The organism is Streptomyces longispororuber, assembly GCF_024448165.1.
GTDB lineage: Bacteria > Actinomycetota > Actinomycetes > Streptomycetales > Streptomycetaceae > Streptomyces > Streptomyces longispororuber_A.
In genome coordinates, this window is sequence record NZ_JAMOLN010000040.1 from 1 (window position 1) to 56,541 (window position 56,541).

Sequence of the window (56,541 nt, forward strand, 5' to 3'; positions counted from 1 at the left end):
CGGGCGGCGGCGCTCGGGGGCCGGTCGGCCGGGGCCGCGAGGAAGAGGGGCCAGCGCAGGTCGGCGCCGGACACCGGGATCACGGCGAGCCCGTGGGCGGTGTCGGCGAGGAAGCGGGGCAGCAGGGCGACGCCGAGCCCGGCCCGTACGTAGTCCGCGCTGGTGCCGATGTCGGTGATCTCGATGGTGACGTGGCGCTGCACTCCCGCCGCGGCGAAGGCCCGGTCGGCGACGGAGCGGTTGCCGTAGCCGACCGGGCAGTCGATGAAGCGCAGGCCCGTGAGGTCGCCGACGCTCACGTGGGCGCGCCTGGCGAGCGGATGGCCGGGCGGCACCACGAGGTCCATCGTCGCCTCGGCGAGGGGGGTCAGCTCGATCCCGGCCGGACGTGGTCCCGGCAGCGAGACGAAGGCCAGGTCGAGGCGGCGTTCGGCGAGCGCCGCGATGTGCCCCTGGGAGCCGGTGATCGCGGCACTGACCTGCAGTTGGACCCCAGGGTTGCGCCGGTGGAACTCGCCGAGCAGTCCCGGCAGGTCGATCAGCCGGATCGAGGTGAGGGTGCCCAGGCGCAGCGTGCCGCGCAGCCCGCCGCGCACCTCGGCCACCGCGTCGGCGGCGTCCCGTGCCGCGTCCAGGGTGATCCGGGCGCGGGGCAGCAGCGCCCGGCCCGCGTCGGTGAGCAGCACGCGCTTGGAGTTCCGGTCGAGCAGACGCGCGTCGAGCTCGCGCTCCAGCGCCTTGACGGCGGCCGAGACCGCTGACTGCACGATGTGCAGCCGGGCCGCCGCGCGTGTGAAGTTCTGCTCTTCGGCCACGGCGACGAAGTACTCGAGGTGACGGAGCTCCATTCCGCGACTATCGCATATCGCGATGGCTGCCAGCTTCAAGATTCGTTGGACGCGATGACTGGTGAGGCGGACAGTGGGGCGTGTTCCCGCCCGCAGACTCCTGGATCGGAGCAGCGCCATGACCAGCCCGGCGTCCGTCCTCCCCCGGCCCGTCCCGCACGACGGCCGCTCCCCTGCCGTTCCGGCCGCCCCCGCCGGTTCACGCCGCCACGGGATCGGCTTCTGGGCCGTCGCACTGACCTTCCTGACGGCGATGGCGTTCTCGACCGTGCCGACGCCGCTCTATCCGCTGTACGAGGCGCGGGACGGCTTCTCCACGTTCATGGTCACGGTCGTCTTCGCCGTGTACGCGGTGGGCGTCGTGGTCAGCCTGATGCTGGCCGGGCACGTGTCGGACTGGGTGGGCCGCAAGCGGATCCTGCTGGCCGCGCTCGCCCTCGAACTGGTCGCCGCCGCGCTGTTCCTGACGAGTGCGGCGCTGCCGGTCCTGCTGGTTGCCCGGTTCGTCACCGGTCTCGGCGTCGGCATGCTCACCGCGACGGCCACCGCCCACCTCCACGAACTGCACGCGGCGCACCGCCCCGGCGCCTCGGCCCAGCGGTTCGAGCTGGTCTCCACGGCGGCGAACATCGGCGGTCTCGGCGTGGGCCCGCTGGTCGCGGGGTTCCTCGCGCAGTACCTGGGCGCGCCGCTGCGGCTGCCCTACATCGTCTTCGCGGTGCTGCTCGCCGCGGCGGTCGTCGCGCTCGCCGGCACGCCGGAGACGGTGCGCGCCCCGGCGCGGCGGCCGGGCTACCGCCCGCAGCGGGTCAGCGCCGACCACGGCGACCGGGCCGGTTACCTGGCGGCCGCGGCGGCGGGCTTCGCGTCCTTCGCGGTGTTCGGCCTGTTCACGTCGATCGCCGCGGGGTTCGTCGCGCACACCCTCGGCCACCCGTCCCGCGCGCTGGCCGGAGCCGTCGTCTTCGCGGTGTTCGGCGGCGCGGCGGTCGCCCAGACCGCGACGCAGCGACTGCCCGCGCGGGCCAAGATGACGACGGGTCTGGTGACCGAGGGGGCCGGATTCCTGACGCTCGTCATCGGCATGCACACCGCGAACCTGGCGACGTTCCTGGTGGGCGGTGTCGTCGCGGGGGTGGGCGCGGGCCTGTTGTTCAAGGCCGCGGTCGGCTCGGTGGTCGCCATGGCTGCGCCGGCCCGCCGCAGCGAGGCGCTCGCCGGCCTGTTCCTCGTCGCCTATCTCGGCCTGAGCGTCCCGTCGGTGTCGATCGGCGTCGCCACCCTGTCCGTGACGGCCACCACCGCACTGACCTGGTTCACCGGGGTGCTGCTTGTCCTCCTGGTGACGGTGGCGGTCCTCAACCGGCGCTCCCCGGGCGGTCGTTGAGCCGCTGCCCGACGCCGGCGGCCCGGTTCGTGCGGGTCCACTCCAGGAGCTCGTCGGCCGTCCAGGTCGTGACGACGCGGTCGGCGGGGACGCCGCACTCCTCGGCCCGGGCGCAGCCGATCACCTGCCAGTCCAGCTGACCGGGCGCGTGGGCGTCGGTGTCCACGCTGAACAGCGTTCCGGCGGCCACGGCCCGGCGCAGCAGCCGGCGGGGCGGATCGAGCCGTTCGGGCCGGCTGTTGATCTCCACGGCCGTGCCCGCCGCGGCGCAGGCCGCGAACACCTCGTCGGCGTCGAAGTCGGACTCCGGTCGGCCGCGCCCGGTGACGAGTCGGCCGGTGCAGTGGCCGAGGACGTCGGCGCGCGGATCGCTGACGGCGGCGACCATGCGCCGGGTCATGGCGGGTCCTGCCATGCGCAGCTTGGAATGGACGGAGACGACCACCACGTCGAGCCGGTCGAGCAGTTCCGGCTCCTGGTCGAGGGAGCCGTCGTCGAGGATGTCGCACTCGATGCCGGTGAGCAGCCGGAAGGGCGCCCAGCGGCGGTTGAGCTCGGCGACCACGTCCAGCTGTTCGCGCAGCCGCTCCGGGGACAGGCCGCGGGCCACGGTCAGCCGGGGCGAGTGGTCGGTGAGCACGGCCCACTCGTGGCCGAGCGCCCGCGCGGTCAGGCCCATGGTCTCGATCGGGCTGCCGCCGTCGGACCAGTCGGAGTGCAGGTGGCAGTCGCCCCGCAACCGAGCGAGCAGTTCGGTGCCGCCGTCGGCGAGCGGGGCGCGTGCCTCGCGTTCGAGGCCCGTCAGATAGCTGGGCGGTTCGCCGGCCAGCGCCTCCCGGACGACGCCCGCGGTCTTGGGCCCGATCCCCTTGAGCGACTCCAGGGACCGGTCCGCGACCCGTCGGCGCAGTTCGTCGGCGGACAGCTCCGCGACGATCGCGGCGGCGGTGCGAAAGGCCCGTACGCGATAGGTCGGAGCCTGTCCGCGCTCCAGCAGGAAGGCGATCCGTTCGAGCGCCTCGACGGGTTCCATCGGCACCTCCGGGGGCCGGGGTCGGGCCGGGGTCGCCCTCCAGCCTCCCCCAGGAAGCGCCGGGCGGCACCGCGAGGCGCGCTCCGGCTACGTCCGCTCGCCGCCCGCCACGGTCCGCAGCACCTCGAATCCCTCGCGCACCAGGTCGACGAGGCCGCGCGTCCGCCCCCGGTCCTCGACCCAGCGCTCGAAGGCGACGTGGAACACGGCCGTGCCCGCCTCGGCGCTCAGCCGTGCGGCCAGGGGGTCGACGCCGCGGGCGCCCAGGGCCTCGGTCATCGTCGCGGCGAGCCGGGCGCGCTTGATCAGTTCGCGCTCGCGCAGCTCGGCGTGGGCCGCGACGACGGACTGCCGGACGAGCACGCTGTCCTGCCGCTCCTGCATCCCGGCGCCGACGGCCTCGATCGCGGCGGCGACGGCGGTGAGCGGGGAGGCGGACGCGGGCGCCCCGGTGACGACCTTCGTCAGCTGCTCCTCCATCACGGCGGAGCCGAGGAACAGCACCTCGCGCTTGTCGGGGAAGTGCCGGAAGAAGGTGCGCTCGGTGAGACCGGCGCGGCGCGCGATCTCGGCGACGGTCGTCTGCTCGTAGCCGCGCTCGGCGTACAGCTCGAGAGCGGCGGCGAACAGCCTCTCCCGTGAATTCGGCTCCCAGCGACCCATGCGCGTCATCCTACGCGACGACAGTGACTGACATCGGCGTGCTACTGTCGATGACAGTCACTGACATCGATGGTTCCCGTCCGCCGCGGACCGCGAGCGGCGGGGCCCTGGAGGTTCCCCATGCGTTACTTCGTCACCGGCGCTTCCGGCTTCATCGGCTCCGCCGTCGTCCCCGAACTGCTCGGCGCGGGCCACGAGGTCGTCGGGCTGGCCAGGTCCGACGCGTCCGCCGAGGCCCTCGCGGCGGCCGGCGCGCAGGTCAGGCGCGGCGACCTCGACGACCTGGACGCCCTGCGGGCCGGCGCCGCAGACTCCGACGGCGTCATCCACCTGGCGTTCATCCACGACTTCGACCGGCACGAGCAGGCCGCCCGGGTCGACCTGCGCGCGATCGAGGCGATGGGCGCCGAACTCAAGGGCTCCGACCGGCCGTTCGTCATCGCCTCCGGCACGCTCGGGCTGAAGCCCGGACGGCTGGCCACCGAGCAGGACATGCCCGACGCGGCCCTGTCCCCGCGCGCCGCCGCCGCGGCCACGACGCTGGCCCTCGCCGACGACGGCGTACGGTCCTCCGTCCTGCGGCTCGCGCCCTCCGTGCACAGCGACGCCAAGACCGGCTTCGTCGGGTACCTGGTCGACGTCGCCCGCCGGCAGGGCGTCGCCGCGTACGTCGGCGACGGCGCCTCCCGCTGGAACGCGGTGCACCAGCGGGACGCCGCCCTGCTGTTCCGGCTGGCGGCGGAGCGCGCTCCGGCCGGGTCGGTGCTGCACGGGGTCGACGAGGAGGGCGTGGCGATGCGCGACATCGCCGAGGTGATCGGCCGCCGGCTCGGGGTGCCGACCGCCTCGATCGCCCCCGAGGAGGCGGCCGGACACTTCGCCTGGATGGGTCCGCTCGTCTCGCTGGACGCCCCGGCGTCCAGCCTGCTCACGCGGGACCTGCTGGACTGGCGGCCGACCGGTCCGACGCTGCTGGCGGACCTCGACGGCGGCCGGTACTTCGATCAGGCCTGACGGCGGGTATCCGCTGTGGGATGGTGGTCGGGTGGACCTGGAGGATCTCGCCCGGCTGCGCCGGGCCCGCGACCAGATGGACCGCGAGTACGCGGAGCCCCTCGACGTGCCCGCGCTGGCGCGTACCGCACTCATGTCGGCCGGCCACTTCTCCCGCAGCTTCCGGGCCGCGTACGGCGAGACGCCGTACAGCTATCTGATGACGCGCCGGATCGAGCGCGCGAAGGCACTGCTGCGCCGCGGCGACCTGTCGGTGACGGAGGTCTGCTTCGCCGTCGGCTGTACGTCGCTGGGGTCGTTCAGCACCCGCTTCACGGAGCTCGTCGGGGAGAGCCCGAGCGCGTACCGGGCCCGCGGCCACGAGGACGGGGCCGCCATCCCGGCCTGCATCGCCAAGATCCACACGCGGCCGGTGCGGAACGGTCAGTAGCTGCCCGTGCGGAACAGTCAGTAACGGAGAAGCAGAAGCCGTCCCCGGCCCGTAGGTTGGCGGGCATGGACATCAAGCTTTCAGACACCTTCATCGCCGTCGACGACCACGACAAGGCGCTCGCGTTCTACCGGGACGTGCTCGGCCTCGAAGTGCGCAACGACGTCGGGTTCGAGGGCATGCGCTGGGTGACGGTCGGCTCGCCGTCGCAGCCCGACGTGAACATCGTCCTCGAACCGCCGCTCGCCGACCCGAACGCTTCGGCAGCCGACCGGCAGGCCATGGCGGAGCTGCTCGCCAAGGGGCTGCTGCGCGGCGTCATCTTCCGCGCGGACGACGTCGACGCCCTCTTCGAGCGGGTCCGCGCGGCGGGCGCCGACGTGCTGCAGGAGCCCATGGACCAGCCCTACGGCGTCCGTGACTGCGCGTTCCGCGACCCGTCGGGCAACATGCTCCGGTTCAACCAGGCCCGCAAGTAGCCGGGTCGGTCAGGCGGCGAGGACCGCGGCCGGTTCGCCGAGGCGGGCGGCCGCGGTCCGCCAGGCGTCGGTCACCGCGCCGTGGGCCTGCCGGGTGACCTCGGCGCGGCTGCCCGTGGGGGCGAGCGGCGCGCCGACGTGGACGTGCACCCCGGGACGGCGCACGGGCGCCGTCAGCAAGCCCGCCCACTGCTTGGCCGTCGTTCCCGAGGTGATCCGGCGGGCCCCGGCCTGGCCGACCGGGACGAGCGGCGCACCGGTGCGCTCGACGAGGCGGGCGACGCCGCTGCGGAACCGGAGCGGCGCCGCCTCCGCCGCGTCCGTGCGCAGCGGGATGCCGCCCTCCGCGTAGATCAGCAGCAGCCGGCCGTCCGCCAGCGCGTCCGCCGCCAGGTCGAGGGCGTGGGCCGCGCGCCGGTCGCCCCGGTGCACCGGTACGAATCCGTCCCGCGCCAGGGCCCGGCCGAGCAACGGCGCCCGCCACAGCCCGGCCGCCGCCATCACCACGGGCTCCACGCCGAGCTCCCGCAGGGCGGCGAGCACGATCGCGGGGTCCGCGAGCGAGGTGTGGTTGGCCACGACGAGACTGCCGGGCGCGAGGACGGCGTCGGCGTCGGTGGTGACGGTGAGCCGCCCGAAGGCAGGGACCAGCAGGGCGGCGAGGCGGCTGAGCAACGGGACTCCAGAGGCGATGGGGGCTCGACGGCGGTGCCCCTCATCGTCGGCGGCATCCGGCCCGGCGGTCCTGAGTGCGCGTACTCATCTTCGTACGTGCCGACGACCTTGCGCACGCGCCGGTGACCAGGGGAAAAGCCTCAGGCGGGGCGTCCGGTCCCGGTGACCCGGGCGACGAGGTCGATCCAGCCGGACTCCAGCCGGTCCAGGGACATGCCGCACCGCTTGTGCAGGTGGTGGACGACGGCGGGGTCGAGGAAGCCCATCAGGGCCTGCGCCTGCAGCTCGCAGTCGGCGTCCGGGACCAGGTCCCGCAGCAGGTACGTGACGTGCGAGGTCAGCACCCGCACCGTCGGGTGGTCGAGCTTGCGCGCCGGTTCGGGCTGCGCCGCGAGCTGCAGGTCCAGCTGCTCCGCCGACCGGCGCAGCACGGCCGCGCCGAACGCCCGCAGCCGCTCCACCGAAGGGGCCCCGGGACCGAGCGGGGGCGGCCCGCCGATCAGATCGGCCTGCAGCTGCCGCGCCGAGTGGTCGAGCAGCGCCGTCAGCAGACCGGTGCGGTCGCCGAACCGCCGGAAGACGGTGCCCTTGCCGACCGAGGCCGCCGCGGCCACCGCCTCCATGGTCACCCCGGCCGCACCGTGCTCCGCGACCAGCCGCCCGGCGGCCTCCAGCAGCCGGGCCCGGTTGCGCGCGGCGTCGGCGCGCAGGCACGGCTCCTCCTCGGCGAGTCCGATCTCCAGCAACTCCGGCTCGCCCATGGGTTCTTCGGGCGGCGGCAGGGGCGGCAGGCTCGTGGACATGAACTCAGCGTAAAGCATTTCCAAGAAAACTGGACCGCGGTCCGCTTAGGCTGCTACAACATTTAAACGGACCTCGGTCCGGATGGATCTGCGGAGCGCTTCCCAGCGATCGGCAGTCGAAATGTACTCAGCCTTTGGAGCCCCCGTGTCTGTTCGCATCCTTGCCCTGGTCGGCAGCCTCCGTGCCGGTTCGACCAACCGCCAGCTCGCCGAGGCGGCCGTCAAGCTCGCCCCGGAGGGCGCCGAGGTCGACCTCTTCGAGGGGCTCGCCGACATCCCCTTCTACAACGAGGACATCGACGTCGAGGGCAGCGTCCCGGCCACCGCCGCCAAGCTGCGCGCGGCCGCGCAGGGCGCCGACGCCTTCCTCCTGGTCACCCCCGAGTACAACGGCACCATCCCGGCCGTCCTGAAGAACGCCATCGACTGGCTGTCCCGTCCGTACGGTGCCGGCGCCTTCACCGGCAAGCCGGTCGCCGTGGTCGGCACCGCCTTCGGCCAGTACGGCGGTGTGTGGGCGCAGGACGAGGTCCGCAAGGCCGTGGGCATCGCCGGCGGCACGGTGCTCGAGGACGTCAAGCTCTCCATCCCCGGCTCCCTGACCCGGTTCGCCGACACGCACCCGGTGGACGACACCGAGGTCGCCGCGCAGCTGACCGAGGTCGTCGCCCGTCTGCACGGCCACGGCGAGACGGCCGCCGCCTGATCGCGGTGCGGTGAAGCCGGTCAGGGCGTCGGCGCGGGCGTGACACCGCTCGCGCCGACGGCCTTCCCGAACCTCTCCGCCGCCACGCCGCCGGACGCCGCGCTCAGGATCACGATCTTGAACTCGGAGTCCCCGTCGGTCAGCACGTCGCAGTCCACCTCGACGGGTCCGGCCACGGGATGCGCGACGGTCTTGTGGTCCTCGCGGTGCGCGGCCACGGTGCCGCTCGCCCACAGCCGGGCGAAGTCGGCGTTGCCCGCGGTGAGCGTGCGGATCAGTTCCGTCAGGCGTACGTCGCGCGGGAAGCGGCCGGTCGCGCGGCGCAGGTCGGACACGATCGCGAGGTCCGACAGGTGCTGGTTCGCCACCGCCACCGGCCACTGGGCGAGGTGCACGGCGTCGCCGTCGACCGGGAACCGCTCGCGGGCGAAGTTGCGCAGCTCGGGCGGCGCGGCCGACGGGTCGCCGAGGAGACCCGCCCAGCCGGCGTTCCACCAGACCATCCGCCAGTCCGCGGCGAACACGGCGACCGCGACGCCGCCGAGCCGGCCGAGCACGCGGCGCACGCCGGGCGGTACCCGGTCGGGGACCGGGGCGTCGCTCGGCGGCACCAGGCCGGCCAGCCGGTGCAGATGGTCGCGCTCGGCCGCGCTGAGCCGGAGGGCGTCCGCGAGGGACGCCACGACCTGGGCGGACGGTGTCGTGGAGCGGCCCTGCTCCAGGCGCACCACGTAGTCGATCGAGACTCCGGCACGTTCGGCGAGTTCCTCCCGGCGCAGTCCGCGCGCCCGGCGCGCCCGGCCGGACGGCAGTCCCACCGACGAGGGGGCGAGCCGCCCGCGCCAGGCCCGGATCGTGGCACCGAGGCCGGTCTCCTCCTGCGTAGGCATGACTCCCATCGTGCCCCATGTCCCGGGCCCCCGGCCCGTGCCCGCGTACGCCCGTGGGCCGCCGCGATCCTGGTAATGCCGTTCCTACGGTCGAGGCGTCCCTGGTACGGCGCTCCTGCCGGGCGGACGATCGGCGCATGACCATCACGTTCATCACCGGAGCCAACAAGGGTCTCGGCCACGAGACCGCCCGCCGCCTCGTCGCCCTCGGACACACCGTGATCGTGGGCGCCCGCGATCCGGAGCGGGGCGCGGCGGCCGCCGCCGCGCTCGGCGCCCGGTTCGTCCGGATCGACGTCACCGACGACGCCTCCGTCCGGGCCGCGGCGGCGGACGTCGCGGCGCACGAGGGCAGGGTCGACGTCCTCGTCAACAACGCCGGTGTGCACGGCCCGTACGGCGATCCCGGCGATCTGACCGGCGCGGACGCGCTCGGCGTCCTCGACGTCAACGTCATCGGCGTGGTCCGGGTGACCACGGCCTTCCTGCCGCTGCTGCGCCGGTCGGCGGACCCGGTCGTCGTCAACGTCAGCAGCGGCATGGGCTCGCTCGCCCGCACCGAGGACCCGTCCCGCCCCGAGTCGTCCGTCGTCGCACCCCTGTACACCGCGTCCAAGGCGGCGTTGACGATGCTGACCAGCCAGTACGCCAAGGCGCTCAAGGACATCCGCGTCAACGCGGCCGATCCCGGCTACACCGCGACCGACCTCAACGGGCACAGCGGCCCGCAGACCGTCGCGGAGGGCACCGACGCGATCGTCCGCCTCGCCACCGAGGGACCCGGCGCCGGCTCGGGCCGCTTCGTCGACCGCGCGGGTCCGGTCGGCCACTCCTGAACCCGCCGTCTTCTCAAGGCAGTTGACACCACCGGGTCGTCGACCGCGGAACCGGTGTGGAAGGCTGTCGTCGGCGATGATCGACACGGCCGCCACGGCGGTGACCTGGAGGAGCGCACGGTGACGACGCAGGACGGCTTCCCCAGCGGCGGCATAGACACCAGCAGGCCACACCCTGCCCGGATCTACGACTACCTGCTGGGCGGCAAGGACAACTACCAGGTGGACCAGGAGGCAGGTGACGCGCTCGCCGCGGCCGCGCCCGAGGTGCGCATCGGCCTGCGCGCCAACCGGGCCTTCATGCGGCGGGCCGTCCGGCACGTCGTCGGCAGCGGCATCCGGCAGATCCTCGACATCGGCACCGGCCTGCCCACGTCGCCCAACGTGCACGAGGTAGCCCACGAGGTGGCGCCCGACGTGCGGGTCGCCTACGTCGACAACGACCCGATCGTCAGCGCGCACGCGAGCGCGCTCCTGCGCGGGACCGGGTCCAACAGCGTGGTGCTCGCCGACCTCCGCGATCCGGCCTCGGTCGTGGACCACCCCGACGTCCGCAAGGTCATCGACCTCGACCGGCCCGTCGCGCTGCTGCTCGTCGCCGTCGTCCACTTCCTCACCGACGAGGACGAGCCCGAGCGGATCGTCACCACGCTCGTCGACGCTCTCCCGCCCGGCAGCTTCCTGGTGCTGTCGCACGCCACCGCGGACTTCGCCGACCGCACCGAGGCCCAGGCCGTCTACAGCAAGGCCACCGCCACCCTGAACCTGCGCACCCGCCCCCAGGTCGAGCGCCTCTTCACAGGCCTCGACCTGGTCGAACCGGGCCTGGCCCAGGTCCCGTTCTGGCACCCGGACGGCCCGGTGCCGCAGGGCTCCGAGGAGATCGGCTTCTACGGAGGCGTGGCCCGCAAGTCCGGCTGACCCCGGTGGGCCGACGACGAGGGATCGCTGCCGTGAGAGGGAGGGGGCGCAGGGACAAGTGCTGCGGCAACTGGAGTACTTGGTCGCACTCGCCCGGGAGCGGCACTTCGGGCGGGCGGCCGATGCGTGCTTCGTGTCCCAGCCCTCCCTGTCGGCCGGGATACGCAAGCTGGAGGGTGAACTCGGGGTCGCGCTCACGCTGCGCGGGCCCCGCTATCGGGGGCTGACCCCCGAGGGGGAGCACGTGCTGGTGTGGGCGCAGCGGATGCTCGCGGAGCGCGCGGCCCTGCAGCAGGAACTTGCCTCGATGGAGGGCGAGTTGACCGGGACGCTGCGGCTCGGTGCCATTCCCACCGCGCTCAGTGTCGTGTCGCTGGTGACCAACCCGTTCTGCGCACGGCATCCGGCGGCGAAGGTCAGTCTGGAGTCGTTGTCGTCACGGGACATCACGCGCAGGCTCACCGGGCTGGAGATCGACGCCGCGCTGACCTATCTCGACGACCACACGCTGCGGGACGTGCGGCGCATCCCCCTCTACGAGGAGCAGTACGTGCTCCTCACGCCGGCGGACGGCCCCCTGGCCGGGCACACCGAGGCCAGCTGGGCGCAGGCCGCCGCCCTGCCGCTGTGTCTGCTCGGTCCACGCATGCGCAACCGCCGCATCCTCGACGAGTACTTCGCCGCCGAAGGCGCCCCCGCGCAGCCCGCGATCGAGTCCGACACCGTGGCCGGGCTCTACGCCCACCTGACCGGCGGACCGTGGTCCAGCGTCGTCTCGCACGCCTGGCTGCACATGTTCGGGGTCCCCGAGGGCAAGCACGTCGTACGGCTGACGGGTCCGGCGCACGGGTCCCGCGTCGGGCTGGTCGTCGCCGAGCAGCACCCCCAGCTCCCCATGGTCCGGGCCTTGCTGGCCGTGGCGCGCGAAGCCGGGGTGCGCGAGTCGCTGGACGCCCTCCTCCGCCGCCACCTGCCGTCATAGCCAACTCCTCGCGCCCATAGAGGACTTCGCTTTGACCACGCCGACGCGCGGCCGCCACCGTGGAGGCATCCCGCACGCCCCGCCCCACACGGCTGAGGAGTCCTGTCATGGCCAAGGTCCTGTGCGTCCTGTACGACGACCCCAGCAGCGGCTACCCGACCGGCTACGCCCGCGACGACCTGCCGCGCATCACGTCCTACCCCGATGGCCAGTCGGCGCCCACGCCCCTGGGCGCCGACTTCACACCCGGTCAGCTGCTCGGCAGCGTCTCCGGGGAGCTCGGCCTGCGCGCCTTCCTGGAAGGCCGCGGGCACACCCTCGTCGTGACCTCCGACAAGGACGGCGACGGCAGCGTCTTCGACCGCGAGCTGCCCGACGCGGACGTGGTGATCTCGCAGCCCTTCTGGCCCGCCTACCTCACCGCCGAGCGCCTCGCCGCAGCCAAGAACCTGAAACTCGCCATCACCGCGGGGATCGGGTCCGACCACGTCGACCTCGACGCCGCCATCGCCCACGACGTGGCCGTCGCCGAAGTCACCTTCTCCAACAGCATCAGCGTCGCCGAGCACGTCGTCATGTCGATCCTGGCGCTGGTCCGCGACTACCTGCCCGCACACCAGGTGGCCCGCGAGGGCGGCTGGAACATCGCCGACTGCGTCGAGCGCTCGTACGACCTTGAGGGCATGCACGTCGGCACGGTCGCCGCGGGCCGCATCGGGCTCGCCGTGCTGCGCAGGCTGGCCCCCTTCGACGTCACGCTCCACTACACCGACCGGCACCGGCTGCCCACGGACGTCGAGGAGGAACTCGGCCTCGTCTTCCACGAGTCGACCGCGGCCATGGTGCCCCACTGCGACGTCGTCACCGTCAACGCTCCCCTGCACCCGGAGACCGAGGGCCTGTTCGACGCCGAACTGCTCGCCACCATGAAGCGCGGCGCCTACCTCGTCAACACGGCCCGCGCCCGCATCGCCGACCGCGACGCCGTCCGGCTGGCCCTGGAGAGCGGGCAACTGGCCGGCTACGCGGGCGACGTCTGGCACCCGCAGCCCGCCCCCGCCGACCACCCATGGCGCACCATGCCGCACCACGGCATGACGCCCCACATCTCCGGCTCCTCCCTCTCCGCCCAGGCCCGCTACGCCGCCGGCACCCGGGAGATCCTCGAAGCGTGGCTCGACGGCAGGCCGATCCGGGACGAGTACCTCATCGTCTCCGGCGGCGCCCTCGCCGGAACCGGCGCCCACTCCTACGCCGTGAACTCCTCCGCTCCCACCGCGCCGGAACCGGTCGACCCCACTGTCTGATCCACCACTGCAGGTGCGCCACTGTTTGAGTAATCAGCCAAGCATGAGCAAGCCCTCTATGGATTCCTGCCTGGCAGATGCAAGATGGAGACGTTGTCCATGGCGGGCGTCGGTGCGCCCGCCACGGCCTGTCCAGGCCCACGAGGCGAGGTCTCCATGTCCATGCGAACCCACGACGGCAGCGCGGGTGCCGTCGACCACGGCTCCCCCGGCCCCGGCCACTCGGGCCGCTCCCCCTTCCGCCGCCCCGACGCACGCATCGCCCGCGTCATCGCCCGCGCCCTGGGGGACGCCGGCACCGTCCTGAACGTCGGTGCGGGCACCGGCTCCTACGAGGACCCCGCCCACACCGTCACCGCGGTCGAGCCGTCCCTGGCCATGCGGGCCCGGCGCCCGGCCCAGCTGTCCACCGCGATCGACGCCGTCGCCGAGTCGCTGCCCTTCGACGACGGCCGGTTCGACGCGTCCATGGCCCTCTTCAGCGTCCACCAGTGGTCCGACCCCGCCGCGGGCCTGCGCGAGATGCGACGCGTGACCCGCGGCCCGGTCGTCGTCCTCACCTGCGACCCCACCCTCGTACGGGACTTCTGGCTCTACGACTACGCGCCCGACGTCCTCGACGCCGAGGCCCGTCGCCACCCGCACCTGGCCACGCTGACCGGGGCCCTCGGCGGCACCGTGACCGTCGAGCCCGTCCCCGTCCCGCTGGACTGCACCGACGGCTTCAACGAGGCGTACTACGGGCGCCCCGAGATGCTCCTCGACCCGGCGGCCAGGCAGGCCTGTTCGGCGTGGAGCTTCATCGACGACCGGGCCCGCCAGGAGTTCGACGTCTCACTGCGCCGGGCCCTGGGCTCCGGCGCGTGGGACGAGGCCTTCGGGCATCTGCGCTGCCGCCCCACCTACCTGGGCTCCCTCGTCCTCCTCCGGGCCACCGCCTGACCCGCACCGAACCTCGCCTACCTTCTCGGCGTCAGGAACACGTACGGCGACGACGCGCTGATGGCGCTGGCCCTGTCCGTGGCCAACTGGGCGGTCACCGCCGTCGACGACCTCGCGCACCACACAGGCCGCACCCCGCAGCAGATCATCGACCAGTACGAGACCGACGTCATCGCCGACCGCGAGGACCTCGGCTGAACCGGGCCCGGTCCATCGCCAGCCAGACCCGGTCCCGCGTCACCGGCAGCTCCGTGAAGCGGACACCGGTGGCGTCGCGCAGCGCGTTGGTGAAGGCGGGCGCCACCGGGTTGAAGGGGCTCTCGCTCATCGACTTGGCGCCGAGCGGGCCGATCGCGTCCGTCGTCTCCATGAAGTGGACCTCCGTACGGGGGACGTCCGCGTACTGCGGCAGCCGGTAGCGGCGGAAGGCCGCGGTGGTCACCTCGCCGCGCTCGTCGACCCGTACGTTCTCGAAGAGCGTGGCGCCCAGCGCCTGCGCGACGCCGCCCTCGACCTGGCCGCGGCACTGCAAGGGGTTCATGACCCGGCCGGCGTCGGCGGCGTGGACGCTGCGCAGGATCTTCGTCTCGCCGGTGTCCGGGTCGACGGCGACGCGGAACCACTGGGCGTTGAAGGCCACCGAGCGCGGGGTGCCGCCCCAGTGGCCGTCGGCCGTGAGTTCGTCCTGCGCCCCGGCGGCGCGGGCCGCTTCGTGGAGTTCCTTCAGCGTCACGGTCCGGCCCGCGCAGTCGACCGACTCCGCGCCCAGCGTGCACAGGTGGCGGGCGACTCCCGTGTGCCGGGCCGCGAACGTCGTCAGGCGTCCGGCCAGGGACTCCGCGGCGAGCAGCACCGCTTTGCCCGCCACGACCGTTCCGGCCGAGCCGAAGGCTCCGGTGTCGTGGCGGACGACGTCGGTGTCGGACTGGCGGACGGCCAGCCGGTCGACCGTGGTGTGCAGGGCGCCGGCGGTGATCTGTTTGTGCACGGTCGTGGTGCCGTTGCCGAACTCCGCGGTGCCGACGGCGATGTCGTACGTACCGTCGGCGAGCAGGCTGACCGTCGCGTCGGCGTAGTGGCCGCCGGGCGGGCCGGTGGCGATCATCGCCAGGGCGGCTCCCTGACCGGTGAGCCAGCCCTCGGGCACCTCGTCCGCGCTCCGGTCCTCGGCCATGGCCCTGCGCACGATCCCCAGGCACTGGGCGAGTCCGTACGAGGCGATGTGCAGGTCCTCCTCCTCGCCGATCGGGCTGAGCATGGCGTCACCGGGGCCGATGACGTTCCGCTCCCGGAAGGCGAGGGGGTCCATGCCGAGGCGGCGGGCCAGCTCGTCCATGGCGGATTCGACGGCGAAGGTGACCTGGCCCAGGCCGTACCCCCGGAAGGCGCCCGCGGGCACGACGTTCGTGTAGACGGAGTAGGCGTCGACCTTCTTGTGCGGCGCACGGTAGACGGCGAAGGACTCGCCGACGCTGTGGAACATGACGGCCGGGCCGTGGTTGCCGTAGGCGCCGGTGTTGGACACCACCCGCATCTGGAGGGCGGTCAGCGTGCCGTCGGCCCGGGCTCCGAGCTTGATGCCGATGGTGAACGGGTGCCGGGTGGTGGCGCCGTGGAACTGCTCGGCGCGGGTGTACTCCAGCTTGACCGGGCGGCGCAGCTTGAGCGCGGCGAGCACGACGACGTCCTCGGTCAGCATCTCCTGCTTGCCGCCGAAGCCGCCGCCCACGCGGCCCGCGACGACGCGGACCTCGTCCTCGGGAAGGCCGTAGAGGGCGCACAGGGCGCGGCGGGTCAGGAACGGGGTCTGCGTGCTGGAGCGGACGGTGAGCCGCTCGCCGGTGCCGTCCTCCTTCGGCTCGAAGAACGCGACGCAGCCGTGGGTCTCCAGGCTGGCGTGCTGGACGCGCTGGGTGCGGAAGGTGTTGTCGTACACGACGTCGGCCGCGGCGAATCCGTCGTCCACGGAGCCGATCTCGCCGTGGACCTCGCCGGCCACGTTGTTCTCCACGCGGGCGATCCGCGCCTCGGGGCCCTTTCCGGCGTGGACGACGGGTGCGCCGTCGCGCATGGCCTCCTCCGGGTCGATGACGAACGGGAGGTGTTCGTACGTCACCTCGACCCGCCGGCACCCCTCCTCCGCCGCCTGCTCGCTGTCGGCCACGACGGCGGCGACCCGCTGGCCGACGTACCGGACGGTGTCGTCCAGGACCTGGGTGTCGTCCGGGTCCTCGGTGGGGTGCTCGTGCCGGGCGCTGGAGTACAGCGTGCCGGGGGCGTCCTCGTGGGTGAGGACGGCGTGCACGCCGGGGACGCGCAGGGCCGCCGACGTGTCGACGGCGAGGATGCGGGCGTGCGGGTGCGGGGACCTCAGCAGCTTCATGTGGAGGAGTCCGGGCACATCGACGTCGAAGGTGTAGCGGGCCGTGCCGGTCACCACCTGGGGTCCGGCCGGGGCGCCGAGGCTCTTGCCCACCGCCTTCCCGGCGCAGGGGCGTTCGGTGTGCCGGACGCCGCGAACGGCGTCCTCGACGGCGCGGTAGCCGGTGCAGCGGCAGATGTTCCCTTTGAAGGCCCTGGGCAGGTCGTCCAGTTTGCCGTCGTCGTGGGCGGTGCCCCTCTCCTGCTCCAGGGCGGCCGTGGTCATCAGGAAGCCTGCGGTGCAGAAGCCGCACTGGAAGCCCTGGGCGTCGAGGAACCTCTGCTGCACCGGGTGGAGTCCGCCGTCCTCGCCCGTGAGCCCCTCGACCGTGGTGACCGAACGGCCCTGCGCCCGCACCGCAGGGTACAGACAGCTGTGCACCGGCTCGCCGTCCACGTGGACGGTGCAGGCGCCGCAGTCTCCGGCGTCACAGCCCTTCTTGACCCCGAACCAGCCGCGCTCGCGCAGATAGGTCCGCAGGCACTGTCCGGCCCGGGGTTCGGCGTCGAACGGCTCGCCGTTGACCTGGAGGTGGAACGTCATCGCACACCGTCCCCGGTGAGTTCCCGGCGGACCTGTTCCGCGAGGTGGAAGGCCATGTGGCGGCGCCACTGCGGCAGTCCGTGGATGTCGTCGAACCAGTCGCGGTCGCCGACGGCCGACGCGATCGCCGCACGCAGTCCGTCCCGGTCGGGCGGCAGCGGGAACCAGAGGCGGAACGGCCGGGTGGTCGCGGCCGTGACGGTCACGGCCAGCGAACCGTCCGCCGGGTCCAGCGTCCCGATCACCAGGGCGCCGGAGCGCCCCAGACCGTAGAGCGACGCCTGCCGGAAGGCCGTCCGAGAGGCCAGGGAGCGGCCCGGGACGGTGACCGAGCGCAGCAGTTCGCCCGGCGCGAGATCCTTGCGGCCCGCGCCGGTGACGAAGTCCGTGACCTTCACGCGCCGCCGCGAGCCGTCCTGGGCCTGCAGGAGGCACGTGCCGTCGAGGGCCGCCGTGAGGGAGATCATCGGGCCCGCGGGCAGGGCGTTGCAGAGGTTCCCGCCGACGGTGGCCATGTTCCAGATCTTGAACGAGGCGAGGAAGGCCCGGCAGCACTGCTCGACGAGGGGCGCCGCGCTCGCCTCCCACGTCCGGGCGGTACGGGACAGCTGGGCGATGGTGCAGGTGGCCGCGATCTCCAGCGAACCGTCGTCATGACGGCGGACCGGCTCCCACTCCATCCGGCTCAGATCCACCAACCGCCTGATGTGCGGCTGCGGTTCGGAGAAGAGGTACGTCCCGCCGCCGAGCCAGGCGTCGCCGGGGCGCCAGGGCTCGTGCCGTCGTGCGTCCGTCACGTCGACCACCGTGTTCAGATCCATGTCCCCACCGCCGTAGGCCGTTGCTTGCCTCGCCAGTGAAGCCGCGTCCGAGGCCGAAAACGACTGGTGCGCAGCACGGAAATCCACCTCCTCAGCGACGGTTGTTCGGTGAATCCACCAAGAGGCATTTCGCTCACGACACCTTGCATTTACCATGACCCGACCCGCATTCACCTTGTGGATGCGGTTGGCCGATGGCGAATCGGCAGTCGCACAAGGAGTCAGCACATGCACGTCGGAGACCTCCTCCGGATCGAAGACCTCGACCTCAGCCTCGTCTCGGGTGGCGAGAATCTGCTCGACCGGGCCATCAGCGGAGTGACCGCCACCGACCTGGAGGACCCCACCCGGTTCGTCCAGTCCGGCGACATCGTGCTGAGCGGCCTGGTGTGGTGGCACGAGGCCGGTCACCGTGCTCGGACGGATCGCTTCGTCTCGGCTCTGACGGCAGCGGGAGCGGTGGCGCTGCTGGCCGGTGAGGAGACCCACGGGAGGGTCCCCGGCGAGGTCGCCGACGCGTGCCGCGAGCACGGCCTCGCGCTCCTGTCCGTACCCGCCCACACCGACTTCCGGGCCATCACCGAAGCCGTCTACCGGCACCGGTGGGGCGATCTCAGCCGCCGGCCCGCCGACCACTTCGCGCTGCCCGAGACCGTGCGCCACGACCTCGGCCGCCTCCTCGACCGCGGCGCAGGCCCGGCGGAGCTGATCGAGTGCGCGCTCGCCCCGTTCGGTGCGCCGCCCGGCTACGTCCTCACCGGCAGCGGCCGCACGGTGGCCCGCACCTCGCCCGCCGCCGAGCTGCCTGCGGCCCGGGCCGCCGCCGCCCTCCGCACCCCGACGGCCGGCACCCTGCGCGTTCAGGTCGAGGCCACCCCGTACGACACCTGGTACCTCCACGTGCCCCGGCCCGACGGGGTGCCGCCGCGGGCGCTGCACGAGACGGCCGAGGTCATCGCCCAGTTCCGGCAGCACCACGCGCGCGCGGACGCGGGCCGAAGGCGCTGCGCGCAGGAGCTCATCACGCTCGTCGACCGTGGCGGCGCCGACCCGGGATCACTGGCCGACGCCCTGGAGTCCTGCGGCCTCACCGCCGACGGGCCCTGGCAGGTGATGGTCACCACCGGAGCCGGGCAGCCCACGGCCGATGCCGCCCGAGCGGCCCTGACCGAAGCGCTGAGCCACCTCCCGTCCCGCGCCTTCGCGGTGGGCGCGGGACGCCCCGGAGAGGCGATCGCCGTCGTGCGGCTCACCGCGGACGAGGCCACCGTGCCGCTCGACCAGCCCTGGTCACTGATATCGGCCGTCGTGCCCGGGGCTCCGCTGTCCGCGGGGGCCGGCGCTCCGGCCCTGGAGCCGGGGCAGCTGCACGCCGCGCTCGCCCAGGCCCGCTACGCCCGCGCGGCGGCCGACCGGCAGGCCCCGGCCGCCGGCCGCGTGGCCTCGGTCGAGGAACTCACCTCCCTGGACTCGCTCCTGTCCGGCGTCCCCGACGAGGTCCGGAGGATCTTCAGCGCAACGGTCCTCGGGCCGCTCGCCCACCAGGACACCGCCTCGCACCGGATGCTGCTGGAGACGCTGGAAGCGTTCCTCGCCCACAACTGCTCCTGGGCACGGACCGCCGAGGCACTGCACCTGCACGTCAACACCGTCCACTACCGCATCGACCGCGTGCAGGCCGTCACCGGCCGCGACCTCACCCGCCTCGACCACAAGCTCGACCTGCGCGCGGCCCTCCTGTGCCGCTGACCCCGGTGGGAAAGAACTCCGCGGGCTCCGCGGGCGTCCCGTCGCGCACTTCTCCGGCGCAACGGGTGCTCAACGCAACTCCTCCGTCAATACTGGCGATGAACCGACAGACAGCCAGACAGACACAGACGAGCGCCACCTGACGGGCCCTGCCCGTCGACGTCACCGGAGGTACCCGTGAAAATGCTCATCAACGTGGCCGAGACCGTCGTCACCGACGCCCTGCGCGGCATGGCCGCCGCCCATCCCGAGTTGACCGTCGACGTGGAGAACCGCGTGATCCTGCGCCGGGACGCGCCGGTTGCCGGGAAGGTGGCGCTGGTCTCCGGCGGCGGGTCGGGGCACGAGCCGCTGCACGGTGGGTTCGTGGGGCCCGGGATGCTGGCGGCCGCCTGCCCCGGTGAGGTGTTCACGTCGCCGGTGCCGGACCAGATGGTGCGGGCCGCCGCCGCGGTCGACAGCGGGGCCGGCGTGCTGTTCATCGTGAAGAACTACACCGGCGACGTGCTCAACTTCGACATGGCGGCCGAACTCGCCGAGGACGAGGGCATCCAGGTCGCCAAGGTGCTGGTGAACGACGACGTCGCCGTGACCGACAGCCTCTACACCGCCGGGCGGCGCGGCACCGGAGCCACCCTCTTCGTCGAGAAGATCGCCGGCGCGGCCGCCGAGGAGGGCCAGTCGCTGGAGCGGGTCGAGGCGATCGCGCGGCAGGTCAATGAGAGTGCGCGGAGCTTCGGGGTCGCGCTCAGCGCATGCAGCACCCCCGCCAAGGGGTCGCCGACCTTCGATCTGCCGCCCGGCGAGCTGGAGTTGGGCATCGGCATCCACGGCGAGCCGGGCCGTGAGCGGCGCGCGATGATGACGTCGGGCGAGATCGCCGAGTTCGCCGTGAACGCCGTCCTGGAGGACCTGAACCCCACCGCCCCCGTGCTCGCGCTCGTCAACGGGATGGGTGCGACGCCGCTGCTGGAGCTGTACGGGTTCAACGCGGAGGTGCAGCGGGTGCTCGCCGAGCGGGGCGTGCCGGTGGCCCGCACACTGGTCGGCAACTACGTCACGTCGCTCGACATGGCGGGCGCGTCCGTCACGCTCTGCCAGGTCGACGAGGAGCTGCTGCGGCTGTGGGACGCGCCGGTGAGCACGGCGGGCCTGCGCTGGGGCATGTGAGCGGGGCCGACGGATCGTCAACGTACCTATCACGCAAGGAGATCACGTGCTCGACGCCGACTTCTTCCGGCGCTGGATGACTGCGACCGCCGTCGCGGTGGACGGTGCGGCCGCCCGGCTCACCGAACTCGACTCACCGATCGGCGACGCCGACCACGGCAGCAATCTGCAGCGCGGTTTCACCGCCGTGCGGACCGTCCTCGACAAGGAGGCGCCGGGCACTCCGGGGGCCGTACTGACCCTCGCAGGACGGCAGTTGATCTCCACGGTGGGTGGTGCATCGGGGCCGTTGTACGGGACGTTGCTGCGGCGCACCGGGAAGGCGCTCGGGGACGCCGCCGAGGTGAGCGGGGCCGAGCTGGCGACCGCGCTGCGGGTCGGGGTGGACGCGGTGGCGGCCCTCGGCGGCGCCGCGCCCGGTGACAAGACGATGCTGGACGCGCTGGTGCCGGCCGTGGACGCGCTCGACGGCGGGGACTTCGCGGCGGCGAGCAGCGCGGCCGAGCACGGCGCGGAGGCGACGACGCCGCTGCAGGCCCGCAAGGGCCGGGCCAGTTATCTGGGCGAGCGCAGCATCGGGCACCAGGATCCCGGTGCCACGTCGTCGGCGCTGCTGTTCGCGGCGCTCGCCGAGACCGCGGAGGCGACGTCGTGACCGCCCCCGACCAGCCCGTGGGCGTGGTCCTCGTATCGCACAGCCGGGAGGTCGCCGAGTCGGTGGCGCGCCTCGCGGCCGGTCTGGCCGGCGGCGGCGCCACCGCGCCGGTAGCTCCGGCGGGCGGCACCGAGGACGGCGGGCTCGGCACCAGCTCCGAGCTGATCTCGGCGGCCGCCGCGTCGGTGGACCGGGGCTCGGGCGTCGCCGTCCTCGTCGACCTCGGCAGCGCGGTCCTCACCGTGAAGGCGCTGCTGGCCGAGGGGGACGAACTGCCGGACGGCACCCGTCTCGTGGACGCCCCGTTCGTGGAGGGCGCGGTCGCCGCGGTCGTCTCCGCGTCGGCCGGTGCGGACCTGGACGCGGTCGTGGCGGCGGCGTCCGAGGCGTACGCGTACCGCAAGGAGTGAGCGTGAGGGTCGGCAGCACGTCGAGGGACGCGAGGTGGGTGATCGTGTCCGGGTGGTCGAGGCCCGCCCTGATCGCGACGAGCGCGCCCCGGTCGTGGCCGGTGAGGGCAACCCGGTCGTGGCCGAGGGCGCGGGGCCGATGCGCTGCCTCCGTCACCCGGCGATCTGCTGATGGAGGCGCGGCTGTGCCTGGCGGCGCTCGCCGCCGTCGACGCGGGCGACCGTGCGTCCGCCGAGCGGATTCATGCCGAACCGCTGGCCGCGGAGGGCGAGTTGGCCGGTGCGGGCAGCGGGCTGTGCGCGTTCGGGCCGGTCGCGCTGTACCTGGGCGACCTGGACCGGCTCCTTGGGCGGGAGGAGGCGGCCGCACCCCCTGGCGCCGGGCCCTCGGCCTGGCCCGACGGGCCGGCGCCCACGCGTGGGCGGCGCAGGCACGGGCCCGTCCGGGCTGAATCGGTACTGCGCGTACGTCAGTTGGCGCGGATGAGTTTGCGCGCGGCCGCTTCGCCGACGGAGACGGCGGAGCGGTGGCTCTCGATGGGGCGGGCGGAGGCGCCGGGGAAGAGGACGTACGTGACGCCGCCCCCCGCTCCGCCGCGCACCGGGTGCGGATCGATGCCGAGGGCGCGGGCCGCCGCGTGGGACGCCTCGCCGATGAGGTCGGTGGGCCCCGTGTCACCGACCACGGCGTACAGGACCCTCCCCCGGTACACGAGCGCGGCGACGGTGCCGCCGCGGATGCCGGAGCGCGCCGGGTTCCAGATGCGGCTCGCGCCGGGGACGACCACGTAGGGGAGCTTCTCGGAGCTCAACTGCCGCCCGTCGGACTGCTGGTAGGCGGTCGCGCCGAGGAACAGCGGGTCGGTGCGGCGGTTGCAGTACCGGCCGGGCCGCCCGTCGCAGTCGATGTCGAGGTCGGCCTTCCAGTGCACCACGCCCTTCTTGCCGCACACGGGGACGTTCGCGCGGGCGCCGTCGTCGCTGCGGTAGCGGCCGTGCGAGATCCGGCGGCAGCCGCGGACGGCCGCGAGCAGGTCGGCGGCCCGGACGCCGCCCTCGCGGGCACTCTGCACGGCGGGCCGGGCGATGGGTTCCTGAGGGTCCCTCAGGGGAGCGGCCGCGGCGGGCAGGGACGCCGGGACGAGGAGGGCGGCGCCGCACGCGGCGGCGAGCGTCATGAAGCGAGGGTGCACGGGCAGTGGCCTTCGGTCGGGGGACGTCGACGGTCGAGGACAGCGAATGGACATACCCACCTAATCTCGGACAGTCGACCGGAGGCGTCCACCGGTCGGGGGCCGGACGTGGGGCCGGTTCGCCCCGCACCCCCTCTTGATGAGGACCCGTCAGTCATGCCATACAGGTCTGTACCAATTCGGTTCGAGCGGAAGGCACCGCCGTGCGACGCGTCCCCCCACGCACTCTGCTCCCCCACGCGGCCTGCGCCGCCGCGCTGCTGACGGTCGTGACCGGCTGCGGACTGCTGTCCGACGGCGACGACGCGAGCGGCCCCGCCCTCTCCGCCCCGCTCGGCGTCACCGCGCAGGCCGGCAGCGCCACGTCCGTGCACGTGATGTGGAACCGCCCGACCAACCCGACCGACATCACCGGCTACGAGGTGTACCAGGGCTCCGAGCGCGTCAGGGAACTCTCCGCGGACCAGCACATGGTGGACGTCACCGGTCTGCGCCCGAAGTCCCGCTACGTGTTCACCGTGCGGGCCCGCGGCAAGGACGACGCGCTCGGACCGGCCGGCCGCAAGGTCACCGTCACCACACCGGCCGCCGTCGCCGCCGACCGCTCCGCGCCGACCCGGCCGACCGCGCTGCGCGGCACCGTGGACGGCGGCCGGGCGGTGTCGCTGTCGTGGCGGCGGGCGACGGACGACAAGGGCGTCGTCTCGTACGACGTCTACCAGGGCACCACGAAGATCCACAGCGTCGGCGGGACGGAGACGCGGGCGCTGCTGACCGGGCTGCGTCCTGGCACCGCCTACGCGTTCCGGGTGCGGGCGCGGGACGCCGCCGACAACACCTCGCCGCCGAGCGACGCCGTCCGGCTGACCACCGGAGGGGGCAAGGACGAGGGGTCCGGCACCGCACCGGACGACTTCCGGGCCACCGCGCGCCGCGCCGACGGCGCCTACTACCTCGACCTGACGTGGACACCGCCGCGCACCGGCGGCGAGGTCCCCGCGTACCAGATGTACCTGGACGGGAAGCAGGCGACGACGGTGGCCTGGGGCGAGGGCGCCCCGCAGGACGCGGCGAAGTACAGCTTCTACGTCGGCGAGGAGGCGGGCGCCCGGTACCGGGTCAAGATCAGGGCCCAGCTCCCGGACGGGACGTGGGGCGCGTTCTCGCCGGAGCGGACGGTGGTCACGGGCGGGTAGGGCCGGACGGCGGAACGCGTCACCTGCCCGGCCCCGGCCCGCATGCGGGGCCGTCGGCACGCACGTTGAGTGAGCGTCAGGCAGCACGGGCTTTGCCTACTCGGGCGGGGCACGGGATGTACCGCCTCCCGTGCCGCCGGAGGGCAGACACCATGCGTACCACGTTCATACTCGCTCGCTCGGGCCTCACCGTCGCCGCCGCGGCCGCGCTGCCGCTGACCGTCGGCGCGTCGTCGGCGCACGCCGACGGGATCACCGTCACCACCACCGGGTCCACGGTCGTCGCCTCGACGAGTTCGTGCTCCGGCGAGGCGAACGGCTCGCTCCTCTCCCCGGGGCAGGCCGACTTCGCGCAGGGCAAACAGCAGACGCTCGAATCGGGCCGGGCCACCTGGCTCGGCGTCAGTTCGGGCACGTACACCGTCGTCGTCGTGTGCGCGGGCGGCACCCCGTCCTTCACCCAGTCGGTGACCGTCTCCGCGGCCCCGACCATCTCGGCGACGTCCAGCCCGATCGGCGGCGTCCGGGGCGGTCTCGGCGGTGCCACCGAGGACTTCGGCCCGCTGACGCTCGCCGCGGGCGGCACGCTGGTGGCCGCCGCGGTGGTCGGCGGCGCCTGGTACCTGCGGCGCAGGGGGGCCGGTCAGCGCGTCTGACTCCCCCGCCACGAACGCCGCCGTCCGGACCCCGGGCGGCGGCGTTCGTGCGTGGAGGCCCTCTTGTCGGCGCGGCGCGCCTCGGCTTTGATCGTGGACCGGGAACTGACTGATCGTCCGCGAACGACCTTGGGGGCAGCGTGGGTTCGGGTCCGGTGGGAGTGGCCGTCGTCGGGGCGGGTGTGATCAGCGAGCAGTACCTGCGGACGCTGTCCGGGTTCGCGGACGTGCGGGTGCTCGCGGTGGCGGACCTCGACACGGGGCGCGCCGAGGCGGCGGCGCGCGCCCACGGCGTGCCGGTCGCCGGTGATCTGGCCACGGCGCTCGCGGTGCCGGAGGTCGAGCTGGTGGTGAACCTGACGGTGCCCGCCGCCCACGTCGACGTGGCGCTGGCGGCGCTGCGCGCGGGCCGGCACGTGTACGGCGAGAAGCCGCTCGCGCTGCTGCCGGGCGAGGCGGAGAAGCTGCTCGCGGAGGCGGCGGAGCGCGGCCTGCTGGTGGGCAGTGCTCCGGACACGTTCCTCGGGGCGGGTCTGCAGTCGGCGCTGCGGGCCGTGACGGCGGGGACGATCGGCACGCCGGTCGCGGCGTCGACGGCGCTGCGCGGTCTCGGTCCTGAGCGCTGGCACCCCTCCCCCGCGTTCTTCTACCAACCGGGGGCGGGGCCGCTGTTCGACCTCGGCCCGTACTACCTGACGGCGCTCGTGGCGCTCTTCGGCGGAGTCGAGCGGGTCGCGGGGTCGGTGCGGCGGGCCAGGGACGAGCGGGTGGCGGGGGCCGGTCCCGAGGCGGGCCGGGCGTTCCCGGTGGCGGTGCCGACGCACGTGTCGGCACTCCTGGACTTCGCGTCGGGTCCGACCGCGACGTCGGTGTTCAGCTGGGACTCGGCGCGGCCGCAGGTGGGCTTCGAGGTCGTCGGCACGGAGGGCACCCTCGCGGTGCCCGACCCGAACACGTTCGGCGGCCCGCTGCGGGTGCGCGCCAACGGCGCGGACGACTGGGCCGAGCTGCCCGTCGACGGCCGCACGGACGGGCGGGGCCTGGGCGTCGTCGACCTGGCCAGGGCGATCCGGTCGGGGGCGGCGCCGCGCGCGTCGGGCGCGCTCGCGCTGCACGTCCTGCAGACGATGGCGGCGGTGACGGACTCGGCGGCCCGCGGCGAGTTCGCCCGGCTGCCCGCCCGCGTGCCGCCGCCGGAGCCGCTGCCGGTGGACTGGGACCCGGTGGCGGCGACGCTGGGCTGACCGGCGCTACCGCTCCAGGTCGGCCAGCGTCCGCTCGATCCACTGCACCCAGAACGTCTCCAGGTCGATGCCCGCGCGCAGCACGGCGTGCTGGAGCCGGTCGGGCACCGTGTCCTTCTCCGGCGGGAAGTCGCGCTCGTCGATCTCCAGGTACGTCGCCAACTTCCGCCGGTGCAGCTCCAGATGGCGGCGCAGATCGTCGTCGATGCCGCCCGTGCCGACGACCGCGGCGGAGCGCAGCCGGAGCAGGAGGGGGTCCCGCAGCGGTTTGGGGTCCTGGGGTTCGGCGGTCCAGCGGGCGAGTTCCGCACGGCCTTCCGGCAGGACCTCGTACACCTTCTTCTGCCCGCGGGCCGGCGCCCGGGCCGGCAGTTCGCGGATGAGGCCGTCGCGCTCCAGCCTGCCCAGCTCGCGGTAGATCTGCTGGTGCGTCGCCGACCAGAAGTAGCCGATGGACTTGTCGAACCTGCGGGTCAGTTCGAGACCCGACGACGGCTTCTCCAGGAGGGCCGTGAGGATCGCGTGCGGGAGTGACATGTCGACAGAGTAGGTGAGGGCGGCCACGCGGCCGGCGGGCCCGGCCACGTGACCGCCCGGTCTCAGATGGCCGCCGCCACCTCGGTGCCCTGCTTGATGGCACGCTTGGCGTCGAGCTCGGCGGCGACGTCGGCGCCGCCGATCAGGTGCGGGGTGCGGCCCGCGGCGAGCAGCTCGTCGTAGAGGGTGCGCTGCGGCTCCTGTCCTGCGCACAGGACGACCGTGTCGACGGGGAGCAGGGACTTCTCGCCGTCGACGGTGATGTGCAGGCCCGCGTCGTCGATCAGGTCGTACGTCGCACCGGCCACCATGGTGACGCCGCGGTGGCGCAGTTCGGTGCGGTGGATCCAGCCCGTGGTCTTGCCGAGTCCCGCACCGACCTTGGTCGTCTTGCGCTGGACGAGGTGGACCTGGCGCGGGGGCGCGGGGCGCTCGGGCTTCGCGAGGCCGCCGCGGTCGGCGTAGTCCATGTCGACGCCCCACTGCCGGAAGTACGTGGCGGGGTCCAGGCTCGCCTTCTCGCCGTCGTCCGTGAGGTACTCGGCGACGTCGAAGCCGATGCCGCCCGCGCCGATGATGGCGACGCGCTCGCCGACGGGCGCCTTGTCGCGCAGCACGTCGAGGTAGCCGACGACCTTGGGGTGGTCGACACCGTCGATCGCCGGGGTGCGCGGGGCGACGCCGGTGGCGACGACGACCTCGTCGTACGCGTCGAGGTCGGCGGCGGCGACGCGGGTGTTCAACTCGACGGTGACGCCGTGCAGTTCGAGCTGCGTGCGGAAGTAGCGCAGCGTCTCGTCGAACTCCTCCTTGCCGGGGACCTGGCGGGCGACGTTCAGTTGACCGCCGACCTCGGCGGCGGCGTCGAACAGGGTCACGTCGTGGCCGCGCTCGGCGGCGCTGACGGCGCAGGCGAGACCGGCGGGGCCCGCACCGACGACGGCGACGCTCTTCTTCAGCCGGGTGGGCGCCAGCACGAGTTCGGTCTCGTGGCAGGCGCGCGGGTTCACCAGGCAGGAGGTGATCTGGAGGCTGAAGATGTGGTCGAGGCAGGCCTGGTTGCAGCCGATGCAGGTGTTGATGGTGTCGGAGCGGTCGGCCGCGGCCTTGTTCACGAACTCGGGGTCGGCGAGCATCGGGCGGGCCATGGAGACCATGTCGGCGGCGCCGTCGGCGAGCAACTGCTCGGCGAGTTCGGGGGTGTTGATGCGGTTGGTGGTGACGAGCGGGATGCTCACCTCGCCCATGACCTTCTTGGTGACGAAGGTGTACGCGCCGCGCGGCACGGAGGTGGCGATGGTGGGGATGCGGGCCTCGTGCCAGCCGATGCCGGTGTTGATGATGGTGGCGCCGGCCGCCTCGATCTCCTTGGCGAGCTGGACGACCTCCTCCAGCGTGGAGCCGCCGGGCACCAGGTCGAGCATCGAGAGCCGGTAGATGACGATGAAGTCGGGGCCGACCCGCTCGCGCACGCGCCGCACGATCTCGACGGCGAACCGGATGCGGTTCTCGTAGGAGCCGCCCCAGCGGTCGGTGCGGTGGTTGGTGGCGGCGACGATGAACTCGTTGATGAGGTAGCCCTCGGAGCCCATCACCTCGACGCCGTCGTATCCGGCGGCCTTGGCGAGTTCGGCGGCGCGGGCGTAGTCCTCGATGGTCCGCTCGACCTCGTCGTCGGTCAGGGCGCGCGGCACGTGGGCGCTGATCGGCGCCTGGACGGCGCTCGGCGCGACGAGGCCGTGGTGGTGCGCGTACCGGCCGAAGTGCAGGATCTGCATGGCGATCTTGCCACCGGCGGCGTGCACGGCGTCGGTGACCTCGCGGTGCTGCTCGGCCTCCGCCTCGGTGGTCATCTTGGCGCCGCCCTCGAAGGAGCAGCCCTCCGCGTTGGGGGCGATGCCGCCGGTGACCATGAGGCCGACGCCGCCGCGGGCGCGGGTGGCGTAGAACTCGGCCATGCGTGCGAAGCCGTTGGGCGCCTCCTCCAGACCCACGTGCATCGAGCCCATCAGGACGCGGTTGGGCAGCGTGGTGAAGCCCAGGTCGAGCGGGGCGAGAAGGTGCGGGTAACGGCTCATGGGGCCCTCCGTGCGCGGCGAACGTCACGTCAGTTGTAGACGACCCCGACTCGCTTTTGCAACAAGTTGCATAAGAGAGCTGCGCCACGCTCCGGCAGACCGGTGCCGCGGCCGGGGCCGCCCACGACCGGCCACGCGGGTTGTAGAGTGCAACCAGCGCCGGAAAGGACCTTGCCGTGGCAGAGCACGACCGTGCGGACGACCGGGAGTCGGCCGTGGAGACCATTCAGCGTGAGCTGACGTCCTTCGCCCGGCGCGCCCGGGCGACGGCCGCACGCATGCACCCCGAGCTGTCGCTCGTCTCGTTCACCCTGCTCAGCCATCTCGACGAGCAGGGCGGCTGCCGCGCCACCGACCTGGCCACCCACTACGCGCTCGACAAGTCGACGGTCAGCCGCCAGGTCTCCGCCCTGGAGCGGGCCGGCCTGGTCGCGCGGCGCGTCGACCCGGACGACCACCGGGTCCAGGTGCTGCACCCCACTGCGGCGGGCGCCGAGATCCTCGCGCAGGTGACCGTCAGCCGCCGGCAGATGTTCGGGGAGCGCCTCGCGGACTGGGCCGAGGACGACCTGACGCGCTTCGCCCGGTACCTGGAGCGCTACAACGAGGCGTCCCGCGCGGCCGACGAGGCCTGAGCCACGCGCGCCGTGCGGAACCGTGTGGTGCGGCGCAGCCGGAAGCCGAGCGACTCGTACAGCCGGATGGCGTTCACGTTGCCCTCGCCGGTGTGCAGGAACGGGGTCTCGCCGCGCTCCTGGATCCCGGCGGCGACGGCCCGCACCAGCCGCCCCGCGAGGCCCTGGCCGCGATGGGCGTCGTCGGTGCAGACGGCGCTGATCTCGGTCCAGCCCGGCGGGTGCAGCCGCTCCCCCGCCATCGCGACGAGCGCGCCGCCGCGCCGGATCCCGAGGTACGTGCCGAGCTCGACGGTGCGCGGCAGGAACGGTCCAGGACGGGTCCGCGCCACCAGGTCCAGCATCTCGGGCACGTCGGCCGCGGTGAGCCGGACCGCCTCGGGGTCGTGGGCCGCGTCCACCGCCACCCCGACGAGCTGCACCCCCGGTATGTCCGCGGTCAGTTCCCAGCCGTCGGGCACGTCGAGCGCGACGCCCGGCAGCGGCACCTCCTCCCCGGGCCCGGCGAGCGCGGCGAGGTCCGCCCAGTCGGCGGGGCCCGGGTCGTCGGGCAGCGCGAGCCACGGCGAGACGTCGACGGGGTAGCGCAGCACCCGGCCGCGCCGCTCCGCGAGATGGGCGTGCGGCCCGCTCAGGGCGGCGTACGCGGGGTTGTCCAGCGGATGCCGGCCCGGCTCCCGGGCGGTCGCGCCCCCGCGCTCCTCGTACGTCTGCGTCATCCGGACTCCCTCACCGCGGATCGGTCTGCTGCCCCGCCCACCAGGGCGGCCACATGATCGAACCATCGGTCCCGGAGTCCGTATTCCGGCGCGCGCACCGTGTTCACGAGGTCGCAACGCGTTCACACGCCCGCAATGCCGCCGCACGGTTCGTGATGGACGCGCGGTGATCGTTCTTGGCATGCTGGCGCGATGCCGTCCACGCCACTGAGTGATCACGTCGAGGCCCTGCTGACGAGCGGGCTTCCGCTGCCCATCGTCGCCGCGGGCGACCCCGTCCTGCGCCGGCCCGCCGAGCCCGTCGACGGGCAGCTCCCCGACGGGCTGTTCGCCCGGCTCGTCGAGGCGATGCGCGTGACGATGCACGCGGCGCCCGGCGTGGGCCTCGCCGCGCCGCAGATCGGGGTGCCGCTGCGGCTCGCGGTCGTCGAGGACGCGGCGACCGTGTCCGACGAGGTGCGGGCGGCTCGCGGCCGGCTGCCGCAGCCGTTCCGGGTCCTGGTCAATCCGTCGTACGAGGCCGTGGGCGAGCGCCTCGCGACGTTCTACGAAGGGTGCCTGAGCGTGCCGGGCTACCAGGCCGTGGTCGCCCGCCCCGAGCGGGTGCGGCTACGCGCCCTCGACGAGCTCGGCCGGCCCGTGGACGAGGAGTTCGCCGGGTGGCCCGCCCGGATCGTGCAGCACGAGACGGACCACCTGAACGGCACCCTGTACCTGGACCGCGCCGAACCGCGCTCCCTGGCGTCCACGGAGTCGGTGCGGGAGCGCTGGGCGCAGCCCACCCCGCGACTGGCCGCGAAGGAGCTGGGGTTCTCGCTGCCCGAGTCCGGCTGACCGTCAGTCCAGCGACGGCATCTCGCCCTTGGCGGCGGTGACGTCGATGACGGAGAAGGCGGCGCCCTGCGGGTCGCCGACCGCCGCGAACCGCCCGAAGGGGCTGTCCATCGGCCCGAAGTGCAGCTTCCCGCCGAGGCGTTGGACGGTGGCGACCGCCGCGTCGCAGTCCTCGACGACGAAGTACACGTTCACGTAGGACGGGACGTGCTCGGGGAACTCGTCCGTCATCTGCATCCGGCCCAGGTACGGCTGGCCGCCGAGCTGCCATACGTTGAAGTCGACGTGCTCGTCCGCCATCTTCTTGACGTCGTACGGGAAGACGGACGTGAAGAACGCGTCGGTCTTCGCGGCGTCCCGCGTATTGACCTCGGCCCAGCAGAACGCGCCGGGCTCGTTGACCTTCTCGAAGCCGGCGTGGGAGCCGGGCTGCCAGACGCTGAACCAGGTGCCGCCGGGCTCCTGCGCGGTGACCATCGTGCCGAAGTCGCCGACCTGCATCGGCTCCATGGCGAGGGTGCCGCCCGCGCTCTTGATCTTCTCCGCGGTGGCCGCGGCGTCCGCCGTGGCGAGGTACAGGTTCCAGGCGGCCGGCACGGCTTCCATGCCGGGCATCTGCGGCGACAGCGCGGCGACGTGCTTGCCGTCGGAGGTCTTCGCCTGCGTGTAGTTGCCGAACTCCTCGGAGCCCGGGTCGTAGTCCCAGCCGAACAGCTCGGCGTAGAAGGACTTCGCCGCCTCCAGGTCGGGGAACATGGCGTCGGCCCAGACGGGCGCGCCTTCGGGTTGAGCGGGCATGACGCGACACCCTTCCTTCGGGATCGCCGGGCACGACGGGGCCCGGCGGGTACGCGTCCACGCTAGGCGCGCCGGGCGGAGTGCGCGATCCGTGCGGAAAGGTACGTCTCCCGCACATGGTCCGCGAGGCGGGCGAGCGGCTCGCCGGGGCGATCGCGGCCGCCCGCGGTCGCCACATCGAGGGCCGCCTCGACGAGGACGTCGACGTGGCCGAGCCGGCCCGGATCGCGGCGACCTCCGAGTACCACCTGCGCCGGATGTTCTCCGCGCTCGCGGGCATGCCGTTCTCGGAGTACCTGCGCCGGCGCCGGCTGACCGTCGCGGGCGCCGAGGTGCTCGGCGGGCAGGACTCGCTGCTGGAGATCGCGGTGCGGTACGGCTACGGGTCGGGCGAGGCGTTCGCCCGGGCCTTCCGCGGCGTGCACGGGGTCGGGCCCGGCGAGGCCCGGCGCACCGGCACGGCGCTCGTCTCCCAGCCCCGGCTCTCCTTCCGCCTCACTGTCGAGGGGAGCAGCAGCATGCGCTATCGCGTGGTGGACCGGCCGGATCTCGCCGTCGTCGGATTCAAGGCCCGGGTCCCGCTGGTCCACGCGGGACCGAACCGGGCGATCATCGACTTCGTGCGCGGTCTCGACCGGCAGTCCGTGGAGCGCCTGGCGAAGGCGTCGGACCAGGAGCCGCACGGCATCGTGGCGGTCTGCGACGATCTGGACCCGAGCCGCGCCGAGGGCACCGAGCTCGACTACTGGCACGGCGTGCTCACGTCCGCGCCGCACCCGAGGGCGCCGGGGTCCTGCGCACCCGGCTGTCCGCGGACGCCGAGCTGTGGCTCCCGGTGGAGCGGGAAGTGAAACGGGATGGGGAGCGAGGAGCGGAGCGGGAAAGAGCCTGACGGCTACGCCCGGCGTGTCGCCACCACGAGCCGGCAGCGCGGGCTGCCGTCGGGGCGCTCGCCCAGCTCGGGCAGCGCCCGCAGCGCCACGTCGAAGCCCGCGCGCGTCAGCTCCCGCCGCACGTCACCGAACCGGAACACCCGGTAGTACATGACGAACGGCGGTCGCCACAGCGCGTTGCGCACCCGCATCACCGTGTCGAAGCCGAGCATCGCCCAGTAGCCCCGCGATCCCGGTCGCGCGGGCGCCGGCATCGGGAAGGCGAACCGCCCACCGGGGCGCAGCACTCGGTGCAGCTGCGCGAAGAGCGCCGGATGCTGCTCGGGCAGGAAGTGGCCGAACGCGCCGAAGCTGACCACCAGATCGAAGACGGGCCCGAAGGGCAGGGCGAGCGCGTCACCGCGCACGTACGCGGCGGTCGGCTCGCCCCGCCCGGCGACCTCCAGCATCCCCGCGCTGAAGTCGACCCCGACGGCCCGCTCCGTCCCGGCCTCGCGCAGCACCCCGAGCCCGGCCCCGGTCCCGCAGCACAGGTCGAGCCCGGTGCCGTACGGGCCGAGCTCGCGCAGCGCGCGGGTGACCGGGGCGAGGACGGCGTCGGGGGTGCGGAACGGAGTGTGGTCGAACTTCGGGGCGAGCAGGTCGTAGCCGCGCTCGACGGACGACAGCGCCTGGACGGCCAGCTCGCGAAGGGTGGGGCCCTGGGGTGTGAACATGGCGGGTCAGCATAGAACGGCGGTCGGCCGAAATCGGGCCTTGCCGCGCACCGGGGGTGTAGTGGTACTGTCGCTGTGGCACGTGTGTACGCCCCTTCTGAGGCGCCGGTGCCGTTCCACCTCTCTCAGCGCATGATCTCCCGCCGTTCTCCGGCCGGTGTCACCGCGCACATCATCCCTGGTCAGCAGGTTTCGACGGGCTCTTGTCCGGCTTGCCTCCAGGCTCTCTCCCGGCCACCGAGCGTGACGTGTCCGCTCCCTCCTGTCGCCGGATTCCCCACCCCTTCCCTGCCCGCGTACGACACGACGTCCGCGAAAGGACCGTGACCGACCATGACCACCACCTTCGAACCCCCCACCACCACAGCACCCCCCAAGGCGCCCGTCCGGGCCGCCGGCGTCCTCGACACCGGCGCGAACGGGAACGGATTCCTGCGTACGGGAGACCTGCTCCCCACTCCGGACGACGTCCAGGTCCCCGCCCGGCTCATCCGCCAACTCGGCCTGCGCAAGGGTGACTTCGTCACCGGAGTGTGCGGGAGGCCGCACACGCTCACCGAGGCCGAACCCATCGGCGGCGCCCGCACCCGGCCGCACTTCGCCGACCTCACGCCTCTCCACCCCGCCGAACGGCTGCGCCTGGAGAGCCCGGTGAGCGGGCTCACGGGCCGCGTCGTCGACCTGTTCGCCCCCGTCGGCAAGGGACAGCGCGGCCTGATCGTCGCACCCCCGAAGACCGGCAAGACGGTGCTGCTGCAGCAGCTCGCGGCGGCGGTCGCCGTCAACCACCCCGAGGCCCACCTCATGGTGGTGCTCCTCGACGAGCGGCCCGAGGAGGTCACCGACATGCGGCGCTCCGTGCGCGGCGAGGTGCTCGCCTCGACGTTCGACCGCCCGGCCAAGACCCATGTCGCGCTCGCCGAACTCGCCGTGGAGCGCGCCAAGCGCCTCGTCGAGCAGGGCCGCGACGTGGTGATCCTGCTCGACTCGATCACCCGGCTGTGCCGCGCCCACAACAACGCCTCCGCCAAGGGCGGCCGCACGCTGTCCGGCGGCGTCGACGCGGCGGCGCTGCACGGTCCGAAGCGGCTGTTCGGCGCGGCGCGCAACACCGAGGAGGCGGGGTCGCTGACCATCCTGGCGACGGCCCTCGTCGACACCGGGTCGCGCGCCGACGACTACTTCTTCGAGGAGCTCAAGAGCACCGGCAACATGGAGCTCCGCCTCGACCGCACCCTCGCCAACCACCGTGTCTTCCCGGCCGTCGACATCACGCCGTCGGGCACGCGCCGCGAGGAACTCCTGCTGCCCGCCGCCGAGTCGGCCGCGGTCCGCGGCCTGCGCCGCGCCCTGCAGAGCCGCGACGGCCAGTCCTCGTACGAGGCGCTGCTCGACAAGCTGCGGCACACCCCGGACAACGCCGCGTTCCTGCGACAGGTCCACTCGACGGTCCCCACGGGGTGACCGCACTCCCCGGATGCGTAATACTCGTCCCATGACCTTGAGCATTACGCGCCCGGGGCGGGGCCCGGCCGTGACGATCCGCCGGGCCACCGCGCGCGACGCCAAGCGCCTCACCCGGCTCGTCCGCGGCTCCCGCGCCTACGAAGGCGCGTACGCGGCGATGGTCGAGGGGTACCGGGTGGGGCCGGACTACATCGAGACGCACCGCGTGTTCGTGGCGGTGGACGGAGCCGACGACCGGGTCCTCGGCTTCTACGCGCTGGTCCTCGCGCCGGCCGAGCTGGACCTGATGTTCGTCGCGGACGCGGCGCAGGGCCTCGGCATCGGCCGGCTGCTCGTCGCGCACCTGCGGGCCGAGGCGCAGGCGGCCGGTCTCGACCGGGTCCTGGTCGTCTCGCATCCGCCCGCCGAGGGCTTCTACCGCAGCATGGGCGCGCGGCGCACGGGCACCGCGCCCGCGCGCCCGCCGGCCGTCGCCTGGGACCGGCCCGAACTCGAATTCGTCATTCCCCCCGCCGCCTGAGGGGTTCCGCCCTCGCCGCGCACGGCGCACACTCGGGTCCAACGAGCGGGCAGCAATGGGGCAAGGAGGCCACATTGGGCGGCAGTGACGCGCGCGACGAGGCGTTCGACGTGATCGTGGAGATCCCGCAGGGCTCCCGCAACAAGTACGAGATGGACCACGAGTTGGGCCGGATCCGGCTCGACCGGATGCTGTTCACGTCGACCCAGTACCCCGCGGACTACGGCTACGTCGACGGCACCCTCGGCGGCGACGGCGACCCGCTGGACGCGCTCGTGCTGACCGGCGACGCGACGTTCCCCGGCTGCACCATCGAGTGCCGGGCGATCGGCATGTTCGTGATGAGCGACGAGAAGGGCCCGGACGAGAAGATCCTCTGCGTCCCCGCGCACGACCCGCGGCACGCGTCGGTCCAGGACATCGAGGACATCCCCGAGTTCGACCGGCTGGAGATCACCCACTTCTTCGAGGTCTACAAGGACCTGGAGCCCGGCAAGTCGGTGGACGGCTCCCACTGGGAGGGCCGGGACCAGGCGTACCAGGAGATCAGGCGGGCCCGGAACAGGTCCGGCGGCCGGTGACGCCCGGCTCGCCCCCGATGTGATCTTGCCTACCCGTACCGGTTCCGGCTGCGCGGGCGGCGCCCGGGCCGCCTAGGGTGGGCGGGCCGTGGTGTTCGGGAAGACCGGTGACAGCCCCTCAGGGGCCGAGTCCGGAGCGGCCCTCGCCACTGTGATCGGGTTCCGGACCCCCGGGTCCGGAGCGCACCGCTCCACCTCGTGCCACTGGCTGCCGCCCGGCAGTTGGGAAGGCAGGAGCGGCGGCGCACGCCCGTAAGCCAGGAGACCGGCCACGGCATCTCACGAAGTGATCCACGAGGTGCTGGAGCGTGACCGCCGCATGACCCTGTCCGCGAACTCCCCCGCGCGGCCCACCGGGCCGACCCCCGACTTCCGCTGGCGCCGTGAGGACACCGTGCGCACCGCGGGCCTCATGGCCGTGATCCTGGCCCTGCACGTCGTCGCCTTCGGCGTGCTCTTCCTGCTCGTCGTCCCCGGCCACTACGAGGTCGACGACAAGGCGTTCGGCATCGGCCTGGGCGTCACCGCGTACACCCTCGGCATGCGGCACGCCTTCGACGCCGACCACATCGCCGCGATCGACAACACCACCCGCAAACTGATGGCGGACGGCAAGCGTCCCGTCTCGGTCGGCTTCTGGTTCGCGCTCGGCCACTCCAGCGTGGTCGTCGCGATGGCGGCGCTCGTCGCGGGCGGCGCGGCCCTGGCCGGCACGCTCATGAACGACGACTCGCGCACCCACCAGGCGCTGGGCGTCGTCGGCACGACCGTCTCCGGGACGTTCCTCTACCTCATCGCCGCGCTCAACCTCGTCGCCCTGGCAGGCATCCTGAAGGTGTTCAGGTCGATGCGCGCGGGATCCTACGACGAGACGGAGCTCGAACAGCACCTGGATTCACGGGGGTTCATGAACCGCGTGCTCGGCCGCTTCACCCGGTCCATCACCCGGCCCGGGCAGATGTACCCGCTCGGCTTCCTCTTCGGCCTCGGCTTCGACACCGCGACCGAGGTGACGCTGATGGTGATGGCGGGCAGCGGCGCGGCGGCGGGTCTGCCCTGGTACGCGATCCTGTGCCTGCCCTTGCTGTTCGCCGCGGGCATGAGCCTGTTCGACACGCTCGACGGCACCTTCATGAACTTCGCCTACCAGTGGGCGTTCTCCAACCCGGTGCGCAAGGTGTTCTACAACCTCACCATCACGGGCCTGTCGATCGCGGTCGCGTTCTTCATCGGCACCATCGAACTCGTCGGCGTGCTGCACGAGAAGCTCGACCTGACGGACGCGGTGACCGGCTGGATCGCCGGACTCGATCTCGACAACGTCGGCTACGTCATCGTCGGTCTGTTCGTCGTCGTGTGGGCGGCGGCCATCGCCTACTGGCGCCTGGCCAAGGTCGAGCAGCGCTGGTCGGCGCGCCTGGCCGACAGCGCCTAGGTGTATTGAGCACGAGGGCGCCGGTGGCCGAGGGCCGCCGCGCCACGCCGGTCACCGTCGCATACGGTGCACGACGACACGCCGTACGAGCACGGAGGATGCCCCATGGCCGCCGCCCACCTGCCCCTCGCGGGCATCACCGTCGTCAGTCTCGAACAGGCGGTGGCGGCGCCGTTCGCCACCCGGCAACTGGCCGATCTGGGCGCGCGGGTGATCAAGGTGGAGCGGCCGGGCGAGGGCGACTTCGCACGCCGCTACGACGAGACGGTGCACGGCCAGTCCAGTCACTTCGTGTGGCTGAACCGCTCCAAGGACTCGGTGACGCTGGACGTGAAGACGCCCGGTGGCCGTGAGGTCCTGGAGCGGCTGCTGGCCGGCGCCGACGTCTTCGTGCAGAACCTGGCGCCGGGCGCGGCGTCCCGACTCGGCCTGTCCGCGCGGGAGTTGGCCGAGCGCCACCCGTCGCTCGTGGTCTGTGACATCTCCGGCTACGGCGCGGACGGGCCCTGGGCCGACCGCAAGGCCTACGACCTGCTCGTGCAGTGCGAGACGGGCGTCGTGTCGGTGACGGGCACGCCCGAAGCGCCCGCGAAGGTGGGCATCGCGATCGCCGACATCGCGGCCGGCATGTACGCGTTCTCCGGCATCCTGACGGCGCTGTACGAGCGCCTGGCCACGGGTGTCGCGCGCGCGGTCTCGGTGTCCCTCTTCGAGGCGCTGGCGGAGTGGATGGGGTATCCGGCCTACTACACGGCGTACTCGGGTGCGCAGCCCCCGCGGGTCGGCGCCGCGCACGCGACGATCGCACCGTACGGGCCCTACGCCGCGGCGGACGGCGCGACGGTGCTCCTGGCGATCCAGAACGAGCGCGAATGGGCCTCCTTCTGCGCGGAGTTCCTCGACGACGCGTCGCTGGCGACGGACCCGCGGTTCCACCGCAACTCGGCGCGCGTGGCCCGCCGCGCCGAACTCGACGCGATCGTCACGGCCCGCTTCGCCGAGCTCACCGCCGACGAGGCGGTCGCGGTCCTGGACCGCGCCAAGGTCGCGAACGCCCGGCTCAACACGGTCGCGGACCTGCTGGACCATCCGGTGCTGGCCGGCCGCGACCGCTGGCGCGACGTCCCCACGCCCGGCGGCCCGGTCCGCGCCCTGCTGCCCCCGGCGACGCTGACCGGCGTGGAGCCGCGGATGGACCCGGTCCCGGGCGTGGGCGAGCACACGGAGGCGGTCCTGACGGAACTGGGCTACGCCGCCGAGGCGATCAGCGCGCTGCGGGACGCGGGAGCCGTCTAGCGGGGGAAGCGGGGCCGTTCGGCCCCACAGGAGGGACATTCGGCCCCACCTCACCGGTGCGCCCCGCTGAGATGCTGCTGCGCAGAGCCTCCCGTGCCCTCGCTCTCCCGCCGCGGCGCACGGTCGAGGCCCGGGTCCGCCGGTCGTCGGAGGGGGAGCCTCGAACGGCGGACCCGGCACGGGGGCGGCGCGCCCACACGCCCGACGAGGCAACTCGCGCGCAAAACACCCCAATCGGAGCGATAAAGTATCGCGTCAACCTTCACGCGCCCGATCACCCAGGAGTACCTACGTGACCGTAGCCATCGACTCGTCCGAAGCAGCCGTCCCGTCCGGCGACGACGACGCCCTGGACGCGCCCGCCGTGGAGCCGACGCCCGCGACGGACGTACCGGAGGCGCGCCCGTCCGTCCCTGACGCCCCTGCCGCCACGGACGGGGAGACGGCCGAGCCGGGGGACACCGCGCACACGTGGACCCCGTCGACCGGCACCACCGACTCCCCCGCCGAGAACTTCTGGCAGCCCGGCCAGGCGGAGGACGAGAACCAGGCCCCCCAGAACGACACGGAGGTATACGCGGACGCCGAGGACGCCGAGGACGCCGAGGACGAGGCCGACCTCGCCACGGCCGACGTACCGGAGTCGATCACCCGGGACGCGCACGAGTTCGGCGTCTACGCCCGTACCGGCGGCTGGGCCTTCGCCCTGAAGGTCGCGCGCAGCGTGCGGCCCGGCGGCCAGCCGGCCGGCGAGTCGCCGAAGGTCTCGGCGCGACGGTTCGCCGCGCTCGCGGGCTGCTCGGCCGAGCGCGTGATGCGCTTCTACAAGGCGTGGGACAGGGCGGCGGACGACGGACTGGTGCCGCAGTTCGAGGCCCTGGCGCCGGGCGCCGACGTCGAACTCCCGGACGCCGACGTCTGGCTGTCGTACTACGTCTCGCGCAACAGCGCGACGTCGGTGCGCGGTCAGGCGATCACCGAGGCCGCCGAGGCGGAGGGCATCCGGCCGACGAAGGCCCTGGAGGTCGCGGAGAACCCGACGGCGCTGCGGGCCGCGATCCTCGCCGACCCGGGCACCGCGGAGGCCGCCCGCAAGGCGCTGATGGACCGGCTGGGCGAGGACCCGGTGCTCCGGTCGGGACTGGCCCGCGACATCGTGCGCGCCGACGACCTCAAGAAGGCGGTGGCCGAGGAGTCCAAGACCGGTGACCGCCTGGAGTACGTGCGGAGGATCGCCGAGGAGGGCCAGGTCAAGACGCCGGCGGGCCAGAAGATCGAGGCTCCGCAGCAGCTGCGCGAGGAGGCCGAGCGGCACCTCTCGCTCATCGACGAGCTGGACGAGGGCGAGGAGGCGGGCGAGTGGGCCCGCGAGGCGTACGACACCGTGCGCACGCTCGTCGCCGAGACCGTCGAGAAGGACCCGGAGCTGCGGGTCCAGGAGCGGCGCGCGAAGTTCTACAGCAGCCTGCAGAAGGCGACGAAGGCCTTCGAGGAGCTGACCTTCGACGACGTCGAGGAGATCGACGACATCGTCGAGGACGACATGCTGCGCCGCCTGGAGGAGCTCCAGCAGGCGATCTCCGCGGCCCTCACCGCGCTGCAGAAGGCGCGCACCGGCGCCTGACCTGCATCGACCGATGCCCGGCACTCCCCCGAGGGGTGCCGGGCATCGCTGCGTCCGGGGACTGTTGCGTCGGTCACCCCGCTAGCGAAACGTTGCCGTTTCGCTCGGAGAGGGCTTACGCTCGTCGAGGGTTCGGAACGAAACCGTTTCGTTCACTTACTCGTCACCTTCGCTCGGCTCCCACTTCCCTGGAGTGACCCTCATGTCCCAGACCTCGCTGGCCGAGGACACCAGCACCCCGCCCGTGACCGACGCCCACGGCGTCTCCCGCAAGCGGTGGTGGATCCTCGGCATCATCGGCATCGCGCAGCTGATGGTCGTCCTCGACGCGACCATCGTGAACATCGCGCTGCCCTCCGCCCAGCAGGACCTCGGCTTCACGGACGGCAACCGGCAGTGGATCGTCACCGCCTACGCCCTGGCCTTCGCCTCCCTGCTGCTGCTCGGCGGCCGCATCGCCGACCTCTTCGGCCGCAAGCCCGCCTTCCTCGTCGGTGTCGCGGGCTTCGCCGGCGCCTCCGTGCTCGGCGGCGCCTCCACCAGCTTCGGGATGCTGGTGACGGCCCGCGCGCTGCAGGGCGTCTTCGGCGCCCTGCTCGCACCGGCCGCGCTGTCCCTGCTCAACACGACGTTCACCGACGCCAAGGAACGTGCGAAGGCGTTCAGCGTCTACGGCGCGATCGCCGGTGCGGGTGGTGCGGTCGGGCTGCTGCTCGGCGGCGTCCTGACCGACGCGCTCGACTGGCGCTGGACCCTCTACGTGAACGTCGTCTTCGCGGTCGGCGCCTTCATCGGCGGCTGGCTGCTGCTGGGCAACCACCGCGACGCCGCGGGCGCCAAGCTCGACCTGCCCGGCACGCTGCTCGTCTCGGCCGGTCTGTTCTCCCTGGTGTACGGCTTCTCGAACGCCGAGACGCACGACTGGAGCTCCCCGCAGACCTGGGGCTTCCTGGCCGCGGGCGCCGTCCTGCTGAGCGCGTTCGCCTGGTGGCAGACCCGGGCGAAGCACCCGCTGCTCCCGATGCGCGTCCTGCTCGACCGGGACCGGGCCGCCTCGTTCGTCGCCGTCCTGATCACCGGCGCGGGCATGTTCGGCGTGTTCCTCTTCCTCACGTACTACCTGCAGCTGAACCTCGGCTTCAGCCCCACGAAGACGGGCGTCGCGTTCCTGCCGATGGTCGCCGCGATGATGGTCATGGCGCAGGTCTCCACGACCGTCCTGGTGCCGCGGATCGGCCCGAAGATCGTCATTCCGGCCGGGTTCGCGATCGCCGCGGTCGGCATGGCCTGGCTGACCGGGATCGGCCTGGACGCCGGGTTCGCCACGCACGTGCTGCCGCAGCTGATCCTGATCGGCGCGGGTCTGGGTGTCGTGATGCCGCCCGCGATGGCGCTCGCCACCAGCGGGATCGCGCCCGAGGACGCGGGCGTGGCCTCGGCCACGGTCAACACCATGCAGCAGGTGGGCGGTTCGATCGGCACCGCGCTCCTGAACACCCTCGCGGCGAGCGCGGCCACCAGCTACCTCGCGGGCCGCAACCCCGCGGACAAGCTCACGCAGGCACAGGCCACGATCGAGAGCTACACGACCGCCTTCTGGTGGTCGGCGGGCTTCTTCGCCGCCGGCGCGGTCATCGCCTTCCTGCTGTACCGGCGCGGGGCCGGGCAGCAGGACCCGGATGCGGCCCCGGTCGTCCACATGTGACGACCGCCCGCACCGGCCGCGGGGCCGCCGTCCTCAGGGAGACGGCGGCCCCGCCTCTTTGCTTCGTGGGCCGTGGTGGCAGTGTGGAAGGTGATCATCCAGTACAGGAGGCACCTCGTGTCGGAATCCCCCCGTTCCACCGGCCGTCCCGCCCACCAGAACGTCACGTTCGACAGCAACGGCACCCCCGCGCACGGCTATCTGGCGCTGCCGCCGCAGGGCAGCGGCCCCGGCGTCATCGTCATCCAGGAGTGGTGGGGCCTGACCGACCACATCGCGGACGTCACCGACCGGCTGGCCGCCGAAGGCTTCGTGGCGCTCGCCCCCGACCTCTACGGCGGGAACGTCGCGCACGACTCCCAGGAGGCGTTCCGCCTGATGCGGGAGCTGCCCGTGGAGCGCGGCGTCGACCTGCTCGCGGGCGCGGTGGACCACCTGCTCGCCCTGCCCGAGGTCACCTCGGACACGGTCGGCGCCGTCGGCTTCTGCATGGGCGGCGGCTTCGTCCTCTACCTGGCGGCCAAGGACCGGCGGGTGACCGCGGCCGTCCCGTTCTACGGCGTCATCCAGGGCGAGGTGCCCGACTTCTCGAACCTCGCGGCGCAGATCCTCGGCCACTACGGCGAGCGGGACGAGTCGATCCCGCTGCCGACGCTCGACGGCCTGCGCGCCACGATCGCGAAGCAGTCCGGCGTCGAGGCCGACTTCCGCGTCTACCCGGCGGACCACGCGTTCTTCAACGACGGCCGCCCGGAGGTCCACGACCCGGAGGCGTCGGCACAGGCCTGGACGGCGACGGTCGGCTTCCTCAGGTCCAGCCTCTCCGGCAGCTGAGCGCCGGGGCGCGGGGCCGGACGGCGTCCACCGTCCGGCCCCGCGCGGAATCACGTCACCAGATGCGCACCCGGTCCGCCGGGTCGAGCCACAGGCCGTCACCGTCCCGTGTACCGAACGCGTCGTGGAACTCGTCCAGGTTGCGCACGATGTTCGCCCGGAACTCCGGCGGCGAGTGCGGGTCGATGGTCAGGTACTGCTGCTCCTGCTCCTTGCGCCGCTTGGTGCGCCAGCAGTAGGCCCAGTTCATGAACAGCCGCTGGGAGCCGGTGAGTTCGTCCTCGGTGGGCACCGCGGCGTCGCCCAGCGCGATCAGGTAGGCGGTGTGCCCGATGGTGAGGCCGCCGAGGTCGCCGATGTTCTCGCCGACCGTCAGCGAGCCGTTGACCCGCTCGCCGGGCAGGTTGCGCGGCTCGAACCCGTCGTACTGCGTGACGAGCGCCTTCGACTTCGCTTCAAAGGCGGCCTTGTCGTCGGCGGTCCACCAGTCGTTGAGATTGCCCTGGCCGTCGTACTGCGCGCCCTGGTCGTCGAAGCCGTGGCCGATCTCGTGGCCGATCACGGCGCCGATCCCGCCGTAGTTCTCGGCGGCGTCCGCGTCCGGCGCGAAGAACGGCTTCTGCAGGATGCCGGCCGGGAAGCAGATCTCGTTCGTGCCCGGGTTGTAGTACGCGTTCACGGTCTGCGGCAGCATGAACCACTCGTCGCGGTCGACCGGTGCGCCGATCTTCGCCATCTGCCGGTCGTGCTCGAATGCGTCGGCCGCGTACGCGTTGGCCAGCAGGTCGTCGGAGACCACGGTCAGCGCGGAGTAGTCGCGGAACCGGTCCGGGTAGCCGATCTTCGGGCGGAACGTGGCGAGCTTCTCGTACGCCCGCTCCTTGGTCTCGTCGGTCATCCAGTCGAGCGCGCCGATGGACTGCCGGTAGGCCTCCAGCAGGTTCGCGACGAGTTCGTCCATGAGCGCCTTGGACGCCGGCGGGAAGTGCCGGGCCACGTACTCCTTGCCGACGGCCTCGCCGATGGAGCCCTCGACGAACTGGACGCCGCGCTTCCAGCGGGCGCGCAGCTCCGGGGTGCCGTTGAGGGTGCGGCCGTAGAACTCGAAGTTGTTGTTCACGAACGCCGCGGACAGGTACGGCGCGCTGGAGCGCAGTACGCGGGCGTACAGCCAGTCGCGCCACTGCTCGACGGGCACCTCGGTGAGGACCGTCGACAGGTGTGCCAGGTAGGACGGCTGGCGTACGCAGGACTCGGCGAGGGTGGTGTCGTTGCCGCCGAGCGCGTCGACGTACGCGCGCCAGTCGAACGCCGGGGCGAGCGTGGTGAGTTCGTCGAAGGTCGTGAGGTTGTACGTCTTCTGCACGTCCCGCGTCTCGGCCCGCTCCCAGTGCCCCTCGGCGAGCCGGGTCTCCAGGGCGAGGACGGTGCGCGCGGCCGCGGCCGGGTCCGGGTGCTCGCCGAGCGTGAGCAGCTCGGTCAGGTACGCCTCGTACTTCTCGCGGGTCTCGGCGAACTTGTCGTCGCGGTAGTACGACTCGTCGGGCAGACCGAGGCCGCCCTGGAGGATGTTGAAGAGGTAGCGGTCGGAGTCGCGGTCGTCGGAGTCGATGTACGAGCCGAACAGGCCGGAGCCGCCGGTGCGCTCGAAGCGGCCGAGGAAGGCCGCGAGCTGCCGCACGTCACCGAGGTGCGCGACCTCGTCGAGGAGGGGACGCACGGGGTCGAGGCCGCGGGCCTCCACCGCCTCCTCGTCCATGAACGACGCGTACAGGTCGGCGATCTTGCGTGCCTCGGCGTCGTCCAGACTGGTGGAGCCACCCGCCGCGATCTCCTGAATGATCTCCTTCACCTGCCGCTCGGCGACGTCCACGAGCTGCACGAAGGGGCCCCAGCTGGAGCGGTCGTCGGGGATCGGCTCGGTCGCCAGCCACTGGCCGTTGACATGGCCGAACAGGTCGTCCTGCGGTCGGATCGCCGGGTCCATGCCCGGGCGGGCGTCATCCAGAGTGCTCATCGACGCAGCCTACCCAGGTCAGCGACGTGATACAGCAGCGGAGGCGACACATCGCCCCGCCCGGTGCGGGACCGGACGGGGCGATGACGGTCGGACGGCTCAGGCGAGGGTCGCCAGGGCGTCGTTCAGCGTCTGCGACGGACGCATGACCTTGGCGGCCTTGGCCGGGTCGGGCTGGTAGTAGCCGCCGATGTCGGCCGGGGAGCCCTGGACGGCGATCAGCTCGTCGACGATCTTCTGCTCGTTCGCGGCGAGCACCTCGGCGAGCGGGGCGAAGGCCTTGGCGAGCTCGGCGTCGTCGGTCTGCGTGGCCAGCTCCTGGGCCCAGTACAGGGCGACGTAGAAGTGGCTGCCGCGGTTGTCGATGCCGCCGAGGCGACGGGTCGGCGACTTGTCCTCGTTGAGGAACGTGCCGGTGGCGCGGTCCAGGGTCTCGCCGAGGACCTTCGCACGGGCGTTGTCCGTGGTGGTGGCGAGGTGCTCGAAGGAGACGGCCAGGGCCAGGAACTCACCGAGGGAGTCCCAGCGCAGGTAGTTCTCCTTGACGAGCTGCTGGACGTGCTTCGGGGCGGAGCCGCCGGCGCCGGTCTCGAAGAGGCCGCCGCCGTTCATCAGCGGGACGACCGACAGCATCTTGGCGCTGGTGCCCAGCTCCAGGATCGGGAAGAGGTCGGTCAGGTAGTCGCGCAGCACGTTGCCGGTGACCGAGATGGTGTTCAGGCCCTGGCGGATGCGCTCGACGGAGAGCTTGGTGGCGTCCTCCGGGGAGAGGATCCGGATGTCCAGGCCCTCGGTGTCGAACTCCGGCAGGTACTGCTCGACCTTCTTGATCAGCTGGGCGTCGTGGGCGCGGCCCTCGTCCAGCCAGAACACGGCCGGGTCACCGGTGGCGCGGGCGCGCGTGACGGCGAGCTTGACCCAGTCCTTGATCGGGGCGTCCTTGGTCTGGCAGGCGCGGAAGATGTCGCCCTCGGAGACCGTCTGCTCCAGGACGACGTCGCCGGCCTGGTTCACCAGGCGGACGGTGCCGGTCGCCGGGATCTCGAAGGTCTTGTCGTGGGAGCCGTACTCCTCGGCCTTCTGCGCCATGAGGCCGACGTTCGGGACGGAGCCCATGGTCGACGGGTCGTAGGCGCCGTTGGCGCGGCAGTCGTCGATGACGACCTGGTAGACGCCCGCGTAGGAGGAGTCCGGGATGACGGCGAGGGTGTCGGCCTCGGCGCCGGCCTTGTCCCACATGTGGCCGGACGTGCGGATCATCGCCGGCATCGAGGCGTCGATGATGACGTCGGACGGCACGTGCAGGTTCGTGATGCCCCGGTCGGAGTCGACCATGGCCAGGTCCGGGCCCGCGGCGAGCTCGGCCTCGAAGGACGCCTTGATCTCGGCGCCGTTCGCCAGCGACTCCAGGCCCTTGTAGATGCCGCCCAGACCGTCGTTCGGGGTCAGACCGGCAGCGGCCAGGTCCGCGCCGAAGCGGGCGAAGGTCTCCGGGAAGAACGCGCGCACGACGTGACCGAAGATGATCGGGTCGGAGACCTTCATCATGGTGGCCTTCAGGTGCGCGGAGAAGAGGACGCCCTCTTCCTTGGCGCGGGCGACCTGAGCGGTCAGGAACTCGCGCAGGGCGGCGACGCGCAGCACGGCGGCGTCGACGACCTCGCCCTCGAGGACCGGTACGGACTCGCGCAGCACGGTGGTCGTGCCGTTGTCGGCGACGAGCTCGATGCGCAGCTGGTCGGCGGCGGGGAGCACGGCCGACTTCTCGGTCGAGCGGAAGTCGTTGACGCCCATCGTGGCGACGTTGGTCTTGGACTCGGGGGTCCAGGCGCCCATGCGGTGCGGGTGGGCCTTGGCGTAGTTCTTCACCGAGGCGGGGGCGCGGCGGTCGGAGTTGCCCTCACGCAGGACCGGGTTCACGGCGGAACCCTTGATCTTGTCGTAGCGGGCGCGGATCTCGCGCTCCTCGTCCGTCTTCGGCTCGTCCGGGTACGCGGGCAGCGCGTAGCCCTGCTCCTGCAGCTCGGCGACGGCCGCCTTCAGCTGCGGGATGGACGCCGAGACGTTCGGCAGCTTGATGATGTTGGCCTGCGGCGTCTTGGCCAGCTCGCCGAGCTCCGCGAGGGCGTCGGGGATGCGCTGCCCCTCCTCCAGGTACTCCGGGAACACGGCGATGATGCGGCCGGCCAGGGAGATGTCACGGGTCTCCACGCGCACACCGGCGGTGGACGCGTAGGCCTCGATGACCGGCAGGAAGGAATACGTCGCGAGGGCCGGGGCCTCGTCAGTGTGCGTGTAAATAATGGTCGAGTCAGTCACCGGGGGCTCCGCTCCACGTCTTCCATGTCGTCGGCATTCTCAGATTGCTCGACATCAAGATATCTCGTGACCGCCCCATCTTCGAAAGGGGCCCGCCCCCAAGATCGCCGGACTGATCCGCGGCCTGCGAGCAGTGCAGATCAACCACAGCCGCGCGCCAAAGTATGGTGCCCCACCACATGTGCCACTGACCTGCGCCTTCCTACCTTGTGGCGACACCCACCGTCCCCAGCCCTTCATCAGGAAGTGGTGCACATGGCCTCCGCAGCAACCGCTCCGCCAACGCCCGCGCATCTCAAGCGCATCGTGGCGGCGAGCCTCATCGGCACCACGATCGAGTGGTACGACTTCTTCCTGTACGGCTCCGCCGCCGCGCTCGTCTTCAACAAGCTCTTCTTCCCCGATTCCGACCCGCTCGTCGGCACCCTGCTCTCCTTCCTGACCTACGCCGTGGGGTTCGCCGCCCGGCCGCTGGGCGCACTCGTCTTCGGTCACTACGGCGACCGGCTCGGACGCAAGAAGCTCCTGGTGGTCAGCCTGCTGATGATGGGCGGTGCCACGTTCGCGATCGGTCTGCTGCCCACCCACGCCACGGTCGGGACGGCCGCTCCGGTGCTGCTGACGGTGCTCCGCCTCGTCCAGGGCTTCGCCCTCGGCGGCGAGTGGGGCGGCGCGGTGCTCCTGGTCTCCGAGCACGGCGACGCCGAGCGCCGCGGCTTCTGGGCGTCCTGGCCGCAGACCGGTGCGCCCGCGGGACAGCTGCTCGCGACCGGCGTGCTGTCGGCGCTCACCGCGCTGATCTCCGACGCCGCCTTCACCTCGTGGGGCTGGCGCATCCCGTTCCTCATCTCCGGGGTGCTCGTGATGGTCGGCCTGTGGATCCGTCTCTCCGTGGACGAGTCCCCCGTGTTCAAGGACGCGCTGGCCCGGGCCGAGCGGCGCAAGGCCGCCCAGGGCGACGTCGTCGAGAAGATGCCGCTGGTCGCCGTGTTGCGCCACCACTGGCGTGACGTGCTCGTCGCCATCGGCGCCCGCATGGCCGAGAACATCAGCTACTACGTCATCACCGCCTTCATCCTCGTGTACGCGACGGAGCAGGCCGACGTCTCCAAGCAGACCGCGCTCAACGCCGTCCTCATCGCGTCCGCCGTCCACTTCGCCGTCATCCCGGCCTGGGGCGCTCTGTCGGACCGGGTCGGCCGGCGTCCCGTGTACCTGATCGGCGCGGCCGGTGTCGGCCTGTGGATGTTCCCGTTCTTCGCGCTCATCGACACCGGGGGCTTCGGCAACCTGATCCTCGCCGTCACCGTCGGCCTCGTGCTGCACGGCGCCATGTACGCCCCGCAGGCCGCCTTCTTCTCCGAGATGTTCGCGACCCGGATGCGCTACTCCGGCGCGTCGATCGGCGCCCAGTTCGCCTCGGTCGCGGCGGGCGCGCCCGCCCCGCTGATCGCGACCGCGCTGCTCGCCGAGTTCGGTGGCTCCACCTGGATCTCGCTGTACGTGATCGCGGCCGCGGTGGTCACGCTGATCGCCGTCGCCGTGGCGAAGGAGACGCGTCACCGGGACCTCGCCGACGTGGACGGCGAGGACGAGCTGGGTGCGGCGCCCGTCGACCGCACCGCCGACGCCCACCGCGTCTGACCGATCGGACCGCTCAGTCCCGGTCAGTCCCGGTCAGTCCCGCCCAGTCCAGGTCAGTCCAGGTCACTCCCGTGTCGACCCCGTACGCCCCCGGCGTACGGGGTCACCGTATGTCGGCGCCCGCCAACCGGTGCAGCCGCAGGGCGAGTTGGATCTCCAGCGAGCGCGCGGGCGACTGCCAGTCGGCGCCGAGCAGCCGCCCGATCCGCTCCAGGCGCTGCGCCACCGTGTTCACGTGGACGTGCAGCGCGTCCTTCGTCCTGGCCGGGCTCGCGCCGGAGGCGAAGTAGGCGTCGAGGGTGCGGACGAGATCGGTGCCCCGGCGCTCGTCGTAGGTGACGACATCGCCGATGGTGCGGTCGACGAAGCCCGCGATGTCCCGGCTCCCCGCGAGCAGCAGCCCCAGGAAACCGAAGTCCTCGGCCGCCGCGCCCTCCCCCGCCCTGCCCAGCAGGCGCAGCGCGTCGAGACAGCGCTGGGCCTCCGCGTACGCGGTCGCCGCCGTGTCGGCCCGGCCCGCCAGGTCGCCCACCGGCGCGGAGGCGCCGACGGTGACCGTCTCGTGGATCGCCGCGGACAGCCGCTTGGCCACGTGCGCCGCGATCCCGGACGCGGTGCCGTCGCCGCGCAGCGGCAGGAGCAGGACGGTGCCGCCGTCCCGCGCGGCGGCCAGGCCGTGCCGGGTCGCCGCGAGGTGGTTGGCCGCGGACCACAGCCGGCGTCGCGCGGCCGCCTCCTGCTCCGCGTCGGCCCCGACCGTCTCCAGCCGGGCCGCGAGCACGACGTGCGTCGCGTCCAGGTCGGCGTACAGGCGGGCCGCCCTCTCGCGCAGCAGCCGCGGGTCGCGGTCGCGCGCGTCCAGCAGGTCGTCGAGGAGCTCGCCCCTGACCCGCTGCTCGGCCTCGGACGCGGAGCGCCGGGCGAGCAGCAGCAGCGAGGTGACCATGGCGGCGCGCTCCAGGGTGCGCTGGTCGACCGGGTCGAGGCCCGGATGGCCGCGCAGCACCAGAGCGCCTAGCAGCTCACCGCCGGCGGCGACGGCCGCGACCCAGTCCGCGCCGCGGCGCACCGCGTGGCCCTCGCCCCTGGACGCCTCCAGCGCCTCGCCGGGCGCGGCCTCGGCGTCGGCGAACTCCACGCTGCCGTCCAGGACCTGGGAGACGGCCGCCGCCACGTCGTGCACACCGCCGCCGCGCAGCACCAGCTCGGCGAGCCGGTCGTGCACGTCGGAGGCGCGCTCGATGACGCCGCTGCGGTCCCTGATGATCTCGTTGGCCCGCTCCAGCTCGCCGAGCGCCTCGCGGGTCTCCGTGAGCAGATTCGCCGTGTCGATGGCCGCCGCGGCGAGCGCCGCGAACGAGCCGAGCAGCGCGATCTCCTCCCGTGCGAAGACCCGCGCCCGCCGGTCGGCCGCGAACAGCACGCCGATCACCTGCGGTCCCAGCATGAGCGGAACGCCGAGGATGGCCACGAGCCCCTCGTCGTAGACGCCCGCGTCGATGGTGCGGGTGTGCTGGAAGCGCACGTCGTCGGAGTAGTTGTCGGTGACGTACGGCCGGGCGGTCTGGGCCACGAGGCCGCCCAGTCCTTCGCCCATGCCGAGCCGCAGCTGCTGGAAGCGGGCGGCGACCGAGCCCTCGGTGACCCGCATGTAGGTGTCGCCCCTGGCCGGGTCGTTCAGCGTCAGGTACGCGACGTCCGTGCCGAGCAGCGATCTGGCCCGCTGCACGATGGCCTGCAGCACGGCGTCGAGGTCGCGCAGGCCCGCGAGGTCGTGCGCGGTCTCGAACAGCGCGGACAGCTCGGCCTCGCGGCGGCGCCTGCCCTCCATCTCCTCCCGCACCCCGAGCGCGAGCCGCTTCGCCGCTTCCAGCGCGGCGATCCGCGCGGGCCGCGCCCCCTCGGCGCGCGCGAGCAGCACGGGCTGTTCGTAGGCGTCGGCGGAGGCGCCCCTGGCGAGCAGCTCCAGGAACGGAGCCTCCGGGTCGGCTGCGGTCGCCGGGTCCGAGGATGCGGCTGAGGCTGCGGCTGCGTGCGGTTGGTGGTGCGACATGCTCAACAGGATTACCCGCCGTACGGCCGGCCCCGCCAGCCCTGTGGACAACTCAAGGGATCACCGAAATGCGGCCACCCACATGAGTGACCGCATGGATCGACGAACAAGACGAATGCCGCCGAACAGGATGAATGCGGACAGGCTCCACGATTCAGTGCGCGGTCCAGCCACCGTCGAGGACGAGCGACGTACCGGTCATGAACGAGGCCTGCGGCGCACACAGGTACGCCACGGCCTCGGCGACCTCCTCCGGTTCGATGAGCCGCTTGACCGCGCTGTCCAGCAGCATCACCTCGGTCAGCACCCGGTCCTCGGGAATGCCGTGCGCCGCAGCCTGGTCGGCGACCTGCCGCTCCACCAGCGGGGTGCGCACGTAGCCGGGGTTCACGCAGTTCGACGTGACGCCGTGCGGCGCCCCTTCCAGAGCGGCCGTCTTGGACAGTCCTTCGAGCCCGTGCTTCGCGGCGACGTACGCGGACTTGAACGCGGACGCCCGCAGTCCGTGCACCGACGACACGTTCACGATCCGGCCCCAGCCCTGCCCGTACATGTGCGGCAGCGCGCCCCTGATCAGCCGGAAAGGGGCCTCCAGCATCACGGTGAGCACCGTGTGGAAGACGTCGGGCGGGAACTCCTCGATGGGGCGGACCAGTTGCAGGCCCGCGTTGTTCACGAGGACGTCGGTGCCGGCCGCCGCCGCCTCGGCGGCGTCGAGGTCGCTCAGGTCGAGGACGAACGGCTCGATGCCGTCCGCCGCGTCGGTCAGGGCCGCCAGGCCGGCCGGATCCCGGTCCACCGCTCTCACCTTGGCGCCCGCGGCGGCCAGCCGCAGGGCGCAGGCCCGGCCGATGCCGCTGGCGGCGCCGGTGACGAGTGCGGTGCGTCCGCCGAGGTCGAGCGGCGCGACGGGGGATGCGGCGAGAGGGGTGCGCGGGGTCATGCTCCGCACCCTAGGCAGCCGATCAGCACCGCCCGATGTGGTCAGCACCCATACTTCACTGCCCAGTCATGGTCTCGAACCATGTCGGTCCCTCGGACTGCGCCTGCTTGATGCGGAGCGTTCCGTGCTCACTGAGCGGGGGCAGCGCGTCCAGCGGGAACCACGCCACTTCGAGGGACTCGTCGTCGTTCACCCGCGCCTCGCCGCCCGTGGCGCGGCAGCGGAAGGTGATGTCCATGAACTGGCACTGGTCACCGTTGGGGTACGTGACCGGCTTCTTGAACGCCTGCACGAGGACGACGCGCTCGGCGACGCACTCGATGCCGGTCTCCTCGAACACCTCGCGGGTCGCGACGTCCGCCGGCTGCTCGCCCGGCTCGGCGATCCCCGCCGGCACGGCCCATTTCCCGGTGTCCGCCCGGCGCCCGAGCAGCACCCGCCCTTCGTCGTCGAAGACGACAGCGGTGACGCCCGGCAGATAGAGGAGCTGATGGCCCGCGGTGGCCCGGATATCGCGGATGTAGTCAGGCGTGGTCATACGCCCGACCCTAACCGCAGCCGGGCGCCCGCCAGGACGTCACCCGGCCCGTCAGACCTGCGCGCGCCGCCCGCGACGGGACCGCACGACGGCCCACGCGAGACCGCCCGCACCGATGGCGACCAGGAGCACCTCGGGCCACACGCCCGCGCGCGTGGCGAGCGTCAGGGACGTGCGCCGGGGGACGTCGGCGAGGAGCGTGTCGGCCTCGAACATCCCCGTGTGCTGGGCGACGGAGCCGTCGGGCCGGATGACGGCGCTGACGCCGCTGGTGACCGGGACCATGACGGCCCGGCCGTGCTCGACCGCGCGCACCCGGTCCATGGCGAGCTGCTGGTAAGTCATCTGGCTGCGCTCGAACGTGGCGTTGTTGCTCGGCACGGACAGGATCTGCGCGCCCTCCTGCACCTGGTCGCGCACGACGTCGTCGAAGGCGGCCTCGTAACAGGTGACGTTGCCGATCCTCGTGCCCTTCATGTCGAAGACCACGGCCTTCTTGCCGGGCACGAAGCTGCCGGCGCGGTCCACGTCCTTGCTGAAGATCCGGAAGAAGCTGCGGTACGGCATGTACTCGCCGAACGGCTGCAGGTGCCGCTTGTCGTAGGTGGCGCCGGGTCCGGTCCTCGGGTCCCACAGGATGAGACGGTTGCGCGTCGAGCCGTCCTTCGCGGTGACGACGGCACCCACCGAGATCGGCACGCCCACGGCCTCGGCGGCCTGCTGGATCTCCTGGTACGCGTCCATGTTCACGTACGGGTCGATGTCGGAGGAGTTCTCCGGCCAGAGCACGAGGTCGGGCCGCTTCACCTCACCCGACTTGATCTTCGCGGCGAGCTTCATCGTCTCGCGCACGTGGTGGTCGAGGACCGCACGGCGCTGGGCGTTGAAGTCGAGGCCCATCCGCGGCACGTTGCCCTGGATGAGCGCCACGCGCGCGGTGCCGGCCTCGGCCGACGTCGCCACGAGGGGCATCGCGGCGGCTCCGGCGAGCACCGGTGCCACGGCGAAGGCGGCCGCGGCGGCGACGCCCCGGTCCCACCGCGGGCGGGCGTCCGCGGAGCGCCGCACCTCCCTGACCCGCAGCGCGAGCGCGGCGAGACCGAATCCGGAGAGCACGACCGCGAAGCCGAGGAGCGGAGTGCCGCCGAGCGAGGCGAGCGGCAGGAACACGCCGCTGGGCTGGCCGAACGCGACCTTCCCCCAGGGGAAGCCGCCGAACGGGAAGCGGGCCCGCAGCGCCTCGTCCGCGACCCACACCCCGCTCGCCCACAGCGGCCACAGCGGCAGCCGCGACACGTAGGCGATGCCGAGACCCGCCAGCGAGAGGACCAGGGCCTCGGCGACCGCGAGCGCGAGCCAGGGCAGCGGCCCCACGTCGACGCCGGTCCACGACAGCAGCGGCACCAGGTACGCCAGCCCGAAGACGAGCCCGAGCCCGAAGCCCGCCCGCAGCCGGCGTCCGTGCACGGCGAGGCCGAAGAGCGCGAACGACAGCGGCGCCAGCCACGGCAGCTCGCGCGGCGGGAAGCTCGCGTAGAGGACCAGTCCGGCGATCGCCGCCAGGGCGACCGGCACGAGCCGTCGCAGGTGGGAGGGGCGAGCGGGCTGCGCGGCGGGCTCGTCCGGCGGGGCGACGGGAGGTGCGGTGGCGGTCACCCGGGGAGTGTACGGCGCGTCACCGTCAGGGCGACATGTCGGTGGTGCCCGGCCCGCGGCCCACCGGTGGCGGCGGTCCGGCCGGGGCCTGGAGGAGGTCATGTGAAGGTCCGTCCTCCGCGGTCCTCTCCGGGGACGCGGGCGGCCACCATCGGCAGTCGAACGATCACGACCGAAGGAACGGCAGGAGCGGAAGGACGATGACGCGCGTGTCCCGCCAGGAGATGACAGGACCGAGAGGTCTCGGAGCGAGGCGCCCCCGGTGCCGGAGGTGGCGCCGATGAGCCGGCCGCAGGACCACCCGCCCCGGCCCGCGGCCGGTGCCCCGGGCATCGGCCGGCGCCGGTTCCTCGGCTACGTGCTCGCCGCGCCGACCCTGGCGACCGCCGCCGAGCTCGGCGCGACGGCACCGGCCGCCGCGGACGGGATCCCCTCCGCGGAGATCACCGAACTCGTCGACCTCAACGACGTGATGACGCTGGCCGCCCGGCCGACGGCGAACCTCATCAAGGTCGTGGTCCACACGGACGGCACGGTCTCCTTCTCCCTGCCCCGGGCCGAGGTCGGACAGGGCATCACCACGTCCACGGCGATGCTGATCGCCGAGGAACTGGACGTCCCGCTCGACAAGGTCCGCGTCACGCTGTCCGACGCCCGCCCCGAGCTGCTGTTCAACCAGCTCACCGGCGGCTCCAACACGACCGTCTCGACGTACACCCCGATCCGGGTCGCCGCGGCCGTCGCCCGGGGCCGGCTCCTCGACGCCGCGGCGATCGAGCTCGGGGCCCTCGTCACCGACCTCACGCTCAAGGCCGGTGTCGTCACCGACCTCGTGGGCCGCGCCATCGGCATCGGCGACCTCGCCGAGAAGGCCGCGAGCGTCGAGGCCCGCCAGGTCTCCGTCGAGCTCAAGGAGCGCGCCGACTTCAAGGTCATCGGCACGCCGCAGAACCGGGTCGACGCGCTCGCCGCCGTCACCGGCCGCAAGAAGTTCGCCATGGACCTCGCCGTCCCCGACGCGCTGCCGACCATGGTGTGCCGGCCGCCCACGCTCAACGGCAAGGTCGGCTCCGTCTCGAACCTCGACGCGGTACGGGCCATGCACGGCGTCACCGACATCGCGGTGATCTCCACCGGAGTGGCCGTGCGCGCACAGACGTTCGGCCAGTGCATCGACGCGGTGCGCGCCCTCCAGGTGTCCTGGCGGCCCGGCAGCGCGGAAGGCAAGTCCGACGAGACAGTCCGCGAGGAGCTCCGCAAGGCCGAACTCCCGCTCGGGCTACCGCCGTTGACCCCTTCGGTGGAGGCGACGTTCACCTTCCACTTCCGCGGCAACAGTGCGCTGGAGACCAATTGCGCGATCGCCGACGTCCGGTCCGACCGGGCGGAGATCTGGGCGGGCCTGAAGTCACCGATCGTCGCCCAGCAGACCATCGCCGCGGAGCTCGGACTGCCGCAGGGCGCGGTCACCGTGCACGTCACGGAGAGCGGCGGCTCGTTCGGGCGCAAGCTGTTCTTCGACGCCGCGCGGGAGGCCGCCGAGGCCTCGAAGAAGATGGGCAAGCCGGTCAAGCTCATGTGGCACCGGGCGGACGACGCCCGCCAGGGCCGGGTCCACCCGATGGCCACCTCCCGGGTCCGCGCCACCCACCTGGGCGGTTCGGTGCTCAGCTACCGGCAACGGCACACGAGCGTCGCGACCGACCTCGGCCACGGGCTCGGCGAGATCCTCACCTCGCTGGCGGCGAAGCTCCCCGTGGGCGACATCGGCTTCTCCGAGACCTTCTTCCAGCTGTCCCAGTCGATGCCGTACGACTTCGGCCTCTACAGCCGGGAGCTGTCGGAGACGGACAAGGGGTTCAACACCGGCAGCATGCGCAACGTGTACTCCCCCGACGTCACCTGCGCGCGCGAGCTGATCGTCGACCGGCTGGCCGCGAAGACGGGCAAGGACCCGCTGCGGTTCCGGCGGGACGCGCTGCGCGACGACCGGGCCAAGGCCGTCCTCGACAAGGTCGCCGAGGTGGGCCGATGGGGCAGGGCGATGCCGGAGGGCACCGCGCAGGGCGTCGCCTTCCACTCCGAGTACCACTCGGTCAGCGCCGTCCTGGTGGAGATCGACTGCCGCCCCGAGACGGTGAACCGGACGGTCAGGGACGGCGTCGCCGGACCGCGCGTCACCAAGGCGGTGCTCGCCGTGGACGTCGGTCTGGCCGTCAATCCGCGGGGCCTGGAGGCCCAGATGATGGGCTGCCTGATGGACGGCATCGCGCAGACGCTCACGTCGAGCCTCCATCTGCGCGACGGCCACTTCCTGGAGGCCAGCTGGGACAACTACTTCTACACGCGGCAGTGGAACACCCCGCCCGAGCTGGAGATCATCGTCATGCCGACGACGACCGGGGAGCCCGGCGGCGCCGGCGAACTGGGCGTCGCCTCGTCGATGGCCGCGGTGGCCTGCGCCTACGGCCGCGCCACCGGCACCATGCCGACCAGCTTCCCCATCAACCACGGCACCCTCTCCTTCACCCCGAAGCCCACCGTCCCGCCCGTCCCCGCCTCCCCCACCGACGGCCTGGACCACGTCCGATGATCCCTGGGAGCCCTCGTGCCTGAGCACACTTTCCGCCTCAACGGCGAACAGGTCACCGTCGACGCGGCGGACGACGAGCGCCTCCTGTGGGTCCTGCGCGACATCCTCGGCGTCACGGGACCCAAGTACGG

The 56,541-nt window shown here is 72.8% G+C and carries 52 protein-coding genes, 2 pseudogenes and 1 riboswitch (1 of these 55 only partly in view); of the genes and pseudogenes, 32 read left to right on the forward strand and 22 right to left on the reverse strand.

Features of this window, described 5'->3' with window-relative positions:
- Nucleotides 1-848, reverse strand: an 848-nt coding sequence (locus tag M4J07_RS14135; RefSeq protein WP_255971661.1) for a LysR family transcriptional regulator, incomplete at its 3' end; no start/stop codon positions are given.
- A gap of 118 nt (nt 849-966) precedes the next feature.
- Between M4J07_RS14135 and M4J07_RS14140 the strand changes: the two genes are divergently transcribed.
- Nucleotides 967-2,235 (forward strand): MFS transporter, encoded by a 1,269-nt coding sequence (locus M4J07_RS14140; protein WP_255971662.1) that lies wholly within the window; start codon nt 967-969, stop codon nt 2,233-2,235.
- On the opposite strand, the gene M4J07_RS14145 is transcribed toward M4J07_RS14140, so the two are convergent.
- A complete protein-coding gene (locus M4J07_RS14145) occupies nt 2,207-3,268 on the reverse strand; it encodes a PHP domain-containing protein (protein WP_255971663.1) in 1,062 nt (353 codons plus the stop codon). The genes M4J07_RS14140 and M4J07_RS14145 overlap by 29 nt on opposite strands.
- Nucleotides 3,269-3,355: 87 nt before the next feature.
- Nucleotides 3,356-3,931 (reverse strand): TetR/AcrR family transcriptional regulator, encoded by a 576-nt coding sequence (locus tag M4J07_RS14150; RefSeq protein ID WP_255971664.1) that lies wholly within the window; start codon nt 3,929-3,931, stop codon nt 3,356-3,358.
- 120 nt (nt 3,932-4,051) lie between these two features.
- Between M4J07_RS14150 and M4J07_RS14155 the strand changes: the two genes are divergently transcribed.
- From M4J07_RS14155 to M4J07_RS14165, 3 genes are all read left to right on the forward strand, one after another.
- Nucleotides 4,052-4,945 carry an SDR family oxidoreductase gene (locus M4J07_RS14155; RefSeq protein WP_255971665.1) on the forward strand — a complete coding sequence of 298 codons (894 nt, stop codon included), beginning with the start codon at nt 4,052-4,054 and terminating at the stop codon, nt 4,943-4,945.
- Nucleotides 4,946-5,021: 76 nt separating this feature from the next.
- Nucleotides 5,022-5,375, forward strand: a complete 354-nt coding sequence (locus M4J07_RS14160) for a helix-turn-helix transcriptional regulator (RefSeq protein ID WP_255971745.1) — start codon at nt 5,022-5,024, stop codon at nt 5,373-5,375.
- A 65-nt stretch (nt 5,376-5,440) separates the two neighbouring features.
- On the forward strand, nt 5,441-5,854 hold the full coding sequence (locus tag M4J07_RS14165) for a VOC family protein (RefSeq protein ID WP_255971666.1): 414 nt from the start codon (nt 5,441-5,443) through the stop codon (nt 5,852-5,854).
- 9 nt (nt 5,855-5,863) lie between these two features.
- Here the strand turns inward: M4J07_RS14165 and M4J07_RS14170 are convergent, their stop codons facing one another.
- Nucleotides 5,864-6,529 carry a lysophospholipid acyltransferase family protein gene (locus tag M4J07_RS14170; RefSeq protein ID WP_255971667.1) on the reverse strand — a complete coding sequence of 222 codons (666 nt, stop codon included), beginning with the start codon at nt 6,527-6,529 and terminating at the stop codon, nt 5,864-5,866.
- 140 nt (nt 6,530-6,669) lie between these two features.
- Nucleotides 6,670-7,350, reverse strand: a complete 681-nt coding sequence (locus M4J07_RS14175) for a TetR/AcrR family transcriptional regulator (protein WP_255971668.1) — start codon at nt 7,348-7,350, stop codon at nt 6,670-6,672.
- Nucleotides 7,351-7,477: 127 nt separating this feature from the next.
- On the opposite strand from M4J07_RS14175, the gene M4J07_RS14180 reads away from it, so the two are divergent.
- A complete protein-coding gene (locus M4J07_RS14180) occupies nt 7,478-8,038 on the forward strand; it encodes an NAD(P)H-dependent oxidoreductase (protein ID WP_255971669.1) in 561 nt (186 codons plus the stop codon).
- Nucleotides 8,039-8,058: 20 nt separating this feature from the next.
- Here the strand turns inward: M4J07_RS14180 and M4J07_RS14185 are convergent, their stop codons facing one another.
- Complete coding sequence (locus M4J07_RS14185) at nt 8,059-8,937, reverse strand: helix-turn-helix transcriptional regulator (RefSeq protein ID WP_374215035.1); 879 nt, start codon at nt 8,935-8,937, stop codon at nt 8,059-8,061.
- Nucleotides 8,938-9,065: 128 nt separating this feature from the next.
- Here M4J07_RS14185 and M4J07_RS14190 point away from each other — a divergent pair, with 128 nt between their 5' ends.
- The 6 genes from M4J07_RS14190 to M4J07_RS14215 all read left to right on the forward strand — a co-directional run bounded on the left by M4J07_RS14190 (nt 9,066) and on the right by M4J07_RS14215 (nt 14,114).
- The gene (locus M4J07_RS14190) at nt 9,066-9,764 is read left to right on the forward strand and encodes an SDR family NAD(P)-dependent oxidoreductase (RefSeq protein WP_255971671.1); all 699 of its coding nucleotides are present in this window, start codon (nt 9,066-9,068) and stop codon (nt 9,762-9,764) included.
- Nucleotides 9,765-9,884: 120 nt separating this feature from the next.
- A complete protein-coding gene (locus tag M4J07_RS14195; protein ID WP_255971672.1) occupies nt 9,885-10,685 on the forward strand; it encodes an SAM-dependent methyltransferase in 801 nt (266 codons plus the stop codon).
- Nucleotides 10,686-10,743: 58 nt separating this feature from the next.
- The gene (locus tag M4J07_RS14200; RefSeq protein ID WP_255971673.1) at nt 10,744-11,667 is read left to right on the forward strand and encodes a LysR family transcriptional regulator; all 924 of its coding nucleotides are present in this window, start codon (nt 10,744-10,746) and stop codon (nt 11,665-11,667) included.
- 107 nt (nt 11,668-11,774) lie between these two features.
- Nucleotides 11,775-12,974 (forward strand): NAD-dependent formate dehydrogenase, encoded by a 1,200-nt coding sequence (locus M4J07_RS14205; RefSeq protein WP_255971674.1) that lies wholly within the window; start codon nt 11,775-11,777, stop codon nt 12,972-12,974.
- Nucleotides 12,975-13,130: 156 nt separating this feature from the next.
- Nucleotides 13,131-13,916 (forward strand): class I SAM-dependent methyltransferase, encoded by a 786-nt coding sequence (locus tag M4J07_RS14210; protein WP_255971675.1) that lies wholly within the window; start codon nt 13,131-13,133, stop codon nt 13,914-13,916.
- A 60-nt stretch (nt 13,917-13,976) separates the two neighbouring features.
- Entirely contained in the window at nt 13,977-14,114 is a 138-nt protein-coding gene (locus M4J07_RS14215) for a hypothetical protein (RefSeq protein WP_255971676.1), read from the forward strand.
- Here the strand turns inward: M4J07_RS14215 and M4J07_RS14220 are convergent.
- Both M4J07_RS14220 and M4J07_RS14225 read right to left on the reverse strand, forming a co-directional pair.
- A complete protein-coding gene (locus M4J07_RS14220; RefSeq protein WP_255971678.1) occupies nt 14,086-16,881 on the reverse strand; it encodes a molybdopterin-dependent oxidoreductase in 2,796 nt (931 codons plus the stop codon). The two genes, M4J07_RS14215 and M4J07_RS14220, sit on opposite strands and share 29 nt — an antisense overlap.
- Nucleotides 16,878-17,702: an FAD binding domain-containing protein gene (locus tag M4J07_RS14225; protein WP_255971680.1), complete on the reverse strand. Its 825-nt coding sequence runs from the start codon at nt 17,700-17,702 to the stop codon at nt 16,878-16,880. Before M4J07_RS14225 ends, M4J07_RS14220 begins: the two co-directional genes overlap by 4 nt.
- Nucleotides 17,703-17,930: 228 nt before the next feature.
- On the opposite strand from M4J07_RS14225, the gene M4J07_RS14230 reads away from it, so the two are divergent.
- From M4J07_RS14230 to M4J07_RS14245, 4 genes are all read left to right on the forward strand, one after another.
- Nucleotides 17,931-19,451, forward strand: coding sequence for a helix-turn-helix domain-containing protein (locus tag M4J07_RS14230; RefSeq protein WP_255971682.1), 1,521 nt, complete (start codon nt 17,931-17,933; stop codon nt 19,449-19,451).
- Nucleotides 19,452-19,628: 177 nt separating this feature from the next.
- Entirely contained in the window at nt 19,629-20,621 is a 993-nt protein-coding gene (gene dhaK / locus M4J07_RS14235; RefSeq protein ID WP_255971684.1) for a dihydroxyacetone kinase subunit DhaK, read from the forward strand.
- A 46-nt stretch (nt 20,622-20,667) separates the two neighbouring features.
- The gene (gene dhaL / locus M4J07_RS14240; RefSeq protein WP_255971686.1) at nt 20,668-21,276 is read left to right on the forward strand and encodes a dihydroxyacetone kinase subunit DhaL; all 609 of its coding nucleotides are present in this window, start codon (nt 20,668-20,670) and stop codon (nt 21,274-21,276) included.
- Complete coding sequence (locus M4J07_RS14245; protein ID WP_255971688.1) at nt 21,273-21,686, forward strand: PTS-dependent dihydroxyacetone kinase phosphotransferase subunit DhaM; 414 nt, start codon at nt 21,273-21,275, stop codon at nt 21,684-21,686. Before dhaL ends, M4J07_RS14245 begins: the two co-directional genes overlap by 4 nt.
- On the opposite strand, the pseudogene M4J07_RS14250 reads toward M4J07_RS14245, so the two are convergent.
- From M4J07_RS14250 to M4J07_RS14260, 3 genes and pseudogenes are all read right to left on the reverse strand, one after another.
- Nucleotides 21,685-21,819, reverse strand: a pseudogene (locus tag M4J07_RS14250) (alpha/beta hydrolase); the annotation flags it as partial. The gene M4J07_RS14245 and the pseudogene M4J07_RS14250 sit on opposite strands and share 2 nt — an antisense overlap.
- Before the next feature lie 20 nt (nt 21,820-21,839).
- A complete protein-coding gene (locus M4J07_RS14255) occupies nt 21,840-22,121 on the reverse strand; it encodes a hypothetical protein (protein WP_255971690.1) in 282 nt (93 codons plus the stop codon).
- Between the two features lie 35 nt (nt 22,122-22,156).
- On the reverse strand, nt 22,157-22,879 hold the full coding sequence (locus tag M4J07_RS14260) for a glycoside hydrolase family 75 protein (RefSeq protein WP_255971691.1): 723 nt from the start codon (nt 22,877-22,879) through the stop codon (nt 22,157-22,159).
- Nucleotides 22,880-23,082: 203 nt separating this feature from the next.
- Between M4J07_RS14260 and M4J07_RS14265 the strand changes: the two genes are divergently transcribed.
- The 3 genes from M4J07_RS14265 (at nt 23,083) to M4J07_RS14275 (ending at nt 25,975) form a co-directional block, all read left to right on the forward strand.
- Nucleotides 23,083-24,075, forward strand: coding sequence for a fibronectin type III domain-containing protein (locus tag M4J07_RS14265; RefSeq protein ID WP_255971693.1), 993 nt, complete (start codon nt 23,083-23,085; stop codon nt 24,073-24,075).
- 152 nt (nt 24,076-24,227) lie between these two features.
- The gene (locus M4J07_RS14270; protein ID WP_255971695.1) at nt 24,228-24,731 is read left to right on the forward strand and encodes a hypothetical protein; all 504 of its coding nucleotides are present in this window, start codon (nt 24,228-24,230) and stop codon (nt 24,729-24,731) included.
- A 140-nt stretch (nt 24,732-24,871) separates the two neighbouring features.
- Nucleotides 24,872-25,975: a Gfo/Idh/MocA family protein gene (locus M4J07_RS14275; RefSeq protein ID WP_255971696.1), complete on the forward strand. Its 1,104-nt coding sequence runs from the start codon at nt 24,872-24,874 to the stop codon at nt 25,973-25,975.
- Between the two features lie 6 nt (nt 25,976-25,981).
- On the opposite strand, the gene M4J07_RS14280 is transcribed toward M4J07_RS14275, so the two are convergent.
- A complete protein-coding gene (locus tag M4J07_RS14280) occupies nt 25,982-26,512 on the reverse strand; it encodes a PadR family transcriptional regulator (RefSeq protein ID WP_255971698.1) in 531 nt (176 codons plus the stop codon).
- 62 nt (nt 26,513-26,574) lie between these two features.
- Entirely contained in the window at nt 26,575-28,590 is a 2,016-nt protein-coding gene (locus tag M4J07_RS14285; protein ID WP_255971699.1) for an NADPH-dependent 2,4-dienoyl-CoA reductase, read from the reverse strand.
- A gap of 176 nt (nt 28,591-28,766) precedes the next feature.
- Between M4J07_RS14285 and M4J07_RS14290 the strand changes: the two genes are divergently transcribed.
- A complete protein-coding gene (locus tag M4J07_RS14290) occupies nt 28,767-29,225 on the forward strand; it encodes a MarR family winged helix-turn-helix transcriptional regulator (protein ID WP_255971701.1) in 459 nt (152 codons plus the stop codon).
- Here the strand turns inward: M4J07_RS14290 and M4J07_RS14295 are convergent.
- Nucleotides 29,189-29,944, reverse strand: coding sequence for a GNAT family N-acetyltransferase (locus M4J07_RS14295; RefSeq protein WP_255971703.1), 756 nt, complete (start codon nt 29,942-29,944; stop codon nt 29,189-29,191). The two genes, M4J07_RS14290 and M4J07_RS14295, sit on opposite strands and share 37 nt — an antisense overlap.
- A 192-nt stretch (nt 29,945-30,136) precedes the next feature.
- Between M4J07_RS14295 and def the strand changes: the two genes are divergently transcribed.
- A complete protein-coding gene (gene def / locus M4J07_RS14300; RefSeq protein ID WP_255971705.1) occupies nt 30,137-30,778 on the forward strand; it encodes a peptide deformylase in 642 nt (213 codons plus the stop codon).
- Nucleotides 30,779-30,781: 3 nt separating this feature from the next.
- On the opposite strand, the gene M4J07_RS14305 is transcribed toward def, so the two are convergent.
- Nucleotides 30,782-31,576, reverse strand: coding sequence for a VOC family protein (locus tag M4J07_RS14305; protein ID WP_255971707.1), 795 nt, complete (start codon nt 31,574-31,576; stop codon nt 30,782-30,784).
- 116 nt (nt 31,577-31,692) lie between these two features.
- Between M4J07_RS14305 and M4J07_RS14310 the strand changes: the two are divergent.
- Nucleotides 31,693-32,468, forward strand: a pseudogene (locus M4J07_RS14310) (AraC family transcriptional regulator).
- A 3-nt stretch (nt 32,469-32,471) separates the two neighbouring features.
- On the opposite strand, the gene M4J07_RS14315 reads toward M4J07_RS14310, so the two are convergent.
- Nucleotides 32,472-33,185 (reverse strand): class I SAM-dependent methyltransferase, encoded by a 714-nt coding sequence (locus M4J07_RS14315; protein ID WP_255971709.1) that lies wholly within the window; start codon nt 33,183-33,185, stop codon nt 32,472-32,474.
- A 333-nt stretch (nt 33,186-33,518) separates the two neighbouring features.
- Here M4J07_RS14315 and rho point away from each other — a divergent pair, with 333 nt between their 5' ends.
- From rho to M4J07_RS14355, 8 genes are all read left to right on the forward strand, one after another.
- Nucleotides 33,519-34,649, forward strand: coding sequence for a transcription termination factor Rho (rho, locus tag M4J07_RS14320; protein WP_255971711.1), 1,131 nt, complete (start codon nt 33,519-33,521; stop codon nt 34,647-34,649).
- A gap of 31 nt (nt 34,650-34,680) precedes the next feature.
- Complete coding sequence (locus M4J07_RS14325) at nt 34,681-35,172, forward strand: GNAT family N-acetyltransferase (RefSeq protein WP_255971713.1); 492 nt, start codon at nt 34,681-34,683, stop codon at nt 35,170-35,172.
- Nucleotides 35,173-35,246: 74 nt separating this feature from the next.
- Nucleotides 35,247-35,753, forward strand: coding sequence for an inorganic diphosphatase (locus tag M4J07_RS14330; RefSeq protein WP_255971715.1), 507 nt, complete (start codon nt 35,247-35,249; stop codon nt 35,751-35,753).
- 72 nt (nt 35,754-35,825) lie between these two features.
- Nucleotides 35,826-36,041: riboswitch (cobalamin riboswitch) on the forward strand.
- Nucleotides 36,042-36,072: 31 nt separating this feature from the next.
- A complete protein-coding gene (locus M4J07_RS14335) occupies nt 36,073-37,188 on the forward strand; it encodes a HoxN/HupN/NixA family nickel/cobalt transporter (RefSeq protein WP_255971717.1) in 1,116 nt (371 codons plus the stop codon).
- 105 nt (nt 37,189-37,293) lie between these two features.
- A complete protein-coding gene (locus M4J07_RS14340; protein ID WP_255971719.1) occupies nt 37,294-38,484 on the forward strand; it encodes a CaiB/BaiF CoA transferase family protein in 1,191 nt (396 codons plus the stop codon).
- Nucleotides 38,485-38,776: 292 nt separating this feature from the next.
- On the forward strand, nt 38,777-40,108 hold the full coding sequence (locus tag M4J07_RS14345; protein ID WP_255971721.1) for a hypothetical protein: 1,332 nt from the start codon (nt 38,777-38,779) through the stop codon (nt 40,106-40,108).
- Nucleotides 40,109-40,310: 202 nt separating this feature from the next.
- Complete coding sequence (locus M4J07_RS14350; RefSeq protein WP_255971723.1) at nt 40,311-41,813, forward strand: MFS transporter; 1,503 nt, start codon at nt 40,311-40,313, stop codon at nt 41,811-41,813.
- Nucleotides 41,814-41,930: 117 nt separating this feature from the next.
- Nucleotides 41,931-42,647, forward strand: a complete 717-nt coding sequence (locus M4J07_RS14355) for a dienelactone hydrolase family protein (RefSeq protein ID WP_255971725.1) — start codon at nt 41,931-41,933, stop codon at nt 42,645-42,647.
- A gap of 55 nt (nt 42,648-42,702) precedes the next feature.
- Here the strand turns inward: M4J07_RS14355 and M4J07_RS14360 are convergent, their stop codons facing one another.
- Both M4J07_RS14360 and M4J07_RS14365 read right to left on the reverse strand, forming a co-directional pair.
- On the reverse strand, nt 42,703-44,664 hold the full coding sequence (locus M4J07_RS14360; protein ID WP_255971727.1) for a M13 family metallopeptidase: 1,962 nt from the start codon (nt 44,662-44,664) through the stop codon (nt 42,703-42,705).
- 99 nt (nt 44,665-44,763) lie between these two features.
- Nucleotides 44,764-46,983: an NADP-dependent isocitrate dehydrogenase gene (locus M4J07_RS14365; RefSeq protein ID WP_255971729.1), complete on the reverse strand. Its 2,220-nt coding sequence runs from the start codon at nt 46,981-46,983 to the stop codon at nt 44,764-44,766.
- 255 nt (nt 46,984-47,238) lie between these two features.
- Between M4J07_RS14365 and M4J07_RS14370 the strand changes: the two genes are divergently transcribed.
- A complete protein-coding gene (locus M4J07_RS14370; protein ID WP_255971732.1) occupies nt 47,239-48,627 on the forward strand; it encodes an MFS transporter in 1,389 nt (462 codons plus the stop codon).
- A 103-nt stretch (nt 48,628-48,730) separates the two neighbouring features.
- Here M4J07_RS14370 and M4J07_RS14375 read toward each other — a convergent pair whose 3' ends face one another.
- The 4 genes from M4J07_RS14375 to lnt form a co-directional block, all read right to left on the reverse strand.
- Nucleotides 48,731-50,680: a helix-turn-helix domain-containing protein gene (locus tag M4J07_RS14375; protein WP_255971734.1), complete on the reverse strand. Its 1,950-nt coding sequence runs from the start codon at nt 50,678-50,680 to the stop codon at nt 48,731-48,733.
- A 154-nt stretch (nt 50,681-50,834) separates the two neighbouring features.
- Nucleotides 50,835-51,623, reverse strand: coding sequence for a 3-hydroxybutyrate dehydrogenase (locus M4J07_RS14380; protein ID WP_255971736.1), 789 nt, complete (start codon nt 51,621-51,623; stop codon nt 50,835-50,837).
- Between the two features lie 55 nt (nt 51,624-51,678).
- A complete protein-coding gene (locus M4J07_RS14385; protein WP_255971738.1) occupies nt 51,679-52,161 on the reverse strand; it encodes an NUDIX hydrolase in 483 nt (160 codons plus the stop codon).
- 51 nt (nt 52,162-52,212) lie between these two features.
- Complete coding sequence (gene lnt, locus M4J07_RS14390; protein ID WP_255971740.1) at nt 52,213-53,817, reverse strand: apolipoprotein N-acyltransferase; 1,605 nt, start codon at nt 53,815-53,817, stop codon at nt 52,213-52,215.
- A 280-nt stretch (nt 53,818-54,097) separates the two neighbouring features.
- Here lnt and M4J07_RS14395 point away from each other — a divergent pair, with 280 nt between their 5' ends.
- Together M4J07_RS14395 and M4J07_RS14400 are read left to right on the forward strand one after the other, a co-directional pair.
- On the forward strand, nt 54,098-56,410 hold the full coding sequence (locus M4J07_RS14395) for a molybdopterin cofactor-binding domain-containing protein (protein ID WP_255971742.1): 2,313 nt from the start codon (nt 54,098-54,100) through the stop codon (nt 56,408-56,410).
- A gap of 15 nt (nt 56,411-56,425) precedes the next feature.
- Nucleotides 56,426-56,541, forward strand: the 5' end (the start) of a protein-coding gene (locus tag M4J07_RS14400) for a (2Fe-2S)-binding protein (protein ID WP_255971744.1). Its footprint extends 361 nt past the window's final position; the window shows 116 of its 477 coding nt (coding positions 1-116); the start codon lies at nt 56,426-56,428; the stop codon falls past the right edge of the window.

Coding starts and splice junctions, on each gene's coding strand:
- M4J07_RS14140 (WP_255971662.1), top strand. CDS start 967: ATGACCAGCCCGGCGTCCGTCCTCCCCCGGCCCGTCCCGCACGACGGC.
- M4J07_RS14145 (WP_255971663.1), bottom strand. CDS start 3,268: ATGGAACCCGTCGAGGCGCTCGAACGGATCGCCTTCCTGCTGGAGCGC.
- M4J07_RS14150 (WP_255971664.1), bottom strand. CDS start 3,931: ATGGGTCGCTGGGAGCCGAATTCACGGGAGAGGCTGTTCGCCGCCGCT.
- M4J07_RS14155 (WP_255971665.1), top strand. CDS start 4,052: ATGCGTTACTTCGTCACCGGCGCTTCCGGCTTCATCGGCTCCGCCGTC.
- M4J07_RS14160 (WP_255971745.1), top strand. CDS start 5,022: ATGGACCGCGAGTACGCGGAGCCCCTCGACGTGCCCGCGCTGGCGCGT.
- M4J07_RS14165 (WP_255971666.1), top strand. CDS start 5,441: ATGGACATCAAGCTTTCAGACACCTTCATCGCCGTCGACGACCACGAC.
- M4J07_RS14175 (WP_255971668.1), bottom strand. CDS start 7,350: ATGCTTTACGCTGAGTTCATGTCCACGAGCCTGCCGCCCCTGCCGCCG.
- M4J07_RS14185 (WP_374215035.1), bottom strand. CDS start 8,937: ATGGGAGTCATGCCTACGCAGGAGGAGACCGGCCTCGGTGCCACGATC.
- M4J07_RS14190 (WP_255971671.1), top strand. CDS start 9,066: ATGACCATCACGTTCATCACCGGAGCCAACAAGGGTCTCGGCCACGAG.
- M4J07_RS14205 (WP_255971674.1), top strand. CDS start 11,775: ATGGCCAAGGTCCTGTGCGTCCTGTACGACGACCCCAGCAGCGGCTAC.
- M4J07_RS14210 (WP_255971675.1), top strand. CDS start 13,131: ATGTCCATGCGAACCCACGACGGCAGCGCGGGTGCCGTCGACCACGGC.
- M4J07_RS14215 (WP_255971676.1), top strand. CDS start 13,977: ATGGCGCTGGCCCTGTCCGTGGCCAACTGGGCGGTCACCGCCGTCGAC.
- M4J07_RS14220 (WP_255971678.1), bottom strand. CDS start 16,881: ATGACGTTCCACCTCCAGGTCAACGGCGAGCCGTTCGACGCCGAACCC.
- M4J07_RS14225 (WP_255971680.1), bottom strand. CDS start 17,702: ATGGATCTGAACACGGTGGTCGACGTGACGGACGCACGACGGCACGAG.
- M4J07_RS14230 (WP_255971682.1), top strand. CDS start 17,931: ATGCACGTCGGAGACCTCCTCCGGATCGAAGACCTCGACCTCAGCCTC.
- M4J07_RS14270 (WP_255971695.1), top strand. CDS start 24,228: ATGCGTACCACGTTCATACTCGCTCGCTCGGGCCTCACCGTCGCCGCC.
- M4J07_RS14280 (WP_255971698.1), bottom strand. CDS start 26,512: ATGTCACTCCCGCACGCGATCCTCACGGCCCTCCTGGAGAAGCCGTCG.
- M4J07_RS14285 (WP_255971699.1), bottom strand. CDS start 28,590: ATGAGCCGTTACCCGCACCTTCTCGCCCCGCTCGACCTGGGCTTCACC.
- M4J07_RS14295 (WP_255971703.1), bottom strand. CDS start 29,944: ATGACGCAGACGTACGAGGAGCGCGGGGGCGCGACCGCCCGGGAGCCG.
- def (WP_255971705.1), top strand. CDS start 30,137: ATGCCGTCCACGCCACTGAGTGATCACGTCGAGGCCCTGCTGACGAGC.
- M4J07_RS14305 (WP_255971707.1), bottom strand. CDS start 31,576: ATGCCCGCTCAACCCGAAGGCGCGCCCGTCTGGGCCGACGCCATGTTC.
- M4J07_RS14315 (WP_255971709.1), bottom strand. CDS start 33,185: ATGTTCACACCCCAGGGCCCCACCCTTCGCGAGCTGGCCGTCCAGGCG.
- rho (WP_255971711.1), top strand. CDS start 33,519: ATGACCACCACCTTCGAACCCCCCACCACCACAGCACCCCCCAAGGCG.
- M4J07_RS14325 (WP_255971713.1), top strand. CDS start 34,681: ATGACCTTGAGCATTACGCGCCCGGGGCGGGGCCCGGCCGTGACGATC.
- M4J07_RS14335 (WP_255971717.1), top strand. CDS start 36,073: ATGACCCTGTCCGCGAACTCCCCCGCGCGGCCCACCGGGCCGACCCCC.
- M4J07_RS14340 (WP_255971719.1), top strand. CDS start 37,294: ATGGCCGCCGCCCACCTGCCCCTCGCGGGCATCACCGTCGTCAGTCTC.
- M4J07_RS14350 (WP_255971723.1), top strand. CDS start 40,311: ATGTCCCAGACCTCGCTGGCCGAGGACACCAGCACCCCGCCCGTGACC.
- M4J07_RS14360 (WP_255971727.1), bottom strand. CDS start 44,664: ATGAGCACTCTGGATGACGCCCGCCCGGGCATGGACCCGGCGATCCGA.
- M4J07_RS14370 (WP_255971732.1), top strand. CDS start 47,239: ATGGCCTCCGCAGCAACCGCTCCGCCAACGCCCGCGCATCTCAAGCGC.
- M4J07_RS14375 (WP_255971734.1), bottom strand. CDS start 50,680: ATGTCGCACCACCAACCGCACGCAGCCGCAGCCTCAGCCGCATCCTCG.
- M4J07_RS14380 (WP_255971736.1), bottom strand. CDS start 51,623: ATGACCCCGCGCACCCCTCTCGCCGCATCCCCCGTCGCGCCGCTCGAC.
- M4J07_RS14385 (WP_255971738.1), bottom strand. CDS start 52,161: ATGACCACGCCTGACTACATCCGCGATATCCGGGCCACCGCGGGCCAT.
- M4J07_RS14395 (WP_255971742.1), top strand. CDS start 54,098: ATGAGCCGGCCGCAGGACCACCCGCCCCGGCCCGCGGCCGGTGCCCCG.